Source organism: Deltaproteobacteria bacterium (assembly GCA_013151915.1).
In the GTDB taxonomy this organism is placed as follows: domain Bacteria; phylum BMS3Abin14; class BMS3Abin14; order BMS3Abin14; family BMS3Abin14; genus BMS3ABIN14.
Map to the genome: position 1 here is coordinate 1 of JAADHJ010000009.1, position 57,671 is coordinate 57,671.

A 57,671-nucleotide genomic window follows, 5' to 3' on the forward strand; every position below is an offset into this window, starting at 1 on the left:
CTAGGTCCGCGGAGATCTTCGACCCGGTTACTCACACCTCCCAGGCGGTCCCATGGAAAATGAGGGTGGCTCGGAGCGGTCATACCGCCACACTGCTTTCCGACGGGAGGGTTCTCATTATCGGGGGAAATCCCGGTGATGCGTCCATGGAGATTTTTAATCCGCCGGCCCAGTAGGCATTATTACCCCGATGAAAGCATTGAAGTGGTGTTTTTTGGATTCTGTGAAATTTCTGAAGGTAGATCATCCGGGAAATGGGTACCTTGTTGTGGAGTGGATCATACCCCACCATTAGTCATCGCGAACCGTATCCCGCCATCTGTCATCGCGAGCTGTAACCCATGCGACCTGTCCGCCATAGCCCGTAGGGCGACGGCGGAAGCGATCCCATAGCGGCCGGAGGGCGCCGTGACGAGCTGCTTTTCAGCTCCGCCCGGGATTGCCGCGTCACTCTCGTCTCCCTCGATGTTCCTCGCAATGACAGCAAAATAATAAAAGTACGTATTATCGGATAAACCAAAGAGGTCTTGACGGGATTTTCAGATAACCTGGAGGTTGGCGAATTTTGCTATGAGGCGCTTCTTCCCCCCCCTGGGAAAATAGACGGTAATCCTGGCGTCGCCGCCGGTTCCTTCCACAGACATCACCTGTCCCATTCCAAACATGGGGTGACGGACCTCGGTTCCCGGCACGAGGGTATCTTCACCCTCCACAACCTCAGGCTCGTAGTGAAAGTCGCTTATGGAGATGGTCCGTCCCGCAGCGGTTTTTTTCAAGCTGCTGTTTCGTGAAAGCCCCGGGATTGGGAAAGGGGCATTATCGTGAAGTTCCACGTTCTCCCCGGGTAGTTCGGTGAAAAAACGTGAGGGATGGGTGTCGTCATAGTGCCCGAACAGCCTGCGCCTTCGGGCCATGGTGAGAAAGAGACGCTCTTTGGCGCGGGTCATACCCACGTAACACAGACGTCTTTCTTCCTCCAGTTCCGCCGGTTCATCCTGGGACCTGTAATGGGGAAGCAGGTCCTCTTCCATTCCAGAGAGAAAGACCACCGGAAATTCGAGACCCTTGGCGGTGTGGAGGGTCATCAGGGTAACGGTGGATGTTTCGTCCTCCCAGGAATCAATGTCGGAAACCAGCGACACCTGGTCGAGGAAAGCAGACAATGCCTCCCTTCCAGCGCTCGGATCGGTGGCCATGCGGCTCTTTAGAAAATCGTCCACCACAGTGAGAAATTCCTGAAGGTTTTCAATCCTGGCCCTCGCTTCCTCGGTGTTCTTTTCCTCCAGGGCGCCCAGGTACCCTGTGTCACTGAGCACGCTGACGACGAACTCGTCAAAGTTCATCAGGTCCATTTTTCCCCTGAGGTCCCCTATGACGCCGAAAAGAGTCTTCAGGGATCCGGAGGCTTTGCGTGTAATAATACCCCTCGACGCTGCTCCGGCGAAGGCTTCCTCCGGACTGGTTTTCATGCCCGTCTCAGACCGTATTCTGTCAAAGGTTACCTTTCCGATCCCACGGGAAGGGGAGTTGACAATCCTGGTAAAACTTGTCCAGTCCGAGGGGTTGATTATGAGCTTCAGGTAGGCGAGGGTATCCCGGATTTCGGCCCGGTCATAGAAACGGACGCCCCCGACAATGGTGTAGGGAATATTCTGCCGTCTCAGGGAGTCTTCGATGGAACGGGACTGCGCGTTGATCCGGTAGAAGACAGAAAAATCGCCATGGGCAAAACCATCATGGCGCATAAGATCAAGGACCCTGGATGTGATAAAATCGGCCTCGTCCTTCTCGTCGGAAGCCGCATAGGCTTCGACCTTTGTGCCTTCCGGCCGAACGGCTATGAGATCCTTCTCTTTCCGGCCCTTGTTGTTGTTTATCAGAGCGGCCGCCGCACCCAGGATATGCCCCGTGGAACGGTAATTTTCCATCAGGGTTACGACCTTCGCCTCGGGGAAATCCTCCTCGAAGGAAAGAATGTTGGTGATGTCAGCCCCCCGCCACCTGTAGATGCTCTGATCATCGTCCCCCACCACGCACAGGTTCCTCCGGCGTGTGGAAAGCTGACGGATTATCTCATATTGTGCGTGGTTGGTGTCCTGGTACTCGTCCACCAGGACGTAATGGAGCAGATCCTCGTATCCTGCCCGAACGTCCGGGTGCTCATCGAAAAGCCGGTAGGTAAAGAGGAGCAAATCGTCGAAATCAAGGGCGTTTGATGCCCTGAGCCTATCCTCGTAAAGCTGATATGCCTGAACGATACGATCCAGCAGGTGGTTCTTCCGAAGCCCCACGGTCTCGGCCATCCTGTCCGGGCCGGCAAGGGCGTTCTTTGCGCGGCCGATGAGATAGGCGACACGCCGGGGGGGGAGTGCCTTCTCGTCAAGATTCATATCTTTCAAAATATCCTTGATCAGCCTGAGGGAATCGGTGTCGTCGGCGATGGTGAAGTACCTGCTGACCCCGAGCCTTTCGATATGCTGTCTCAGGATCCTGACGCACGCTGAATGGAAGGTGGATATCCAGACGGATCTGCCTTTTTTCCCCACCAGTGAGATCACCCGGTCCTTCATCTCACCGGCGGCTTTGTTTGTAAATGTTACCGCGAAAATTGCGTAGGCGGGCACCTTTTTTTCCAGCAGAAGGTAGGCGATACGGTAGGTAATGGCTCTTGTTTTGCCGCTTCCCGCCCCCGCTAGAATGAGCAGAGGGCCTTCTGTGCTGGTGACGGCGTCTTTTTGGCTTGGATTGAGGTCCTTGAGGGAGAAGGTGGGATCAAGAGCTTGTTTCATATCGGAAAATCGCCTTATTGTACGTGGTGATGATGTCTCTTCTGGTAAGTATCCCCAGGAGTTTTTTGGGGTTCATGGCGTCAACCACCGGGAGTTGCTCAACATTCCGGTAGGACAGTTTGGCCAGGGCATCCTTCAGGCTGTCGGAGGGAATGACCGTGGTGACGTGGAGTGTGGCAATGTCCTTGGCAACGACAACTTTCTCCAGGTCAGGTTCGAAGACATGCTTTCGCAGATCCTGAAAGGAGAGGATGCCGGTTAATTCCTTGTTCCTGTTTACAATCGGAAAATTGGAGTAGGTACTTCGGGTCATGTGCATGAGGATCTTGTCGAACGGCATATCCTCTGCGATAATTTCCATCTCCGTGGACATTGCGTCCCTAACCTTCAAGGATTGAAGGACGTTAACCTCCTTGCCCGCCTCGATGGTGATGCCCCGCTGATGCAGGCGTATGGTGTATATGGAGTGCGGGGAGAAATGCTTGATGACCAGGGTGCTTACAATGCAGGAAGCCATGATGGGAAGGATGATTTGATAGTTGCCGGTGATCTCGAAGAGGATCAGGATGTTGGTCATTGGAGCGTGGGCCGCGGCCGCGAAGGTGGCCCCCATCCCTACCAGGGCGTAGGCTCCTTTGGTTGCCGTTAACGTGGGAAACAGGTAGTGGACGAGGGTGCCGAAAGAGCCTCCCAGCATGGCGCCGATGTAAAGGGATGGCGCGAATAGACCTCCGGAGCTGCCTGAACCCAGTGTAAGTGAGGTTGCCAGGATCTTCAGAAACAGGAGGACTACCATGAGGCCCAGAGCCATGTTGCCCATGAGTGCCTGTCCCATGGGATTATAGCCGTTTCCGAAAAGCTGTGGGAAAAACAAGCAGATGAGGCCCAGAAGAAGACCGCCGATAGCCGGTTTAGTCCAGTTGGGAACCTTGACCCTGTTCTCAAAGGTTTCCTTGAAAAAGTTCAGAGACTGAATGAATAACAGGGCGGTCAGCCCGGCCAACAGGCCCAGGATGATGTAGAATATAATCTCGACAGGATTGACCAGTTCGTAAATGGGAACATTGAAGGCCGGGATGTTGCCTTCGATATATCGTTCGGTGGCCGTGGCGATTACAGAGGCCATGATCACCGGGCTGAAGGTGGCAATATTCCATTCGCCCAGGACGATCTCAAGGGCGAAAAGCACCCCCGCTATTGGGGCGTTGAAGGTGGCTGCTATACCGCCTGCGGCCCCGCATCCCAGAAGGGTTCGGACGTTATTTGCGGACATTCTGAAAAGCTGTCCGAAAGATGATCCAATGGCGCTCCCGATCTGGGCGATCGGGCCTTCCCTGCCCGCGGAACCGCCCGATCCCAGGCAAATGGCCGAGGCGAACGCCCTGATAAAGACGGTACGGAGTTTGAGGACCCCTCCCTTGAGGACTACCGCTTCCAGGACTTCCGGCACCCCGTCTCCCTCCGCCTCGGCGGGGAATAGAACGGAAATAGGGCCGACCAGAAGTCCGCCGATAAAGGGTGCCAGCGGCACAAGAAGGGTTGTGATGTCTCCCGGCACGTATCCGGAATAGCCGCCCCAATGTGCCCAGAATCCGGTTTTAACCAGGCGGATGAGCATCTTGAATCCGACCGAACCCAAGCCGCTGAGGAAACCGATAACAACCGCAAGAATCATCAGGAATGTGCCTTCGTAGTTTCCCAGGGCAGCAAGGGACCGCTGCCTGATCCTGGACCGAAGGCGTTCTTTTTTCTCGGATATTTTTTCTTTTATTTCTTTCATGAGGAAAAATCGGCGTTATTCTACGGTTACGCTCTTGGCGAGGTTCCTTGGCTGGTCGACGTCTGTTCCCCTCAGGACGGCGACATGGTAGGCAAAAAGCTGCAGGGGTATGGTTGACAGGATCGGGGTTAGGATGGGATCGGTGTGGGGGAGGGTAATGAGATGATCCGCCGTGTCCAGAAGGGCCTTGTCGTTATGATCGGCAACCGCTATAACGATTCCACCCCGCGCCTTGACCTCCTCGAGGTTGCCAAGGATCTTCTCGTAGACGCTGTCCCGGGGAGCCAGGAAAACCACGGGCATGTTCTCGTCGATGAGAGCAATGGGGCCGTGCTTCATCTCTCCTGCGGGGTATCCCTCGGCGTGAATGTAGCTGATCTCCTTGAGTTTCAGAGCCCCTTCCAGGGCTATGGGGTAGTGAACACCCCTTCCCAGGAAGAGGAAATTTGAATACCTGTAAAATTTCTCCGCGATGTCCTCGACGATTTTTACCTGGTCAAGGACCTGTTCCACCTGTCCGGGAATGGCCATGAGTTGATCCATGATCAACTGTGCATGTTCCCGCTCCATTACCCCCCTGCGCCTGCCAAGGTACATGGCGAGCAGGACGAGACAGGCCAGTTGGGTGGTGAAGGCCTTTGTGGAGGCCACCCCGATCTCGGGCCCGGCGTGGGTGTAGATAACCCCGTCGGTTTCCCTTGTGATCATGCTTCCCACCACGTTGCAGATGGAGAGGGTCGTAGCGCCCTTGTCACGGCACTCGCGAATGGCGGCCAGGGTGTCGGCCGTCTCCCCCGACTGTGTTATAGCTATGGCCAGTGTGTTTTTCCCGACGATGGGATCACGGTAGCGGAACTCGGAGCCGTAATCCACCCTGGTAGGAATTCCGGCCAGTTTCTCGATTATGAACTGGCCCACCAGACCGGCGTGCCATGATGTTCCACAGGCCAGTATTACGCACCTGTCGATCCCCTTGATGAAAGTTTCAGAGAGGTCTAGATCGTCCAGTCGGGTTTCATTTCCTTCGTCGAAAAATCGTCCTATGATGGTATCGGAAAGAGCCTGGGGCTGTTCGTTGATCTCCTTTAGCATGAAGTGCCTGTACCCGCCTTTTTCGGCCATGATGGGGTCCCAGGTTATGGTGACGGGATCGGGGTTCACTTGCCTGCCCTGCCCGGTGTACAGATCAAGGGATGTAGAGGTCAATGTTCCAATATCGCCGTCGTTCAGAAATACGAATCGGCGTGTATGATGCAGAACGGCCGGGATGTCCGACGCCACGAACATCTCATCTGAACCGTAACCTATCACCAGGGGCGGGCCGTGGCGGGCGATGACAAGCCGGTCCGGTTCATCGGCGTAAAGAACCACCAGGGCGTAGACACCTTTGATCTGTTCGAGCGAGCGGCGGACTGCTTCCTGGAGGTCTCCGTCGTAGTTCTCCTCGATCAGGTGGGCGATAATCTCGGTGTCCGTTTCGGAGACCACCACGTGCCCTCGATCGAGCAGCCCCTCCCGGAGGGTACGGAAATTCTCAATGATCCCGTTATGGACCACCACGAGTTTACCGGAGCAGTCCCGGTGTGGATGGGCGTTTTCCTCGCTCGGTTTGCCGTGGGTCGCCCAACGTGTATGACCCACCCCTATGGATCCCTTCATCGGATTCCCGTCCAAAATCCTTTCCAGTTCCCCGATTTTGCCCACACTGCGGCGAAGGTCCAGAACGCCCTCATCCAAGACCGCGATCCCGGAGGAGTCGTAGCCCCGGTATTCAAGGCGCATAAGGCCGTCCAGAAGGATCTCGGCGGCGTCTCCGGGGCCGACGTAACCGACGATGCCGCACATCAGGATTTCTCCTTTTTAACGGCTTTGTTTTGGGCGGCTTTCCGGCGCCAGGCAATGGTCCACCCTTCCTTGTTTTCCTGGCGTGCCCTGCCCAGCGCGAGGGCTTCGGCGGGGACGTCCATCGTAATCGTTGAGCCCGCCGCGACCATAGAGTTTTTACCAAGGGTCACGGGAGCCACCATCATGGTCCCGCTGCCAACAAAAACCCCGTCCTCGATAACGGTGGGATGCTTGCTGAAACCATCGTAGTTGCACGTAACGGAACCCGCTCCAATATTGACATCGTTGCCAAGGGTCGAATCCCCGATGTAGGTCAAGTGGGACACCTTGCTTCCCTCGCCGATACGGGATTTTTTTACCTCCACGAAATTTCCTATTTTCGCGCTTCTCCCGATCAGAGCTTCCGGCCGGAGGCGGGCGAAGGGACCGACGGTTGCGCCATCCTCGATTACCGACCCGCTTATAACCGAGTGCGGGTGGATCTCCACGTTCTTCCCGATCCTCGAATCGGTGATTACCGCCCCGGGATGGATAACCGTACCGGCCCCGACCGAAGTGGCGCCGTAGATACAGACCATCGGATGAAGGGTTACGTCACCCTCCATCGTCACCGTGTCATCCACGTATGTTGTGGATGGGGCAATCATCCTGACCCCGGATTCCATGAGCTTTTGCAGAGTGTTTTGACGCATGACCGCCTCCATTTCCGCCAGCTCCGAATGGGTGTTGATCCCCAGAGCCTCCAGCGGGTCTTCAAGTGAGAAAACGCCGATAGGCTTGTCTGCCCTGTACGCCGCCTCCACCAGGTCCGTGAGGTAATACTCTCCCTGTGCGTTGTCATTGGAAAGGAGGGGAAGCTCACGGGTGAGAAAAGCGGCATTGAAAACATAGATACCGGTGTTGATCTCCCGGATTTTTTCCTCTCCCGGAAGCAGATCCTTCTGTTCCCTGATGGCAGTGGGAAAACCGGCGTGGTCCCGGATAATTCTTCCATATCCCACAGGATCAGGAGGATACGACGTGAGAATGGACAATGCCGCCTCCGTTTCGAAATTGGTGTAGAGGAGTTTCTCAAGGGTATTCGGGGTCAGCATGGGAACGTCGCCGGAGAGAACAAGAACGTCACCCTGAAATCCTTCAAGTCTGCCAAGGCATTGCGTCACCGCGTGCCCGGTGCCCAGTTGGGGCTCCTGCAAAACATACTCGATGTCCGGGTCAAACATGTTGAGAAGGGAACGTACCTTTTTGGCTTGGTGACCCAGGACCACGATAATCCCGGTGGAGGATACGGAACGGGCTTGGTCAATGGTATGACGGATGAGGGGTTTTTCCCTTAAACAGTGGAGCACCTTGGGGAGGGATGAACTCATCCTTGTCCCCTTGCCCGCGGCAAGCACTATCGTCATCAAGGGCCGACTGTTATTCAAAGGCATAGGATTTGGAATCCCCTCCGGTGGATATTCCGCCATGAATAGTTACAGACAATTTATAAACAGAAAACTATCCCAGTATAGGGATTTTCTGTCAAGGAAAACCGGGGTAAAACCCCAGGACCCTGAACCCCGAACGCCTGATTCCAGACCATCACTGTCTGGGAACGGTGTTAAGGACAGGGAAAGGCCAGGGCTAAAAAAACAGTTGACACGGATAAATAATTGGGCTAAAAAACTCGGTACTTAATTCCCATAGTCAAGTTTCACTTGGACCGGGTTTGGTGTCGATAAAAATGAATCTGAAATCGAATACATATTATTCCCCATCCCACTTCATGCTGCAGGTAGGAACCCCCTTATGCGGCATGCCTGGGCTCTGAGCTCTGTTCAGGGGCGTCAGGGCATTCCTGTTTTTCATCTTTCTTAACGTCAGCAATTAATAAAACACGTTCCGGGAAAACCATTTTTCCCGGCTATTCCCGCATTGCATCCTTCGAGCGGTAACGGAAAGGAACAGTTATAATGTCCGAAAAACAGTACCATACCGACACAATTGCGCTTCACGGCGGCCAGGAGCCTGATGGAACAACCCTGGCCAGAGCCGTTCCCATTTACCAGACCACCTCCTATGTCTTCCGCGATTCCAAGCATGCGGCGGACCTTTTTGCGTTAAAGGAACTCGGCAATATCTACACCAGGATTATGAACCCCACCTCCGATGTTTTCGAAAAGCGGATAGCCCTTCTCGATGGAGGAGTCGGAGCTCTGGCGGTGTCCTCCGGGCAGTCAGCCACCACCCTGGCTATTTTAAACATCGCTCGAAGTGGGGACGAGATCGTCTCGGCCACCAGCCTGTACGGGGGAACGTATAACCTCTTCAGGTACACCCTCGAAAAGCTGGGAATAAAGGTTCATTTCGTGGATTCGTCCGATCCCGAGAACTTCCGGACCGCGATCAACGAGAAGACGAGGGCGGTCTACCTGGAAAGCGTGGGAAACCCGAAACTGGACGTTCCTGATTTTGAAGCTATCGCTGAGGTGGCCCACGGGGCCGGGGTCCCGGTGATCATGGACAATACGATTTCCCCCATCCTTTTCCGTCCCTTTGACCACGGAACCGACATCATCGTCTATTCGGCAACCAAATTCATCGGCGGACATGGCACATCCATTGGGGGTGTGGTAGTGGATTCCGGCAGGTTCGACTGGACCTCTGGAAGGTTCCCTGAATTTACAACGCCCGACCCCAGCTATCACGGCCTGGTATACAGCGAGGCCCTTGGAGAACTGGCATTCATCATCAAACTCAGGGTTCAGCTCTTAAGGGATCTCGGCCCGGCCTTGAGTCCGTTTAACTCCTTCCTTTTTTTACAGGGACTCGAAACCCTCCCCTTGAGGATGGAGCGCCACAGCCGGAACGCACAGAAGGTAGCCGAGCATCTGAGCGAACACCCCAAGGTCTCCTGGGTTAACTATCCCGGGCTTCCCGGGCATCCCTCCTACGACCTGGCCAGGAAATACCTGCCCGACGGCTGCGGCGCTATCATCGGTTTCGGCATCAAGGGCGGCCTTGATGCCGGTGTTCGCTTCATCGACAATGTCAGCCTTCTTTCCCACCTGGCCAATATCGGGGATGCCAAGTCCCTTGTCATCCATCCGGCGTCCACTACCCACCAGCAGCTTTCCTCCGAGGAGCGGCTTGCCACCGGCGTTACGGACGACTTCATAAGGCTTTCTGTCGGGCTGGAGGACGTCAGGGACATCATCTATGATATCGATAGTGCGCTGGAGAAGGTCTGAGGTTATAGAGGTTTGAGCCTATGAAAATATCACAGGGTAAAAGGGACCCGCCCTTCGGGGCGGTCCCGCCTGCGGACTCCGCAGGCCTGGTCAAACAACAGAGTGTTACTTTCGACGAACCCGATCACGTTCTTCGGCTGGAGTCCGGGGACACGTTGTCCCCCATAACAGTAGCCTACGAGACCTATGGTACACTTTCCCCAAAAAGGGATAATGCCGTCATGGTCTGCCACGCCCTGTCGGGCGATGCCCACGCGGCCGGCTACCATGGGACAGGTGAGAGTGAAAAGCCCGGCTGGTGGGACATTCTCATCGGACCAGGTAAACCGTTGGACACAGAGCGGTACTTTGTCATCAGCAGTAACTTTCTCGGAAGCTGCTACGGTACCACCGGACCAACCAGCATCAATCCTGATACATCCCAAAGCTATGGACTCAGCTTTCCCTTCTTTACCATCACGGACATGGTGGAGGTGCAGAGGTGGCTTCTGGACCACTTGGGTGTTGATCGTCTGTTGGCGGTCCTTGGCGGCTCGATGGGCGGCATGCAGGCGCTCCAATGGGCCATCAGTTATCCGGATCGGGTTGCGGGAACCATACCCATAGCCACGACGGCCAGGATGTCGGCCCAGGGAATCGCGTTTAACGATGTGGGAAGGCAGGCCATTCTCAGTGATTCCAAGTTCCTGGCCGGGAAATATCGGGATGACGATCCCCCATCCACCGGCCTGGCGCTGGCAAGAATGATAGGACACATAACCTATCTGTCCGAGGATTCCATGAACCGTAAGTTCGGCCGCAGGTTCGTCAACGGCAACAGGAAGAGTTTCTCGTTTTCCAAGGATTTTCAGGTTGAGAGCTACCTCCACTACCAGGGGGACAAGTTCGTCCAGCGTTTTGACGCAAACACCTACCTTTATATCAGCCGGGCCATGGATTATTTTGATCTTGTGGCGGACCATGGGTCATTGGAGAATGCTTTCTCCGGTTGCCGTTCCTCCTTCCTGGTGATCTCCTTCACCACTGACTGGCTCTTTCCTCCATCCCAGTCCCGGGAGATCGTCCGGGCTCTCAGGAGGGTCGGCAAGGATGTGTCCTACTGCAACATGGAAAGCGACCAGGGACACGATTCCTTCCTTCTCCCAGGGCATCGCATGGGCGATCTTGTGGCCGGATTTTTAAGGCGGCTTTCGGAAGAGAATAGATCATGACCAATTCAACACCGCCTGATTCCGGCATTAACTGGAGTTTAACCCATGTTCGGGATAGAGCTCTTGACCCGTTTATTCTTGCCTCTGTCAAGGAGGGCGACAGGGTCCTGGATCTCGGCTGCGGCGTGGGGGATCTTCTCCTTCGCATCAAGGAGGAAAAAACCGCGGTTGAAAAGGGGGTGGAGATAGAAGGTTCCCTGGCGGCCGAGGCTATCTCGAAGGGGCTTTCGGTGATACAGGGAGACATCCAGGAAAACATCCTGGACCTGGGAGATGATTCCTTCGATCTGGTAATTTTAAATCAGGTAATCCCGGTTGTTCGTGAGCCTGTCGGCGTTCTGTTGGAATCCCTCAGGGTTGGCCGGAGGGTGGTGGTCACCTTTCCGAATTTCGCATACTGGAGAACCCGGTCATACCTTTACTGGCACGGGCGTCTGCCGGTTACGCCCTCTCTCCCGTATCAGTGGTACGACACTCCGAACATCAGGCTGGTGACTATCAAGGATTTTCGGGCGTTATGTTCAGACCGGAACATAACGGTGCTCAAAGAAGGCTACATAACCCTGACAGGGGATAGATCCGCCCGTCCGATCCGGATGTGGCCCAATTTCAGGGCCTCGTCGGCCATGTTCCTCCTGGCCGCGCCCGGCCGGTCATGAGAGTTCCCCATGATCAGGCGTCTTTCTCCGGGGGCTCGATCTCCCGTATGATTCCGATAAAACGGGTTTCGGCGCCCCGTTGGAAACTGCCGGCCGCCAGTTCAACCTCCACAACGCTCCCGTCCTTTCGGAGATAACGGGTTCTTTCCACGATCCATCCTGGGCTGCTCAGTAACTTGTCGATGCGGTTTCCCGAATCTGAGCTTATCTCCCTGGTGTTGAGGGTGAGAAGCTCGTCCAGTGTATATCCAAGAATCTTGAGTGCGGCAGGATTGGCGTCAAGGTACCCGCCCTTACTGTCCACGAGGAAGATACCCAATGGGGCATGGCTGAAAATATCGCGGTATTTCTCTTCCGAGCCTATGAGCCTTTTTGCCAGGATATCGCTTTCGGTGATATCTTCCAAAAAGAAGAGGGCCTCCACGACCCGGTCCTTCTTCATGACCGGCACCCCCTTGATGCTCAGGATATGTTTTTCTGAACTCTCTCCTATCTGAACCAGTGTCTCTTCGATGGTGATGCATTCACCTTCGAAAACCGGTCTCAGCCAGGAACCCAGTCCCGACTGGTCGATAATATCGTCTATAGGATCACTTTCTTTTCCGGCTTCGGACGAGTACATGGCTTTTGCGGCGGGGTTCCGGTAGGTTATCCTTGCGTCAGGAGACAGGGTGATCACTGCCACTGGAATGCCCCTGAGGATCGCCCTGGCTCGCTCCTCCCTTGTAAGATCAGGTCCGGCGGAAGCTTCCCCGGTGTTTTGTGTCGAACCCTGGTAGAAAGACCTGCCCATGAAAACACTCAGGGCGGCAATGAGGCCGATGGCTAAAGGAAGGAGCAGATGAAGCGCCATGGACGGTGCTCCGATGGGAAAGTCCCTCAATGCCTGCAGAATCTCCTTCCAGGTGGGAAGATCTGAAAGCGCGGCGGTGACGGAAGCGACGATGATAAAGACGGGAAAAGGACCTGTAAGGAGTAAGAAACACCGGACAAGGAATGATCGCTCAGGGACTGCCATTCAATCACTTTTTCCCTTGGAAAAAATGGCTATCCGGTTTTTCCCGACATACTCCTCTGTTTTGTATTCTATGACCTCTTTCATTCCATCCACGATTTCTGTGATGATCTCGGCTTCCTTCTGGATATGGGAAAGTTTTTTCAGGACCTGCTCTTCCAGATCCGGGGGGTTCTTTTGGAGGATAATTCGGATCAGGGCTAAATTGCCATATATGGCGGTCAGGGGCTGAAATATCCTGTGGGCCGCTCCGGCCGCTGTCTCACGAACCGTTTGCAGTTGAGCATTGTAAAGCCTCCCCTCATCGGCGGCCCGGTGCACGTATGTGAGGACAATCGCCCACCCAATAATCAGAAGTACGGCAAAAAAAGTGGCAGCGAAAAGAAAAACCTCTGTTTTCGTCAGCTTGGCATCTTTCAGGAAAACATTCTCATCCTGAAAGACGCCGACGGAGATCAGGAAATCAGACCCGGTCAGGGATGTAGATATGTTCGCGTATTTCTCCCCTGGTGGAATCACCACCGGCGCGTAGGCCATGATGTAGGACATGTTGTTGTGCCTGAACTTCCCCCTGCCGGAACGCCCGGACATGAGTTCCCATCCAACCTCCTTGATGCTTTCGGGAACACCGGCGTCGGAAATCTGAAAACATCTCTTTTTCCAGTTCAGATCCCAGCCGTGAAAGTGAAGCTGTCCGGTGTTGTTTGCGATGACATAGGCCGGGGAGCTGCTCAGATAGCTCAGGTGCATCGGTTCGGAGGGAAAAAAGACAGTGACATATTCATCCCGGCCTTTTTTTCGAGAATCGTTTAAAGATGAACCCTGAATGGACCGGGAGATAGCGAGCATGACCTTCCCCTTTGCCATCTCTACAAATCCTATTCCCCTGCTGATTTCACCCTGTGCTGCCATTTGAAAGAGCCGTTGTCGAAAGAGATCCGGCACAGAATCGGCCAGGGTGTTGGGAAATGCGAATAGTATTGCCCCCCTTTTGTCGGTGATGAGTCCCCCCGCGAGGGATTCTCCCTGCTTCATCTCCCTTTTCATGTGTTCGGCGAGAATGGACGAGACGGCCTTTTCGTCCTTGGCCGCGAGAGCGATTTCCATTGCCAGATTCTCGATCTCATCGTTTTCCCGTAAGATATGCTCCTCAATAATATCCCTTGCCGCTGTCGCCTGGAAAAGCAGGGCATCCTCCATTTTTCCTGTAAATCTTTTTTCCATTCTGGTGAAAACTGTGGAGATGAAAAAAAAGGTGGCGATGCCGATGAGGATGGAGGTGAGAAGCAAGGCCGGTATTATGTTCCTTTTCACCCAAGCGAACCTTACGGAACCCATTTAGGCGGCCTTTCCCGCATTCAATATTGATAGGGTCGTAAAAAGTCCATTAATGGCTTTTTACTCCACGGAAAGCGAAAAGTGTCATTTTCACTTTCCTTGCAAATCAACAACTTGCGATGCAAGTCATTGATTTGGGCGCCCCAAGTGGGCGCCTTGATGACTTTTTGTGAAGTCATCAATATTGGATTAACGATGGAATTAATGATGATTAAAATAACACAGAGCGTTCAACCTTGTCCAGTTGACCGGAATCCCCTGCCTAACGGGAATGGTTGTATACAGGTAAGTGGAATACCGTCGCGCTGTTGACAGTTGCCTGGAATAATGCTACCAAGCCTATTCAATCGTTCATATGAGCAAATTTTCAAGTGTTTATGGAGACTGGGTCATGAAAGAAAAACCGGGAGGGAAAAAAGGGGATCTAATGAGGGAAATAAGCTCCAGGGAGGACATCGAGTCGGTTCTTTACAATCTTTCGGAGGTATTCCGGGTTCTGGGGGATTTGACGAGGGTTCGCATTCTCATGGCGCTGACGAAGTCGGAGCTATGCGTTGGAGATTTAGCCGATGGGCTGGACCTTTCTGATTCTGCGGTGTCCCATCAACTAAGAATCCTTCGCAACAGCCGCCTGGTGAAATTCCGCAAGGATGGCAAGAACGTGGTCTATTCCATAAGCGATGATCATGTGGAGACTATCTTCAGGGAGGGGATCGAACATGTGGAGAGAATGTAGTGCCTGGAAATAACAAGCACACCATCTTTGGTGGATGCTTTCGAAGGCGTCATAGGGGCGGGGGGTGCCACGGTGATACGGGGGAAGAACCGGGAGGTGAGACCGGTGGCGGTAAGGATCCACGCATTCTCATGGTCGGCAACCCCAATGTCGGAAAGAGCGCACTTTTTAATCGCCTGACGGGCAGTTATGCGGTGGTGTCAAACTATCCCGGGACCACGGTGGCCATCACCACAGGACGGATGAAGATCGCCGGGAAGGACTATTCCGTTGTGGATACACCCGGCATGTATTCCCTCTACCCCATTACGGATGAAGAGAGGGTGGGACGGCGGATGCTCCTCGATGGAGGATATGAGGTTGTACTGCATGTCGTCGATGCCAAGAACCTCACGAGGATGATCCACCTTACCATGCAGCTCAAGGAAGCTGGTATCCCCGTCATCCTCGTCCTTAATATCATGGATGAGGCGGAGGAAACGGGGCTGGTAATAGATATCGAAACCCTGGAGAAGAGGCTTGGAATCCCGGTTGTTCCCACTGTGGGAATAGCCGGAAAAGGCGTCCGCCGCCTGAAAGAGGTCATCGAGAATTATAGACCCGACAGCAGGAACTTCCACGTGGATTTCAGCCTTGCCGTGGAGAAGGCCTCCAGGGAAATAGCCCCCCTTCTTCCGCCGACTTCCCTTTCCAGCCGGGCTCTTTCTCTTCTGGCCCTCCAGGAGGATCGGGACGTCCTGGAACTGATCTCCCGTCTTCCCAGGGATCGGGCAGACCGTATCATCGGGGTAATCGACGCCCTGAAACGGGAACTGGACCACCCGGTTAATTACGACATCACCATGGGGCTTGGGCGCCGTGCCGGCCAGGTCCTGGAAGGCATAATCGCAAAGAGGGAAAGAAAAACCAGGTTTACCCGGGATTTCCTGGATCGTATTTTGATCTCTCCCTGGACGGGTGTTCCCATCCTGCTGCTGGTACTCTATTTCGGGTTCTATAAATTCGTCGGAGGGTTCGGCGCAGGGGTTGTCGTCGATTTTCTGGAGGGGCATATCTTCGGAAAATACCTGATCCCCTTTATAAACCACTGGACGGAACAGCTGATACCATGGCCTATCCTCCAGAACCTCATTGCCGAAGATTACGGCGTCCTGACCCTGGGCGTTAGGTATGCCGTCGCCATTATCCTGCCTATCGTAGGCACATTTTTTATCGTCTTCTCGGTGGTCGAGGACAGCGGCTATCTTCCAAGGCTTTCACTTCTCATCGACAGGGTATTCAAATGGGTCGGCCTTTCCGGCCGGGCGGTCATACCCATGACCCTCGGTTTCGGGTGCGGCACCATGGCTACCGTGGTTACCAGAACACTGGAGTCCACCCGGGAGAGAGTTATCGCGACCATTCTGCTGGCGCTGGCCATCCCATGTTCGGCCCAGCTGGGTGTAATCTTTGCCCTGGCGGCGAACAGCCCGGGGGTCCTGGTGACGTGGATCGGTACCGTTTCGGCGGTTTTCCTCTTCATCGGATACCTCACCGCCAGAATCATACCGGGCCGGCAGCCGGATTTCTTCATGGAGCTGCCCCCCTTGCGGATGCCGAGGCTGGCAAATGTCTGGCTGAAAACCTCTTCCCGAATGCGGTGGTACTTCGTGGAGATCCTGCCCCTTTTTCTCCTGGCGTCGGTTCTTATCTGGGCCGGTAACGTAACCGGGATTTTCCCCATCCTGCTCAAGCTGCTGGCTGTTCCAACCAGGGCTATCGGCCTGCCCAACGAAGCGGCCCAGGCCTTTCTGTTCGGTTTTTTTCGCCGTGATTATGGAGTGGCAGGACTTTATGACATCCAGCAGAGGGGGCTGCTCACCGGTAATCAACTGGCCGTCGCGACCATTACCTTGACCCTTTTTCTGCCATGCATCGCCCAGTTTCTTGTTATGATGAAGGAGAGGGGTCTGAAGATGGCCCTGGGGGTCGCGGTGTTCGTGTTTCCCTTCGCCTTCCTTGTCGGTGGATCGGTTAATTTCATGCTGAAGGTATTGGGACTGACTCTTTAGAGAACCAGGGGACACAGGGGAATAAATCATAAAAAAGGAGTTCATTGTGGAACTGCGCGAGCGTGACCAGGAACTGAAGGATGAGGTATTGGAGATCCTCTGGACGAAATTGGTGGAGGGCGGACTGGACTCCATCGGCAGCGAAGAGATCATCCTCGGGGAACAAGGCCCGGCAAACGGGCGGATTCTCAAGGATCTGGCCGAAGAGGGAATGATCAGTCTGGAGGAAGACAGGGTCAATCTTACCGATTCCGGTTTTGAGGAGGCCCGAATGACCATCCGGAGACACCGGCTCAGCGAGAGGCTCTTTAACGACGTTTTCGAGGTCTACCATGAGGAGTTCGAAAGCCCTGCCTGCCGATTCGAGCACATGTTGATCAGGCCAAAATTGGAGAAGAAGATCTGCGAGTTGCTCGGACATCCCAAAACCTGCCCTCACAATCGGCCTATTCCGGTGGGCGAGTGCTGCCACCGTGCCGAGATGAGAACCGATAAAGCGGTCGTTCCCATGAGCAAACTCCGACAGGGGGAATCAGGCGTCATCGCATATGTCCATACGGGGGACTCGGACAAGCTGAAGAAACTCATGGCCATGGGTATCCTTCCCGGTGAAGATGTGTCGCTGGAAAGAAGGTTTCCATCCTTCGTATTTCGGGTCGGATACAGCCGTTTCGCGGTTGACGAGGGCATGGCTGCAGCCATTTTCGTCAGAAGGCCGGCAGAAAACCCGACAGAAGAGACTCTCTAGGCATGAAAGGTTGATGACTTCGTAAAAAGTCATCAACGCGTCCATTGAAGGGCGCCCAAATCAATGACTTGCAGCGCAAGTTGTTGATTTGGGAGGAAAGTGAAAATGACACTTTTCGCTTTCCGTGGAGTAAAAAGCCATGGATGGACTTTTTACGACCCTATCAAAGGTTGATAGACTTCGGAGGGAGAGGTAATTGAAGATCCATTCCGATTGCAGGCCATGCCTGATCCGCCAGGTGCACCGTACCGCCAGGGCCGCGGGGGCCGATGACAGCATGGTCCGTTCCATCGGGGAGGCCGCAATTCAAATCCTCGAATCGTCCTGGAATAGCGACGAATCCCCTCCCGCTATCAGCACAGTGCTCTACCGCCTGGTGGAGCGAATGTCCGGCTGCGACGATCCCTACCTGCCGCAAAAAATCGCCTATACCCGAGAGGCCCTGAAACTTCTGCCTGTAATTGAAGCCATGTTGGAAAATTCGAAGGACGTTTTTGATTCCGCGGTCAGGATCTCCATCGCCGGCAATGTTATTGATTTCGGTACAGGGGCACAGAACAGGAAGATCAAGCTGATGGATACACTGGAGGAGTACCTGCGAAAACCGATCTTCCACGATGACACCGCCGAACTGAGGGAAAGGGCCTTCGGGGCCGGGAGGATTCTGTTTATCGGGGACAATGCCGGGGAGACGGTCTTTGACCGCCCCTTTCTCTCCATCCTTCCGGAGGGCAAGGTTACCTATGCGGCCAAGGGAGGGGCCATCATAAACGATGCCACGGTAAAGGATGCCCGTCTTGCGGGTGTACATCTGCACACCGATCTTATCGGCACGGGCGCGAGAACACCGGGCACGATACTCAAAATGTGCAGCCGGGACTTCCAGAAACTTTTTATGGAGTCCGACCTGATCATTGCCAAGGGACAGGGTAACTTCGAAACCCTGACGGAGGAACCGCGCGGTGGTAGGATATTCATGCTTTTTATCGTAAAGTGCGACGTGGCCGCGGAGTCCATTGGCGCCTCTGTGGGAGATATGGTAGCAATGAAGTGGTGATATCCTCACCTTCGGTGACCGATACCGGTTCCGGGCGGAAGCCGGGGGCGGCGGTTCAGACATATTAAAGGACAACAATTCCATGACCGACATGGACATCCTGCAACAGTACATGCTGCCGGGGAGGAAACAACGCATTGAGGATATCCTCAGCCGCAGGACATACGCTATGAGGGTCGTAATAGAAAATCTCCACAAGGAACACAATGTGGACGCGGTGCTCAGGACATGTGATGCATTCGGAGTCCAGCATGTCCATATCGTACCGCAGCCGGGGGATGGGGGCGTTCTGAAAACTATCACGAGAGGGTGCGATCGCTGGTTGACCATCCACCAGCACCTGACCCTGGGGGAATGTTTCAGGGAACTGAGGGAGCTTGGTTTCCGCATCCTTGCCGGAGCCTTCGGGGCCGGCGCACGGCCGGTGGACGAAATGGATTGGGATGGGAAAGTGGCCCTCGTGTTTTCCAACGAACGGGAGGGCGCGTGCCCAGAGGTTCTGGAAAACGCCGACGGCCTGTTTGTTATTCCCCTTCACGGATTTTCCCAGAGTCTGAACGTGTCGGTGGCAGCGGGGATAATAATCCATCACGTCCACTCCCTTAAGGAAAAAGCCGGTACCCTCGAAGGTCTCCCTGCTCCGGAGAGAGATGCCCTGCTGGACGACTGGAGCAGAAAATCGGTTAAAAATTCCGAGGGCATTCTCGATGAACTCAGGAGTAGAAAATGATTCTGAACTGCCGCAGGTGCGGAAATGCGGTCACCTTTGAGATGAAAGTCGGCTTCAGGGATCTGTGCCCCAACTGCAGTGCATATCTTCACTCGTGTGTCCACTGCCGGTTCCGGGATGATGGCGCATCCCGGTGCATGGAACCCATGGCGGAAAAAGTACGTGACCGGGAAGCCGGCAATTTCTGCGATTACTTCTCCCCGGTGTCCTTGGATGATATCGACGGCAGCGCCCCGGGCGGGGGAGGCAGGAGTAACGCGGAGGATCTGTGGAAGAAGCTGACGGGAAAATCCTGAGACCATGAACAGGTACCTGATACTGGGCGCGGGAGCCATAGGAAGCGTCTTCGGCGGTATGCTGGCGGAGGGCGGAAACGAGGTCATTCTTGTTGGCCGTCCGGCCCACATGGACGCCGTGAATCAGGACGGGCTGCGAATCGAGGGGCTGTTTGGAACCCACCATGTGCGGAATGTCCATGGGGCAGTCTCTCTCACGGAGGTTGGCGAGGTTCCAGCTCCGGACGCTGTACTGTTAACGGTGAAGTCATGCGACACGGCTGAGGCTGTCGACCGGCTGGCGGACTCGGGTCTCGTGGGCGCCGATACCATCGTCGTGTCATTGCAAAACGGACTGGGAAACGTGGAGGCTTTGGCTGAGGCCTTCGACTGGAAGAGAGTTCTTGGCGGCAGGGTGATTTTCGGTGCGGAGATAGTCAGGCCGGGGAGCGTGAAGGTCACGGTCTGGGCGGATAAAGTCCTGCTGGGTGGACACGACGTTTCGAAGGCATCCCGACTTGCCGCGGAATTTTCGCGGTGCGGCATTGAGACGGAAACGGCGGAGGATATTTCAGCTGCCCTGTGGGCAAAGGTCCTCTATAATGTGGGGCTCAACGCACTCTCGGCCATCCTCGAGGTTCCCTACGGTGAACTGGTGGAGGAGAAAAACGTCCGCATTTTGCTGGAGAAGGTGATACGGGAGGCCTACGCCGTGGCGTCGCATGAGACCGGACTTCCCTGGAAGTCAGAGGATGAGTACCTGAATTATTTTCGCGAACGTCTTCTCCCCCCCACGGCATCCCATCACAGTTCCATGCTGCAGGATATCAGGAAGGGGAGAAAGACAGAGATCGAATCCATCAACGGGGAGGTCCTTCGTCGGGGGGAGCACCTGGGTATTGATACGCCCGTAAACCGGGTGATTTACGCCCTGGTAAAATCGAAAGTAGCCCTTCACCAAGGGACGTAGTTAAGTTGTTAAGTTGTATGTTGTTTTTGTCGTTTAAGGCCGGGCGGCCCGTTCAACAACTTAACAACTTAACTACGTCCCTCAGGAGGTTAAGAAACAATGACTATGAAAAACATTCTGCTTGCGGTGATAGCTGGTATCCTGCTGGCCGCCCCGCTCAACGTATCCGCCGATAAGGGAGGAAAAATGACCAAAGTGGCTATTGAGACATCCAAGGGGACCATCGTTGTGGAACTCGACTCCGTAAAGGCGCCGGTCACGGTGAAAAATTTCGTGGATTACGCGGCGCGCGGCTTTTATGATGGAACCATTTTCCATCGGGTGATTAACGGATTCATGATCCAGGGGGGCGGATTCACGGCGGAAATGCATCAGAAAGAGACCAATGTCCCCGTAAAGAACGAGGCCGGTAATGGGCTGAAAAACAACAGGGGAACCCTCGCCATGGCCAGGACTTCGGTGGTCGACAGCGCGACTTCGCAGTTTTTCATCAACCTTGCGGACAACGGTTTTCTCGATCACAGGAATGATTCATCCGAGGGGTACGGATACGCTGTTTTCGGGAAGGTGGTCGATGGCATGGATGTGGTGGACGCTATCGGAAAGGTTAAAACCGGGACGGTCAGGGGGTTCGGAGATGTGCCCCTCGATTCCGTCGTCATCGAGAAGGTTACGGTCCTGTCCGGGGGGGATTCCAGATAGCGGCGCCCGCTTTCAACGCTCGAGCGGCAGGGCTTCTGCTGGTGCTCCTTATCGTTTCCGGGTGCGCGGGAAGCAGACCAGCTCCACCCTCACCGTCCATGAAGTCCTACGAGGTGGGGGGCAGACGTTATCGGGTCCTGGGCTCATCCGGCGGCTTTGTACAGAGGGGGACTGCCTCCTGGTACGGCCCCGGGTTTCACGGCCGCCTGACGGCCAGTGGGGAGGTCTACGATATGGAGGCCTATACGGCCGCCCACAGGACCCTGCCCCTTGGGACCTATGTCCGGGTCCGGAGGGTTGATGGCGGTGGACAGGTCGTTGTCCGCATCAATGACCGGGGCCCCTTCGTGAAGGGGAGGATCATTGACCTGTCTCGCGCCGGCGCCCGCCGGCTTCACATGCTTGATGAGGGTGTGGCCGAGGTTGTCGTCGAAGCTATGGGGAAAAAAGAGAAAGGTGGCAGGAACGGCGAGGTTCTGTTGCGGGCCCGCCCCGATTACAGGAAGGGGGTCTTCTCGGTTCAGGTTGGGGCTTTCACGGTGAAGGAAAACGCCGTCCGTTTGGCACGCAGCCTTAAACGCAGGTTCGGCAATTCTTCCATCAGCCTGTACGACCGGGGCGACCATGTCTTTTACCGCGTTATGGTAGGGCGGTTTTCCGACGAAGATATGGCTGACGCCCTGAAGAATAGGCTGATGGGCAGCGGTGAATTCCAGGAGGCATTTGTCGTCGCCCGCTGAAAATTACGCTATTTCCACCCTATTCAAACATCGGCGTTGAGAGGTACCTTTCACCGCCATCGGGAAGGATGGTCACGATGACTTTGCCCCTGTTTTCAGGACGTTTGCCCACCTGGACGGCAACGTAGACCGCGGCGCCGGAGGATATGCCGACAAGCAAACCTTCTTCCCTGGCAAGCTTCCTGGAAGTAGCGAAAGCGTCTTCCGATGTCACCGTGATGATCTCGTCGATGATCTTCGTGTCGAGCACCTTTGGGATAAAGCCCGCCCCGATTCCCTGGATCTTGTGTGGGCCGGGGGGCCGCCCTGAGAGAACGGGGCTTTCCGCCGGTTCAACGGCTATGATCTTGACATCGGGGTTTTTCTTTTTCAGGAATTCCCCAATACCGGTCAGGCTTCCGCCGGTACCCACACCCGAGATGAGGATATCCACATGCCCGTCGGTGTCCTCCCAGATCTCAACGCCCGTTGTCTTCCGATGGATCTCAGGGTTGGCGGGGTTCTCGAACTGTTGGGGAACAAAGGCTGAGGGAAGTTCATCGGCGATCTCGCCGGCCCTGTTGATGGCCCCTTTCATCCCTTCCGATCCCGGGGTCAGGACCAGCTCGGCGCCTAAAGCATTTAAGAGTTTCCGCCGTTCGATGCTCATGGTGTCCGGCATGGTGAGTATCAGCCGGTAGCCACGGCTGGCGGCAACGAATGCTAAAGCTATTCCCGTGTTGCCGGAGGTCGGCTCCACGATCACCGTGTCAGGACCGAGGTGGCCGTCCCGCTCGGCCGCCTCGATCATGCTGAGCCCGATACGGTCCTTGACGCTGGAAAGAGGATTGAATGATTCCAGTTTGCCCAGGATACTGACGTCAGCCCCCTCCGCGATCTTGCTGAGCCGGACGAGCGGCGTTCCGCCGATAAGTTCCGTAATATCATTGTAGATTTTACCCATAGTAGCGCTCCTTTTTTTTATTGTTGATTGCCCTTATCTTTGGGGCCTTTTCAGAGTTGAACAAAACTCATCAACAAAGTCAAGAAAAAATTTTATCAACACTATCTTTTAACAACAAAACAATCAAGAATGATGGACTCGCAAGAAATCCATCAAGATTTAACCCCCTGTATTTTACCACGAAGCAGCTCCAGGTCCTCGGGCGTATTGATATTTGCGAAGGGGTCTCGGCCGGCTGTACTTTTGTGCCCGATCATCGGGGAGGCAACCTTCATCCCGTCAAGAGCATCCATGACCTTCAGGCTCTTTTGTTCAAGCCGCTTGAGAAAAGGGTCCAGACACGAACGGGAATATACGGCAAAAAGAGGTTCCGGGCCTTTGGGGCCGCGGGGGACAACAGCGTCATTCCCTTTGCGGAGGGATGCTGTCTTGATGATGAGGTCCGGATCGAGAAAGGGCATGTCGCCGGCAACGGCGAAAATGAATGGAGTCTTTGACAGGCTCAGTCCGGTGTAGATTCCCCCGAGAACCCCGCTGTCCGGGATGATGTCCGGGTGGACCGTGATCTGCAACGCATCGAACTCAGGCCGGTGGTGGCCGATTACAAGTACCTCGGGGAAGATGGAGGACATCCGGCGGTGGATGTGGGCGATCAGGGGGGATCCTTCAAAGGGAAGCAGGATCTTGTCGCATCCCATTCGCAGGCTCATCCCGCCCGCCAGGACAACTCCCGTGGTATCGTCCGGAGAGCGGTTTGTCATTCCCTTTCTGCCCGGACGACCAGCCAGTAAACGATTCCGAGGACCAACAGCGTGCCGACCTTGCTGACGAAGCTGAGCAGTTCCTCGTGCTGGAAACCGGCGATGAGAACCTTTCTGAGAAATGCGACCATGATGACCCCGACGAAGACCTTGATCTGAAGTTTTCTCCCCTTGAGGTGGGAGATCTCCGTATCGAGAAGTTCTATCATCAGCCATATGATCAGCAGTGAACCTAGGGCGGCGATGATACTATCCGGATCGGCCTTCCGGAAGATCCCGATGACGTCCTGCGCGAACAGGGCCACAATCGCCACTGAGACCACTCCCAGCGCAAGGGCCAGGATGAGATTAAGCCCGTAGGTAAAGCGCTCTATCCAGTTTACCAGGGTTTTTTCCACCCGGAAAGAAAGGAAGTATTTTCTCAATTCCTCCTGTCTGTAGGAACTGGTCAGGATGTCCAGGTTGATATCCAGGATTTTGCTGACGGCGATAACACCCTCTTCTCTCTTGTCCTGGGGGACGTGGGACTCGATGATCTCTGAGAGGAAGCGCCGCATCCGTGCCATGGAGGTGTTCACGAAATGGCCGTCGAGTTTGATGTTTACGTGGACCTTCCCCACGTGCCTGAGATTGCGGATGTACGAGTCGTCGTACTTGCCCCCGAATAGATCCATGAACCAGCGGGCGATGAGCTTCCTGTGCCGGTCAAGCTTCTCCTCGGTCGGGAAAAACTCGGCGGTTTCCTTATGGGACATGATGTACCCGTAAAAATCCTCGGTGAACTCCTCCTTGTGTTCCTCCATAAGAGGAGCAAGTTCCTTGAGAAGCTGTTCTTCCTCGGAGGTAAGTTCGTAGTGGGATTTGAAATCCTTCGCTGAAAGCATGTCCTATCCTTTCCCAAAAGGTGCCCGCCGGAACCAGTGTTCCCCGATCTCCCCGACGATGAAGACCCCACGGTCATCCGTGGGGTAACCCAGCGCCTCCAGATCCTCGATGCAAGCGATGCGCAGGAGCTCTCCCATGACAGCCTTCTCATCGGAGGTCATATGGTAGAGGTGAATTTCAAGGAGGATAAAGTCCGTCTCGACCCCCACCCCCTTCTTGATGAAGAACGGATAGCCATAGGTTTCCACCTCGTTTCCGGGGCAGTATGCAATGGGTATCTGCGAACCTGACGTGGGGGTCAATATCCTCTCCCTTCAGGTATTTTATCTACCATACCGTGACGGTCATTGAAAAGCTCGGAATTATTTTCTTGACGCGCCGGTTTGGGATGTGCAAACCTGACGGCTCCTTATCCAGAGTGGCGGAGGGACGGGCCCTGCGAAACCACAGCAACCGGCCATGCGTTCAGCGTGGCGACCGGTGCTAATTCCCGCAAGTTTCTTTGGGAGATGAGGCGCAGGGTAATTCACCCGCCCCCTGCCTTACCCGAGGAGGGGGCTTTTTTTCTACATTTTCCCGGGAGCCGACAGATCCCTTGAACCCTGGAGAAAAAATGAAAAATATCGAGATAAAAGACGCTACGAAAGAGCTGGTTATCCTGAGGGCGCTGGATCGCTACAGGCCGCCTTTCGAGGTCGTCGGGACCTACCGCCTTATTGACGACGGGGTGCGTCCCGAGGCCACGGTCATGCTGAAAGCGGGCGACCAGGAAATGCATGAGGCCGATGAGGGGGCCGGCCCTGTGGATGCGCTGGCCAAGGTCCTGAAAAAGTCCCTGGGGAGACTTTTCCCGGAGTTAAAGAAGGTCCGGCTCCTGGATTTCGCATCCAGGGTGATCCAGGGAGCTACCGGCACTTCAGCCTATGTACAGGTGGACATAGTGTTTACCGACGGCGACCTGGTCTGGAAGGTAGCCTCCTCTTCCGACAATATCAACCTGGCTTCCTTCCGGGCATTGCTGGACGGCTACGAGTACGCCATACATCTTAAGGAAGGTCCAACGGGATAAGGACCGGACCGTTCAAGGTTCAACGTTCAAGGTGATAAAGAACGTCCAACGTCCAACGTCAAAGTTCAAACGTCAAGGGTAAAAAATCCAATGTCCAATGTCCAACGTCAAGCTTCAAACATCAAACTTCAAGGATCCAACGGGGTAAAGCAGCCCTGTACCCGGATTGTAACCCACGAGGACCTTGACGGCGTAGTCAGTGCCGCCATTGTCTCCCTGGCCACGGAGATAAAGCAATTCTGGTTTACAGGTCCGATGTCCATCCAGAACGGGGAAACTCCGACCACCGAGACGGACATCGTCTGCGACCTCCCTTGCCCCATCCGATTTGGAATGTGGTTCGATCACCATGTCGGGAATCTGGCTGACGTTGAACTGAGGGGCCTGGACCCTGAAAAGATTCCGGGGAAGTTCTCCCCGGATCCTTCCTGTTCGAGGGTAGTGCTGGAATATTATCGAGGGCGTGTCGATTTTCCGCCGTTCATCGAAAAGACGGTTGCCAGGACCGACAGGGTGGACTCTTTCGACTATCAAACCATGGAAGAATGGCGGGAACCGCTTCCCGAAAAGCTTCTGGCCGATTCCATCCGTGCGGCGTTTCGAGCCCCGCGGGCGATGCACGGTTATCTCGAAAAGGTCGTGCTTTTGCTGCGTCAAGATTCCATGGAGAAAGCATTGTCGGACCCCGAGGTTTCCAATCTCGTGAAAACCTTTGGCGACATGGAGCGGCGAAGCCTCGAGCTTGTGGAACAGGACGCCTTTTTTCATCCCGACGACGCAAGCCGGGAGGTTGTCATCGTGGATCTGACCCGCCACAATCGCAAACCGGATTTTATCCGGAACACGGCCTTTATCCGTTATCCTGACGCGTTGGCTGTTCTACTGGTCCAGAACCGGTTTTTAAGGGGGAGGAAGACCAACGATCTGACCTTTTCCATGTCACTGTCCTTCCTGATGAACGTCCGTGAGCACCGCAGGGACATCGGGGAGATCATGAGGTCGCTGAACATGGGGGATGGACACCCGGGCGCTGGGGGAGGCATGTTGTCCTGCGGAAGCAAGGATGAGATGATAAAGGTAAAGGCGGCCACCCTGAACTCCATTATCAGGATGTGGCAGGAGATGGCGTAACTGTTTTTTGAAAGGAATCTGACATGAAGATCGAGATCAAGGATGTCGGGCCGCTGAAGGTGGCGGCGGTGGAGAGCGATGGAACCTACCAGGAGATAGGGGAGGTCCTGATGGATCTTTTCCGGTGGGTCCTGGAAAGGGGCGAAAAGGTGGTGTCCTATCCTATGGCCTTCTTCCCTGTGGGTCCTGAAGATGGACCCGTGGGAGGTGTACGCTTCGAGGCCTGCATCCCCGTAAATCCTGAAGCCGAATTGAAAGGCGGCGGCGGCGTAAAAATCAAGAAGCTTCCAGCCGCCACGGTGGCCTTTGCCAAACACCGGGGACCCCTGGACGAGGTGGGAAAAACCTACGACCGGATATTCTCCTGGGCCGAGGATAACGGCTATGTGCCGGAGAAATCAACCAGGGAGCTTTACCTTACCAACCCCACGCAGTTCCATGAAAAGGATCTTCTCACGGAGATCCAGGTGCCCGTCAAGGCGGTCCGGCATTAAAAACCCGGAATCCCTTCCAAGGGGATTCCGAGCCCTGTTCCTTAGTCTTTGAAAACTTTCCGACCTTTACCTTCTACCCCGGCCCCGTCCTTTACCTGCCTTTTCGGCGAACCGTTCCATCCGCTCACCGCGGTGCTCCATGTGGTAGCCCATTCTCTCCAACCGATCAGCCCTGTGGTCGAGGCGAAAACCGCGCATGAAAAATCGCTTTCCTGCATCCGGATGGCCGTTTCTGTAGAGTTTAACCCCTTGTCTTTCGAGACGGTCGGCCCGGCGGTCCATCTTTAAAGCCTTTCGCTGAACTAAATCGCTCCTGTGCTGGAGAACCTCGCCCCGTCTCTCTATCCTTTTTCCCACGATGTGTCTGTTGGGATGGGCCTGGACCTGGGTTGCGCCCAGGGCCGGCAGGGCGAGAATCATGGCGCCGATGAGAATGGATCTGGTTTTCGTCCTCATTTTTTCCTCCTGTCGCTGAATTACTGTGTGCCGCCTTTGGGAATATTGACCCGGGAGGAACAAAAAGGTTTAAGGGAACATTCAATGGGATAAAGAGCGTTCAACGTTCAAAGTTCAATGTTCAACGGAGTAAATCAGTCCAGAGTCCATCCGCCTTCGCCCTTCAGGCTTTGTCGCGACATGGAGTCCAGGGAAAAGAAAAAACGGACACGGGTAGGATAAGCACAAGGCCTGTCATCGTGCCTGTCTCGCCATAGCTCGAAGAGCGAAGGTGGAAAGCTGCGGATGCGGTTCAGTTGACAGGTCTGGTGGTTCGTGTTAGGTATTTTTTCTCTTTTATTATGATGACTTCGCAAGAAGTTATCCACGAGGAAAGTGGAAATGACACTTTTCGCTTTCCGTAGAGTAAAAAGCCATGGATGGACTTTTTACGACTCTATCAATTAGAAACATGGTGGGCGTAGTTCAATTGGTTAGAGCGCTGGACTGTGGCTCCAGAGGTTGAGGGTTCAAGTCCCTCCGTCCACCCCATAATTTCCCCGGGCAGGCTCGTCTTGCCCGGTTGCTTTCTGGAATGTGCGCCCGTAGCTCAGATGGATAGAGCGTCGGCCTTCGAAGCCGCAGGTCGCAGGTTCGAATCCTGCCGGGCGTGCCATGCAAAAAATCAAGTCCCCTCAATAGGGAGGACTTGATTTTTTGCACCGCCCATCGTAGGGATTCGAACCTCTAGCCGTAAGTCCAATAGTGCCTGCCAGCCGTAGCCTTGGCGGAGGTTGGAGCCTGCCCTGAGCGTAGCGAAGGGAATCCTGCCGGGAACAATCCTGCTGTTGGCGTAGACTCTTTACAATTTGGACGGGCGCTGATACTTAATAACGCACGGGCCGCTAGCTCAATTGGCAGAGCAACGGACTCTTAATCCGTAGGTTGAAGGTTCGATTCCTTCGCGGCTCACCACACAAACATGACGCCTTCCACCCGGGAGGCGTCTTTGTTTGTGTCAGCTATGACCGCAGATCCTGAGCAAGCGAAACTTCCAACCTCCAAAGAGTGAAGTGCGTCGAATGGGTCGCGACTGAACACCGCTGATTTTGAAAGGTAGAGTCCGGGTTGAGCCTGGAGAACCTCTCCTTGATGTTGGAGAACCCGAGACGCCGGTCGAGGATGACACTTCCATTCTCGTATCCCTTGTACACAATGCGTTGACACACGGGATACGAAAAATCCGATAAAGTTCGATTAAAGGTGTTCACGTTCATGTTTCCTTCATGTTGGTGATCTACAGTGCTGAAAAAGACAATAGAAAGGTTTCGATTGTCTTATCGATATTGGTTCCGGAATAACCCGACAGCAGAAGGTAGAGTCATGAAAAGGACATCGATTTTGCCAGAAGAAATAAGCAACTGTTCTCAGGGCATTCCCAACCAGTAAAATAATGTTTTTAAGGGAGGGATAAAGGAGATTATGCCGACCCCAGCGATCGAAATTAAAGACCTGACAAAAAAATACGGTGATTTTATTGTAGTGAACAAAATTTCGTTTCGAATAATACAGGGAGATATATTTGGTTTCCTGGGCCATAACGGAGCAGGAAAAACAACCACTGTCAATATGCTTACTACACTGTTAAAACCCACAGAAGGCCATGCCATGATTGATGGATTCGACATAATTAAAGAACCAATGGAAGTGCAGAAACGTATCGGCTATGTCCCTGAAAACGTACAACTATATGAAACTTTAACTGCATATGAGAACCTGGATTTTTTTGCGCGTCTCTCGGGGTTGAAAAAACCGGGGAAAATTATTTATGACACGCTGCATTTTCTGGGTGCAGTGCCGTATGCCCATAATAAAATAAAAAAACTGTCAAAGGGGATGCGTCAAAGAATCGGTCTTGCCCAAGCCATATTACATAAACCGAAAGTTCTTTTTTTAGACGAGCCGAGTTCGGGGCTTGATCCCATGGGAATCAAACAATTAAGAGATATTTGCATTCGTTTAAACAAAGAAACAAACATGACAATTTTTATGAACACTCACCTGCTTTCGGAGGTTACCAAAACATGTAAAACCATTGGAGTGCTCAATCATGGGAACCTTATATATATGGACAGCCTGGAGAGCACATTAAACCGATTTAAAGATGAAAATTCTTTAGAGCAAATATATTTATCCATGGAAACGGATAATCAATATGACTAAAGTAACATGCATGGTAAAAAAAGACCTTAAATTACTGCTAAGAGAAAATACCGTAATTATCTTACTGTCAATATTCGTGGTCATGACGCTGGCTTCAACAGGTATTGAATGGTCCGCACAACATACAATAAAACAGGTCTATAATGTCGCTTCCCAGGAATTGGTAAAAGCCGGCAATCCGGTTCCGACTCTGCCTCTTCCATCAATGAGTTCCCTTTCGTTGATGAAAAATATGATTATCTATATCGTCCTCATAGGCGCGTTGCTTGCCATAACGATGGGGCATGTCGCGTCAATTAATGACAGGCAAGCCGGCGTAATAAGGATTCTGTTTTCAAAACCGTTTTCAAGAACAGACTTCTTCCTGGCGAAAGTACTTTCTTCATCAATAATAATATTTGTTTCTCTTTTCATAGCTATGATTGTCAGTATCATTTCAATATATTCAATGCGCGGCATGAGCTCAAATCAAGTCCTGAATGTCTGTGTTTTCTATTTAGTTTCATTTGTTTATCTTGCCGGTTTTGCCTATATCGGTCTTTTTTTCGGAATGAACAGCGATAATAGTACAAATGCAATTCTTTTTCCGCTTTTGCTCTGGATTGTCATTACTTTTGCGTTGCCTGAATTCGCGTCGGCCCTATATCCTACAGGTTCCTTGAATCCTGTTCTACCTTCAACAAACATGCTTGACTCCCCGATACTGAAGGTAATGCATTCCAGCATATATCCTTTTTCGATATCAGAACAGTACAAGGCACTTTCAGCACACATATTCGGGTTATCATCTGACACGGTTTTAAATAAACGCTCCCATTATTCTCCGTGGGCCAACCTGATAATACTATCGGCCTGGTCAACCCTTACCTTAATATTATCGTATTTATCGGCTAAAAGGTTAAACACCGCCGAAGGTGACACTTATGAATAGTATAATAATTATTGCCGAAAAAGAATGGGAAGATATCCTTCATAACAAAGTTTTCACATTTATTGTCGTTATGTTGGCAATCCTGACTGTAACGTCCTTGATTGTTTCATTTTTGGTTTTTAACAATCAATCGGGTGAATATCGGCAAGCATTGGATATGCTGAAACAGTTAGGTAAAAGGCCTGCTATACCGCCGCCGAAATTATATCCGCTTAATCTATTAAGAGGAGTGGTTGATTATATTGAAATCGTGGGAGCGATTCTGGGAATGCTTCTGGGTTATATAAGCATATCAAAGGAAAGAAACACCAGGGCGCTGGATTTAATTCTGACAAGACCTGTTAAAAAAAGAGATATTGTCTTCGGAAAAATCTTGGGCAACATCATATATGTTGTAGTTTTGATGTCTATCGTATGTGTTATTACCGTTTTGAGTATTTACCTGATTGGAGGTGTGACACTCAATCGGTTGGCGTTATTTAAAATTCTTTTGTTTGGTCTGATTTCTACTATATATATTCTGTTGTTTTTCCTGTTGTCAATTTTCTTTTCATTGAGTTCAAAAACCATGTCTCACGCATTAATCTTCTCCTTTATAACCTGGCTGGTCATCGTTTTGATTCTTCCGCAGGTCGGCGATACCATGGATCCCGACAACCAGGTACCGGGGGGCTTTTTTAAAAGCATGAGCCTGAATAAGGCACAGGAAAAACAGGTGCTGGCTAAATTCAGCGGGTATGAGGCAAGAAGAGGATTCATTGAACAGTTATCGATAACAAAACATTATGAACGTTTTTCCTTTGCAATTTTTGGAATTAAAAAAATATATAATGACAAATCACTGTCTACGATACTGCATGATAAAGCTGGGGACATATTATGGATAATTTTATCAACCATAACTGTTTTTCTGGCTGACTGTCTTTTAATGGTGAAAAGACCATATTGTTTGGAAGGAGATTGAAATGAAAGAGTTTTTTGCAATGGTAATCCTTGGAACTTTATTGTTCGCAGCCCATAACATGTTCGCCGGGACGCTCGTTGACAGCGATAAGGACGGTATCCCTGATAAAGTAGAGAAGGTTCTTGGTACCGACCCTTTGAATCCTGATACCGATGGCGATGGCATCAATGATAAAGACGATAAGAATCCTGTAAACATTGACATCAGTATCGGTGAATCGGTAGGAATCCATGACTTTTCCATAAAACGAATGATTGTTGAAAACAATTATGATCCCTCTGCCCGGAGAGATGCTCCGGATCATCTGGAGATTCTGCTGAAAAATATGGGCAAGGATAGCATTAATAAATTCGAAATAATTTATAGGATAATCGATTTAAAAACCACCCAAGAACAATCATACTTGTTGAAGCTAACCGGATTTACACTCGCAAAAGGTGAAGAAAAACCGATTCATATCGATATCGGAGGGAAAAAAGATCATTACAGGGCAAATCCAAACAGTTTGTATTATTTTTCTACCGATGAATTAAAAATAAGTGTCATTGTAAATGCTCCTGGTCACCAGGCTCAAAGAAAAGAAATAAAAAAAGATGCTGGCGGTGCAGAGGTGGCTGACTGAAGAACGGGAGGCCTCCCGTGGAATAGATAGCGGAAAGAACGAAGGGCAAGGAGGGAAAAATATCTGAGGCAGCCAGGACATGGAAACACTTAATTACGGTTCAAATTCGTCAATCCACTTCGGATGAAACTTTTGATTTCCTTTATAACGCTTTCCCTGTATTTCGGATTGCTCTCTGCCACCTCAATGGATGTTTGATAGAAAGATTCACCTTGAACATCTAACCACTTGTTGTTCATCACAAGAAATACTACGAGAGTTGTCAGAGCAATTCTTTTGTTACCGTTAAGAAATGGATGGTTTTTTACCATAAGGTAGAAAAGCATCGATGCCTTATCGATAAGGGTCGGATAAAGGTCTTTGCCGCCAAAAGTTTGAAATACAGTTCCCAGACAACTTTCCAATATACCAGGGTACCGGGTCTCAAAGTCCGGTATCGGCTCATCCCACTCAAGATGTTTTCGGGCGAGATTGTGAGCAATATGCTCGACCTCGCTTATCTTGATCGGCCTCATTCTTTTCCAAGCCGCTTAAGAACATCTCCGTATTCCTGGACGGTTCTGTTAACAGCCTTGTCGATTTTAATTTTGGCTGCAGGAGTAATGTCCTGGTAGATATCTCCAAGATCGCGGCGATCAATGACGTAGTTGCGACCAACCTTGGACGCCACTATTTCTCCTTTTTTTATTTTCTTAAAAACGGCCACCCTGCTTATACCCATAATTTTGGCAGCCTCCGAAGTACCTATAAGTCTTTTCACCATTGCGGCAACTCCTTAACTATAAGGACTGTTGAAACTTCCATAAACTTTAATCAACTATCTCCAGGTTAACATAGGTTAACTACTATGTTAAAGGTTAACAAGTGCTAATCAAGACTCATTTGCTTAACATATGTTAACCATCTAGTGCAAGGTTAACACGTGTTAACTGTTTTGTAAATACGTTGGCTGGGTTTCAATTCCCGGTTGTAACGTCGCGCGTCTTACTATTTAATAGTCCCATAGTGTTGAGTGAAAAGATGGAATCCTCCATTGCGAAGGCGACCTACGTAAAATCAAGTGATAACTGACAAATGTCCTGGAAACAGGCTGATCTGAGAAATGGCACGGTTACGGGCCATGCCCTGTCGTTCGAACCCTGGATGAGTTTCCGGAATTGGTAAATGAACCACGTTGAGCAATTACTCAAACACGTGCGGGTCCTGAGCCAGGACATCGGCAGCCGCAGTGTCTACGAGCCCGACAAGCTGGAGGCTGCCGCCCTTTACATCGAGGGCGAGCTCGATTTCGCCGGGCTTCACGTTCTCAGGCAGAAGTACGAAGTTCACGGGACGAAAACGGCCAATCTGGTCGCCCGGTCGCCGAATTGGACTGGAGAGGGTCCGGTCCTGGTTCTTGGAGCCCACTACGACACGGTGAGAGGCACGCCGGGTGCCGACGACAACGCCAGCGCGGTGGCGGTCCTCATCGAGACGGCCAGAAAGGTAGTAGAAGAAGCACCGGGAAGGAGTGGCAATCTGCTTTTCGTCGCCTTTTCCACGGAGGAGCCACCCTGTTTTAACACCAGGCTGATGGGCAGCCGGATCTTTGCCGAGCGTATTAAAGGGTCCGAAATTGAGCTTCGTGGCGCTTTGGTTCTGGAGATGGTGGGTTATTTCAGCAATCAACCCGGCAGCCAGGACATTCCCGAGGGCCTGGAGTTCCTGGGTTTCCCGGACGTTGGCAACTTCATCGCCCTTGCGGGTGACCGGCAGTCGGCTGATCTGGCCGAGTGGACCCACTCGAGTTTCGAGGAATCAGATGCCGGCATTCCTGCCCTCAAGTTAGTCGAGCCGGAGGAGCAGACAGTACTGAGCGGCCTCATCCGCCTTTCCGACAACGTCTCCTTCTGGGATGTTGGTATCCCGGCTCTCATGGTCACCGACACGGCCTTCCTGCGTAACCACAACTACCACAAAGAGACCGATACGGCCGAGACGCTGGATTACGAAGCCATGGGAAAGCTGGTTAAGGCGCTTGCTTATACGTTAGTCCGGAAATATCCTGTTTAAGGAGATCGCTTGTTGGTGATTTTCCGGTATTGAGGACCAGTGCCAGACCCCTGCAGGGAAGGCAATGCTAAACCAGACCACCGGAAAGTAAATTCAACAGATTCCAGGATAAATGTTCATGTCGAGGCCATGTTCTTGGTCGTCTGTCAGGTTATCCGTTCCGGGATAATATCAGGTGACCGCCGGCATTGAAACCGATGTTATGTACGCGGTTTGATGGAACCCGCTATCCAGGAAGACCCGAGTTGCTCCTGCCGTCCGGGTTTTCACTGTCCTTCAGGAAGGCGTCCTTGAGAAGGCGGCTCTGGAGATCGTAGGCGCGCCTGGGGTCTGCGGGCTGCCCAATGATGGCGATCTCCTGGGTCAGCAGCCGGGCGATGTGCATGACGTGGGTGTCCCTTTTTCGCATCTCCCGGTGGTACAGCGGATGGTCCTGGTTGATGTAGACCACGTTGTTCTCCGTGAAGCACTCGGGGCCATCAGCGCCGAAGTGGTCCAGGCAGCAGGTGATCCCCATCTGTCCGAGCTTAATCCTCTGGATAACGGCCCTGGGGGTCAGACGCCGGACCGTGGGCTTCTTTTCCCCGGGCTCTTTTTCCTTCCCCTCGATCTCTTGCCCGCCGCCCGTTACCTCCTCGACGGAAGGCTCCCCTGTCTCCATTACCTCTTTTTCTGTGACGGCCGCCTCTCCGGTTCCATCACGCTCTTCCCCGAAAGGAATCGGCCCGAAAGGGGAGATCTCCGGATTCCGCGCCAGGGCCTCCTGGATCCTGATGAGGGCTTCCTTCAGGGCCCTCCTGTAACGGCTCTTCTCCCTCCGGCTGCTCAGGGTCCTGAGTGCCCGCCGGACCTCCTCCATGACCCCGAGGGCCGTCTCCCTGAAGACGGCATACTCCGGCGAGTCGACGATGAAGCCGCCCCTGTCGCTGGTGATGGTAAGGAAATCGGCGTTGATCTCCCCCCTGACGCGCGCAGCGTCGCCTCCCCAGGTCTCCATGCCGAACATCTCCCGCCTCACGAGGACCCCCTTGACCCTCACCTGAATCCCCATTTCCCGGGCGGAACTCCGCGATTCCGGCAGAATGTAGATCTCTCCATGGATGAGGCCGAAGTCCGTCCCCTCCATAAAGGGAATCCGGTGGCCCGAAAACTCCCGGGGACGGACTTCCTTCCCATTCAGGACCACCTTAAAATGAGGGGCGCGGATGGGGACGCTTTCGGTGACCAGCCTTTCCAGGTCTTCCGCGGTGAAAGTCTTTTTCAGCTTGGAGATAGTGACAGTGGTTCCGTCCCCCCGGGAGGGGTCGGACTCGTGAACGCTGATGGGCAGGGTCCACTTGCCGGGTTTCGCTTCCCAGGACTTTTTGTCGAAGATCACCGATGCGGCGAAATCGCCCTTCTGGGTGGAGACCTCGAACCGTTCACCGGTGGTGAGAGCCGCGAACTTGCCGATGCCGAACTGGCCGATGAGTTCCCTGTCGAAACGTGGAGAGTGCTTCCTGATCCGTTTTTCAGGCGAGCCGATGTTGAAATATTGAATGAGCCCGTCGAGGTCCATCCCGTTGCCGTTGTCCCAGACGACGATCTGGTCCTTGTCCACCGATACCCGAACCTCCGTGGCATCCGCGTCGTAGGAGTTGTTGATGAACTCCCTGATGAGTTCGATGCTTCTGGAATAGAGCTGCTCCCCAATGGCGATAAGGTGGCTCTTGTCCACCGTCACAGGGATGGTCTTGCGCCTTGCGCTCATGGAATCCCCCGTCAGTGTCACCGGCGAGTGGCGGTATGACGTCAGCCGGTGGTGAAGGTAGATCCGTAAAATATCAGAAGCGCATGGCAACTGGCAAGAAGCAGGCGATTACCATTTTTGTCAGTCTCCATTTAAAAGTTCATTGGGTAACGTCTCCACAAACGCCCGAATCTCATCCCGCACGCACCGGTAGTGTACGAGCGCCTCTTCTTCGGTCTTCACGTCCTGTGCTAGCTTGGGCGGGTCGTCGAAGCCGACGTGGACGACCTTCGCCTTGCCGGGAAAGTACGGACAGGTCTCGTGCGCTTGGCCGCAGACTGTAACCACGTAGTCGAAGTTCTTCATCTCTCGCAGGTTGCCTTCTCAAGGCGCTTCGTGTCGGTTTTCACCGTCTTGTGATCCGCCGGGCAGTCTCGAAAGCATTCCTGGAGACACTGATCCAGGCGGTGTCTCGGTTCAATGAGGTTGTAATACATCCAGGTTCCTTCGCGCCTGGCCTCTTTTGTTTGACATTTCAAGAAGGCCTTATATACTTGGCCGTGATAAGGCCCCTAAGGAGGGGGCAATTGCTGTTTATTTTAAGTAGGGAGGCGTGTCATGAGCAAAACCGTTCCTTCGACCACAGGCCCGGCTCAGGCTTCCGGAAAGAAAAACCCCTCTTCACCGGCGCATTATCATTTGGCGGCGAACAAGGATACAGTGCATTGGGGTTATTGGAGCAGGGATCTTCCCCCGGCAGTGACCGTGCAGTCAGGTGACTTCATCACCGTGGAAACCATATCCCATCACGCGGGAGATGACTACGACCGAATGATCAAAGGGGATGCCGGCATCGAAAGTATTTTTCACTGGACCAAGCATGAGAAAAACGTCGAGCGTCGTGGTTCGGGTTCTATGGATGCCCAGATCGGTCATGGTGAAGGACTGGGTGTCCACATCCTTACAGGTCCGATCGCGGTATCCGGGGCCAGGCCGGGCGACATACTTGAAGTCCGTCTGCTGAAGCTGCGGCCGCGACCCGGCACAAACCCGAAGTACCCCGGGAAGACATACGGGTGCAACGCGGCAGCCTGGTGGGGATATCTGTATAATAACCAGATAGAGTCGCCCAGGCCACGAGAGGTGATTACGATTTATGAAGTGGATACCAGCATGAATATCCCCACCGCCAGAGCCGTCTACAGCTATCGATGGACTCCATCAACCGATCCATTCGGGGTTGTGCATAAGACCATGGATTATCCGGGCGTAGTGAGGGATCCCAGCACGATTCAGGAAATCAAGCCTGTCCACGAGAATGTGCACGTGCCGTTGAAGATGCATCCCGGTACTTTGGGCGTAGCGCCGAATGAAGACGGTCTGGTCAATTCTATTCCGCCAAGTTACGTAGGTGGGAATATGGATCAGTGCAGACTTGTCGAGGGGACAAAGGTGTATCTTCCCGTGGCGGTGAAGGACGCATTGTTGTCAATGGGCGACTCCCACGCTACGCAAGGGGACTCCGAATTGGCGGGCACTGCCATAGAAATGTCCATAACGGCTCTCATTCAAGTGATTCTGCATCCCCAGGCTTCCATGCGGGGGACTACTCTCCAGCATCTGGATTATCCATTGATCGAAACCCCGGATGAATACATAGTCCAGGGTTTCACTTATCCCGATTACCTTGCTGCTCTCGGAAAGGATGCTCAATCCGAGATATTCCAGAAATCCTCGCTGGACCTCGCGTTCAAAGACGCCGTGAACAAGATGCGTCAGTTCATGATGAAGACGAAAGGGCTCACTGAAGATGAGTCGATAACGTTGATGTCCCTCGCTGCAGACTTTGGGGTTACCCAGGTGGTCAATGGAAATTGGGGCATGCATGGTATTTTGAAGAAGGGAATCTTTGTCGATTAACAATCCTCTTGGCCGTCCTTATATAAGCATCGGTCGGGATAGACCGTAAGCTGTTCTTATCCGTCCCGGCCGCATAACCTGTCCTTTTCGTTGTCCCAAAGAGCGACAAGATGGTCGTCGCCCCTCAGGTGATTCCGGTAGATATACCTGACACAGGCCAGATAATACTCGTCCGTGCCAAAGTGCTCCGGCACCGGTTTTGGTCAGGGCGACCTTTGCCTTAAACTCCGCTTTTCGTTCAGGAAACGGTAAGCTCTTAAAGAGTGCGACCAGCGATTCGCTCGAGGATGATGCGGGCACATTCATTCATATAGGACCGACACAAAATGCCGGCTTGACTCTTAGTCTGTCCTGTATTATTATCATTTATTGGTATCTATTGTCATCTATTGGCATCCCACAGCAGAGCGTTGCTTAATCGCAATTGGGAGGTGATCGTGGAGACTGACAAATGGCTCACTCTTGATGAGTTGACCGAGTACTTGAAACTTAGCCGGACCAAGCTCTATCGGATGGCCCAGGAAGGTAAGATTCCCGCCTCCAAAATTGGGGCTCAATGGCGTTTCAACCGAAAGGAGATCGACGACTGGGTGACAAGCCAAAGGCCGGGCGGCGCCGCCTCTCAAGGAAAGTAAAGGGATTTTCTCTAAAAAAACGCATTTATCGAGGGAATATAGGGGAGACAAATAAAACTATGGGAAATATAAAAATCGCTGTTGTTGGAGTTGGAAACTGCGCCAGTTCCCTGATACAGGGCATCCACTACTATCGGGGAAAGTCCCCGCAAAATGCCGTTGGCCTGATGCATTGGGAAATTGGCGGATACAAACCCGGTGATATCGAGGTCGTTGCGGCCTTCGATGTCGACAAGCGCAAAGTCGGCATTGATGTGCACGAGGCCATTTTTTCCGCGCCCAACTGTACGACGGTTTTCTGCCCCGACATCCCCAAATCCGGAGTTGCCGTTCAAATGGGGAAAGTCCTGGATGGGTTTGCGGAACATATGAATAATTACAATGAAAAGCGCACTTTTGTGCTGGCAGACGAGCTGGAGCCGGCCGAAGAGGAAATCGTCAGGATACTGAAAAACTCCGGCGCTGAAATTCTCTTGAACTACCTCCCGGTCGGTTCCGAGGAGGCGACCGGGTTTTATGCGGGCTGTGCGTTGAAGGCCGGCCTGGCCCTCGTCAACAATATTCCGGTTTTTATCGCCAGCGATTCTAAAGGACCCTGGGCGAGGCGTTTTGAAAAGGCGGGCCTTCCCATTATCGGTGACGACGTCAAGTCCCAGCTGGGTGCGACCATTACCCACCGTGTGCTGGCTGATCTGTTCGCAAAGCGTGGTGTCAAACTGGAGCGTACCTACCAGCTCAATACCGGCGGCAACACCGACTTTCTCAACATGCTCGACCGCAACCGCCTGGCTTCCAAGAAAGTGTCCAAGACCGAGGCGGTGCAGGCAGTAGCCGCCCGACGTATGGAGGATGACAACATCCATGTCGGTCCCAGTGATTACGTGCCCTGGCAGAACGACAACAAGGTCTGTTTCATCCGCATGGAGGGCAAGCTGTTTGGTGATGTGCCCATGAATATCGAGCTGCGTTTGTCTGTGGAGGATTCACCCAACTCGGCCGGGGTGGCGATCGATTCCATCCGGTGCGCCAAACTGGCCTTGAGCCGTGGGCAGGGAGGCATACTGAAAGCGCCATCGGCCTATTTCTGCAAACATCCACTGCAGCAGTTCACCGACGATGAAGCGTTCCGGATGATAGAGCATTTTATCAATAACGACTGATGTGATGGGGATAAAGTGTCTAATTATCGCGGCGGGCAATGGCAGCCGACTGAGGCAGAAAGGTGACAGCAAGCCCCTTATCCCCATTCTGGGTATCCCCCTTATCGAACGTGTGATCCGCTCCGCCATGGAAGCCGGTGCGGACGAATTTTACGTTGTCATCGGCTGGCAGGGCGACCTGGTCCGTGATTTTCTGGAACGGTTGGCGAAACGTCTTGCAATCCGGATCACGCCCCTGGTGAATGAAGATTGGGAGAAAGAAAACGGACTTTCAGTGCTCAAAGCACGGGACGTTCTGCAGGAGCCGTTTCTGCTGCTCATGGCGGATCATCTCTTTGATCCTGAGCTTGTCCGCGCCTTGACGACCCATTCCCTGCCCGGTGGAGAAATAGCGCTCGTAGTGGATAGCGATCTTCACAATCCCCTCATCGACATGGATGATGTGACTCGCGTTAGAGTAGAAAATGGGAAGATCTGTGATATCGGCAAAGGGATGACCGATTTCAACGGCTTCGATACCGGTATTTTTCTCTGCTCTTCCACCATCTTTGAGGCACTGGAGCAAAATAGAAAAAAAGACGGCGATACGACACTGTCCGGGGCGATACGTATTCTGGCTAAAGACAGCCGCGCCAAAGCGATCTCTTCAAATGGTTTCTGGATTGATGTGGACGACCCTGCGGCTTTCAAAAGGGCGGAGAGGGTCCTGCTGGACCGTCTTCGGGACAAGCCGACCGACGGGCCGGTATCACGCTACTTGAACCGCCCCCTTTCCGTGATGTTTTCCCGTCATTTGGTGAAATTTGATATTACGCCCAATCAGATTTCCCTGTTCTCGTTTCTGTGTTCCCTGGTGGCCGCAGGGTTGTTCGTGATGGGTGGATATATCTCCTTGCTCATCGGTGGTGTTCTGGCACAGTTCGCATCCATCATCGATGGTTGCGACGGCGAAGTGGCCAGACTTAAGTACCAAAGCAGCGACCTCGGCGGCTGGTTCGATGCAGTGCTGGACCGCTATGCCGACGCCTTCCTGCTGTTCGGCTTGACTTGGCACCTGCTGGCAAGGGAAGCGAACGGCTGGGTTCTCTTCACCGGTTTCATGGCCATTATCGGCTCGTTCATGCTGAGCTACACAGCCGATAAATACGACAACCTGATGCGCGAGCGCATCAAAACCGGGGGTGGAATCGGGTTGCGGATGGGGCGGGATGTACGTGTGTTTCTCATCTTTCTCGGGGCAGCGACGAATATGGTACTCCCGGTGCTTGTGGTTATTGCCGTTGTGATGAATGTTGAGACCATGCGCCGTGTCAGGGTTGCGTGTGTTGACTGACATCGAATGTGCGAAACAGAAAATCCGACTGATCATCGCAGCCTCACAGGTGCCTGAAGATCCGTGTCACGCCGAAAACACCTTGGAGTGGCTTTTGCGGCTGGAACCGGATGCCGGCGAAACCTTACAGCTGGCGGCACTGGCCCATGACATCGATCGGGCAATCGAGAGAATCAAGATAAAACGAACAGACTTCGACAATTACGACGCCTTCAAAGCAGCCCATGCCCGAAACAGCGCTGAAATACTGCGCCCGATTCTGACCGCTTGCGGTGTGGAACGAAATATTGCGGAGGAGGCCTGTCGGCTGGTTGAGTTCCATGAGGTGGGTGGCGATTCTGGCTCCGATCTGCTCAAAGAGGCAGACAGCATTTCCTATTTCGATGTCAACCTGCCGCTTTATTTCCAGCGTGAAGGTTGGGACGAGACCAAGCGGAGATCACACTGGGGTTACCGCAGGCTTACTCCGAGAGCGCAGGAGATCGTCAGGCACATCGACCACGAGGACAAGGAACTGGCGCGTATGCTGCGAGAGGTGATTCATGCATAACAAGGCGTCTGAGAAAGAAACGGCTAAACCTGATGACTTCGCAAGAAGTCATCAACGCGCCCATTGAAGGACTTTTTACGATCCTATCAAACCTGACGTTAGCTATTTCTTTGAAAAGGACGACAGGAGGTTAGCAGACTGTGGAAAAGCTGGTACAATATTTACTTGACGAAGCGACTCTTTGGGCGCCGAGAGTTATCGGAGTTGTACTGATTTTCGTCGTTTTCTTTGTCCTTGCGAAAATAATAAAAAGAATAATCACCAATGCCGCTGAGCGATTGAAATTTGATAAAAATCTCACTTCGCTACTTGCCCGTACAAGCAATATTACACTGACAATCTTTGGCTTTGTGACTGCGCTCGGAACGTTAGGTGTTAATGTATCCGCACTAGTGGCCGGTCTGGGGTTGACGGGATTTGCACTCGGCTTCGCTCTGAAAGATACTATTTCCAATCTTCTCTCCGGCGTCCTCATATTGCTATATCGACCATTCGAGAGAGGAAACCGTATAAAGATATCGGGTTACGAGGGCATTGTTATTTCTATCGACCTGCGATACACGGAGCTTGATTCCGATGGGAATAAGGTACTCATCCCGAATTCAAAATTATTCACGGATCCAATCACTGTTTTTCAGTAACGGGCAATCGATAATGCAGCCTGTCCTTTCGATCATTCCAAAGAGGGCTGTCCCTCCTCCACCATACCCATCCCCCGTTCGTCGTAACGCGTGCCTGCGGCGGCGCCGGGTGGAAAGGCCTCGTTAAGGGCGGCCAGATCACCTTGGGAAAGGGAAACGGCCGGCGCCTTGACGTTCTCCTCCAGATGGGTCCGGCGCCGGGTACCCGGTATGGGGGCTATGTCCTTTCCCTGCGCCATAACCCAGGCCAGCGCCACCTGGGCGGGGGAAAACCCCTTTTCGGATGCAAGGTCCCGGAGCCCGCGGAGAAGTTCAAGGTTCCGTTGGAAGTTTTCCTTTTCCCGGAACCGGGGAAAGCGCGCGAGGCGCACGTCCCCTTCTTTGCCGAAATCCTCCTGGCTGGTAAATTTTCCTGCCAGGAAGGCACGCCCCAGGGGGCTGTATGGGACGAAACCGATCCCCAGTTCCCGGCAGGTGGGGAGGATTCTTTCTTCAGGGTCACGCGACCAGAGGGAATACTCGGTCTGCAGGGCCGAGATGGGGTGAACGGCGTTCGCCCGGCGGAGGGTTTCAGGCCCCGCCTCGCTCAGCCCCAGGAACCTGACCTTGCCCTCCTCCACGAGACGTGACATGGCCCCGACCGTGTCCTCGATGGGAACTTCCGGATCTACCCGATGCTGGTAGTAAATGTCGATATAATCCATCCCCAACCGCCTCAGGCTGTCCTCACATGCCGCACGGACATATTCCGGTTTCCCGCTGACGCCCCGGAAGCTTTTGTCCTCCCCCCGGAGGAGGCCGAACTTTGTAGCGATGACGAAACGATCCCGCGCACCTGCCACCGCGCGGCCCACCAGCCCCTCGTTGTGGCCCATACCGTACATGTCGGCGGTGTCCAGAAACGTAATGCCGAAGTCAAGGGCGCGCCGGATGGTGGCGACGGATTCGGCATCCTCGCTCGGGCCGTAGAACTCGGACATCCCCATGCACCCGAGGCCCATGGCCGACACTGTCAGCCCCTGGTTGCCTAACTTTCTCGTTTCCATGGTCACTCCCTTTTGTCATGCGTTGAACACTGCACCTGCCCGGGTTTCACCCGGAGCTTTACCTCCTCACGTTCAACGTTCCAAGTTTAAGGTTCCACGTTTCCTTTCAGCTCCGCCCGGGATTGCCGCGTCACTTTCGTCTCCCTCGATGCTCCTCGCAATGAAACATTGGCGTCATCGCGTTTGTCCCGCAAAGCGATCCCATCTTTTTGTTCCCCGCGTCCGCTTTTTCCCTCTCTGGACACTGGACACTGGACACTGGACTCTGGACTCTGGACATTGGACTCTGGACTCTTAGAATACCAGTGGTCTTTGCGAGATCTCGCAGTGAGGGTAGTTGGGACGAAACCGTTCGCAGGCCTCCGGCCGGTAACCGGAACCGCAGTGATAGATGGAGCAGAAAACGCTGGATTTCGATCCGTTGGAAAAAAACATGGGGCACATCCTGAGGCGGACACCCTCATAATACCATCCCTCGTAACGTTGATGGTTTCGCTGTTCATTTCCGGCCGGTTGAACGAAATAACGGGTCAGGGAGTCATACCTGGTCCAGAAGTTATATTCGTGGGCCTCAAAAGGACCGGGGTTAAGTTCCGCGCAGCAGGAACCGCACCTTCGACAGTTTGTCGGGCCGGGGAACCCAGCCAAAGAGGAAAGCCGTTTCAAGTCAACCTTGGAGTCGATGAAACGGTAGGCTTCGAAGAGAGCGAAAAGGGGTCCCATGGAGGAGGCGGAGTGACACTCAAGAATCCATGCCCATGGAATCCACCTGCTGCGGGCAACGCTCCCCATCCGCTTGGGAAGCACGGCCGCAAAAGCCCGGTTGCGCTCACCCAAAACGTTCTCCTAATATTTAAGTGTAGCAGGAAAAAACAGGTTCGCAACCGGAGGAGCGCATCCGTCGGATTTACCCGGTTATTTTACCTTCCACCGAATCCCTTGGGTGAAATAAATTTACCTAGAAATCAATCACCAGTTCCAGGTTGACAGTCAAGGGCACACCGCCGTACTCGCTATTGAGCACCGACCCCTCCGGCGAATCACCGAACCCGTAATTTATTCCGGCAATGAACTGAGAGAAGTCCGACAGGGAGTACAATCCGTACAGCCTCAGCAACATGCTCGGATCGGTCAGGTTGACGAATGCCACCGAATGACCGGTGAAAAGGGGCGTCAATTGGTATGATAAATCAAGAGCCGCGTTCCATTTTCCAACGGTCAGGTTCCGGCCGTCGACGAAGCGGTCCGAGATTCTCAGGGTCGAGTATGCCTCTGTGTCAGTGGAACCCCAGCCGTTATAATGCAGTTCCCCGATGAAATGGATTGATGTTCCAAGCTGTCTCTCCGCCCCCGCGGTGGCCTGTCCGAATGCATTTTTCCCGTCTGAATCCGTATAGAGAACCTGTGCGTAGAGTTTTGTGCCCGAAATGTCAAAGGTGTATCCTCCCCCGGCCTCGAGGTCCCCGGCAATTGATCCCCCAACCAGGGTTAAGGTGCCGCTGCCGGCGGGGAAAAGAAGATAGCCGGCTCCGCTGCCGGATGCGTCGCCCCGGGGAACACCTACTATGGTCAACTCAGAGAAACTTCCCAGGGGAAGGGTCAAAAGGGCCGCGTCCATGCCGGGTTTGTGGAGCCTTGAAATGTCTGCGAGGGAAAAGGCTCCGAAGAGATCTTCGATGTTGAAGTAAAAGGCGTTTCCCCATGTTACTGCCTGGCGGCCCAGGGTGAGACGAAACTTTTGACGATCCAGGCTGACAAGCAGGCGGTCAACCTCGGCAAAGGCCATGGCATTGTTGCGAAGAGTGCCGCTGGTCTCCATGTCGAGTGAGCGGAACAGGGATGTTGACGAAGAAACGGGTCGCCCGCTCGAGTTTGACCATCCGGTCAGACCGGCAAGGGCATGGACCTCCATGAAGAGGTCACCGGCTGTTTCCTGGACCATGAGGCGTCCGGATACCTCCCACCGGGCGAAGCCGTCGGAACCCTCCGTGGGGAGATATGCGGCTGTCGCCCAGTTCCCCGCCCCGTCCAGTTCAAACCCCGTCCAGGCCAAAGCCGGTGAGGCCAGACATGATATCAAGGCCATGGCCAGGTAGAAACTACGCCCCCTCAAGGGTATCCTTCACCACCTCACCATCCTTCAAACCAATAAACCTGTGTGCCCGCATGATAACCTCGGGATCGTGGGATGAGAAAAGAAAAGTCGTTCCCAGCTCCTCATTGAGAGTCTCCATGATGTCCATGAGCCCTTGTTCCGTGTGGCTGTCGAGGTTGGCTGTGGGTTCATCAGCCAGGACAAGATCAGGATCGGAGGCCAGTGCCCGCGCGATGGCGACCCTCTGCTGCTGTCCGCCGGACAGCTCGTGGGGTTTTCTCTTCTCGAGCCCCTCCAGACCCACCTTCGACAGGAGCTCCATCACCTTTTCCCTTCGGAGTTTTTCGGGCACCCCCTGGAGGAGGAGGACGAATTCGGCGTTCTCGTAGGCTGTCAGGACAGGGATCAGGTTGTAGAACTGGAAGATGAATCCGATGTGGTCCCGTCTGAGTCTCGACCTCTCCGTTCTGGAAAGGCTGCTGTACTCCCGGCCGTCCAGCCAGATTTTTCCGGAGGTCGGCCGATCCAGGGCCCCGACGAGGTTTAGAAGAGTCGTCTTGCCCGATCCGGAGGGTCCGGCGATCACGGCGAATTCCCCCCTCCCGATGTCAAGGGTGACGTTCTTGATAGCGTGAACCTCGAGGCTTCCCTGTTGGTAGGTGCGGGTCAGGTTTTCCGTCTTTATGATGGACATCCGTGGCTCCTCATGGTTTTTCCATCGCCTCCACCGGCTCTATGCGTGAGGCCTTCCAGGCCGGGTATATCCCCATGGTCAATGTGAGGACGAGAACCGCCAGGCAGAGTTGGATCACCCGGTGCGGCCGGAGCTGGGAGTACATGATGGGATCCACAACTGTCCCGGCAAGGTTCCAGCTCTGTGAGGAAAAGGACCTGAGGTCAAGACCGTGGACCGAGAAGTACCAGTTGACCCCAAGTCCGAGGACGAGTCCAGCCCCTATCCCGATCATGCTGAGAAAGGCCGTCTCCAGAAGAATCATCCGAAGGATCGCGCCACTCCGCATACCCAACGCCGCAAGGATTCCGATCTCCCCTTTTCGCTCCATTACGGACATGAGCACGGTGTTCAGCACCCCGATGGAGACGATGAAAAGTACGATGCCATAGGTCAGGTAGCCGAACACGTTGTCGATCATGACAAAATCTCTCATCTGGGGTTGGAGCTTCTGCCATGGGAGGATGACATCAGGTCCGTCGGGGAGCATTCGATTCAACTCTCTTAACACGGTGTCCTGTTGATATGGGTTGAACAGGTAAATGGCCAGGGACGTTACCCCCTTGCCCATGCCCATAGTGTCCTGGAGTATCCCCAGGGGGAGCAGGCAAATCGCCCCATCGATGGACGAGGACCCGGTCTGAAAGATACCCTTCACCCTCAGCAGGACGCTGGTTATCTCGCCGCGGGAATCCTGGGTGGTGAGAACCGCCTTTTTCCCAACCTTCAGATTAAGGCGTTTGGCAAGCTTTTCCCCTATTACAAGGTTACGTTGACCGGTGCCGTCGAGGAAGGAGCCTTCCTTCATGCTTCTTCTGAATATTCCTCCGTCTGCCTTCATGGCCGGATCTATCCCCTGGAACCGGATTCCCTCGGAGCCGGCGGCCGTGGCCAGGATTCCCTCCCCCCGGATTCTGGGAAAAATCCCCCTGACCCCCTGACTGGATCTCAGGACGGAGAGGATCGGGCCGGGGTTCCGAATAAAAAGAGAGGGGGAGGGAGATTGCAGGTAGCCTTTGGGCTGTACCGTCAGGTGCCCTTGTCCGATACGCACACCATTTTCGATCATCTGATTGTGTCCGCCGTCGCCAAGGCCCATGGAAAAGAGTGAAAGCGCGGTTCCCAGCGCGATTCCCACCGTTGTAATCAGGGTTCTTCGAAGGTAGCGGCGAAGATTCCTTGTAGCCAGGCCGATAACCATTGACAGGGCCGTAAAAAGTCCATTCATGGCTTTTTATTCCATGGAAAGCGAAAAGTGTCATTTTCACTTTCCTCACAAATCTTTGATTTGCGCGCCCCTAAGTGGACGCGTGGATGATTTCTTGCGAAGTCATCCATTAATGGCCCCTTCCAACAGCGCTGGCTGGGGTGATACGGGTTGCCTTGAATAGAGGAAACAGTGTTGCCAGCACGCAGACTACCAGCATTATCTCAATGGATTGAATAACCGCAGGGGGTGTTAGACTGGCACGGAGATGGGGATCGAAAGTCACGCCCGCATAGGCGAAAGAGCCCCCCAGATTGCTGATATCCCAACCGTGGACTTCGAGGTACCAGGACCAGAGGGCGCCGCCGGCCCCACCAGCGATGGCGGAGATGAGGGCCATGAAAATGGTTTCCAGAAAGACGATGACCGCGACAGGTATCGGCCCCAGACCCAGAGCCCGCATGACCCCGATCTCCCTTGTTCTTTCAAAGAGAGACATGAGCTGGGTGTTGACGATGCCCAGGGATGCCACGGCGAAGATGATGAAAAGTACAATTGTGGTACTGGTGGAGCTCAATTTAAGAACTTCCGAAAGTTCCGGGAGAAGCTCCCGCCAGCTCTTTACCTCGAGGCCCATGGGCGCCATGAGTGTTTTGTAACGCGTCAACGCTTCGGTAAGTCTGTCGGGCCTGGTGAGGCGCACAGCCACCTCGTGTATCCTTCCGTGGAGAGCCATGAGTTCATCCATGTCGTCACTCTCCATGAGAACTCCCGTGCGGTCGAAGGTTTCCCCGATGCTCTGAAGGACCCCGGAAATCCTGAAGACAGCGTTGCCGAGGGATCCGTCGGCGGCCTGGGCCAGAAGGACGACCTCGTCCCCCGGACCGACGGAGAGGGTTCTGGCAAGATTGTGACCCAGAACGACCTTTCCCTTTTCCCCTTCAGACAGAAAGGCCCCGCTTGCCAGGTGATGTTGAAAATCCGTTACCTGCCGTTCCCTTAACGGGTCGATCCCCCATATATAGCCTCCGGCGGACTGGGGGCCCGAACTGACAAGAGCGGTGGCATAGGTCCTGGGAGCCGCGTGTCCTTCGCCGGCGGCGTCCACAACCCTCAGGACCTTCGCGGGATCGTCGATGGTTTCGTAAAGGGAACGGTCATCGAGATACCCCGGTTTGTGAATCTGGATATGGCCCGTACCCAGAATGGTGGCGAACTGAACCATCTGGCCGTACATCCCATCCATGAGTGCATACGTGACAATCATCATGGTCAGGCCGAATGACATGGAGAAGATAGTGATCCCCGTGCGCCGTGGATTTCTCCAGAGGTTCCGCCAGGCGATTCTCAGGATGGTCATTGGGACAGGTCCCTGCGGGACAGGTTGCGGATAGAGAAGAAATTTTTCTTCAGTCCAAGTCCGAACTTCAGAACGCTGTAGTGGATAACCGTTCTCTCTCCCGGTTTGTCGGCGGGAGTCAGTGCCATGGTTGCCGGGAGATTCCTTCCCCCAAGCCGCATCACGTCGGAAAAGGTCATGGTCCGGGCCAGGTTTCCGTCCTCATCGTAATACAGCGATGTCACCGGGATCAGTTCATCCTGGCGAACGGTGACCAGGATCTTCCCCCATACTACAGGGGCGTCCGGTTTCGGGATCAGGGTGATTTCATAGACGGGCACCTCCTCCCGTTCCCCCTTGAAGGTGATTCTGGAGTCGTAATCATCGGACATCCTGCTCTCCTTGACGAGATCGTCGTTGGTAAAGTGACTCCCCATCCACCCGGCCATCATCATTGAGGTGGGCACCTTTATGACCCTGTTGACGCGGGGGAGGTAGTTCCAGATCTCCTTTCCAGCCCTCAGGGTGGCAATCCCCTTTTCCTTGGGCGGATATGTGATGGTTAGGAGGGAGTAGTCCTTGCCCAGGGACCATGCCTTGATTTTCAGCGATCTCTTCCAGTGGACGGTGACCACATTCATGGACATCTCAGCATAACTGGACTTGCCCCGCCACAGGTCGTCGACCCTCTCCAGGATATCCCTGGAGGTCACAGCGCTTGCCCGGGCCGGGATGATCGGAGGCAGGATCACAAGAAAAATTGCCAGGAAGACCCCTGCGACTTTTCCCATCTTCATTTTTTTGCCCTTTTGCGGTTTTGCGTGGAACCCCTCATCCGTATGCTCAACCTAATCCCTGCAAGCAATAATGACCGGTCGATGGCTCATTATCAACTTAAAATACAGGGTCGTTTTTAGAATCGGCATTTTTATCACACTTCCAGTAGGGCATGGAGAATCCGGACGGTCTACTGGTTGTGGATCGTCGGAGGTGGGGCGATTTTCCGTGCCGATAATGACGAACGGAGCCTTTCAAGCGTCGGTGATGAACATATTTTTTCTTTGACAAAATAAAAACAATGTTTTAAAAATAACCAACCTCCACATTTCACAGTTTACATTTGAGTTGCTTGTGATCCCTCCTTTAAAGCCCAAAAGGCATGGATCGGGGTCTTTGTTAAGTAAACGCCGTTTTAGTTGGAAAATTTCGGGCGGGTGTTTTGTCGCCTTATTCATAAGAGTTAGGGTTCAGTCCACAATCCCATGGGAGAGGAGGTGGTTCCCGGAAATCTGGTATGAAAGTTTCCTGTTTCTGGAGGAAGTAATACTTTATTGGACCACTATTTTCGAAAGGAGAAAGGAATGACAAAGGGTAATCCTGCAGTTATCGGGTTAGGTGGATTCGGGTTGACCACCATGATCCTTCAGTTCCACAATCTGGGCTGGGTAGGCATCGGCCCTGTCCTCTGGATCGGCCTCCTGTATGGAGGGACCGCTCAGCTGGTCGCCGGGTTCCTGGAGTTTGGCACAGGCAACAACTTTGGATTCTGTGCCTTCTCGGGATACGGCGCATTCTGGATTGCGCTCTGCTTTTTCGTTATCTTTGGCACCAGTCCTGATATCATTGCCAAATACCCGACGCTGAAGCTGGACGCAAGGGGTCTGGGCGTTTTCCTGGTGATGTTCACCATCTTCACCGGTATTCTATGGATAGCGTCAATCAAGCACCATCTCGTACTTAACCTGATCTTCCTGACCCTGTTCCTGGGCTTCGTCGGCCTGGACTTCAAAGAGCTGGCCGGAAACAAGACGTTAGGTACCCTCGCTGCTTGGGACCTGATTATTTGTGCATCTCTGGCCCTGTACCTGATGGCCCATATTGTCTATGCGGAAGCCGGCATTAATCTGCCCATCGGTGCACCGAAGTCTGAGTAATATTTAACGGCCGGGGTTCAATAACCCTGGGTTTTTCTGTGGTCCGTGTATCTTTTGCGTCCCCTCCGGGGGTACAAGGGATGTTCGGGCCACTTTTTTTGTTCATTCGGTGGGGTACAACGCGAGAAAGAAAGTCCAGAGTCCATTTGCCCCCCCCGTCTCCGTGTCCGCTTTTCCCACTGGACTTTCGACTCTGGACTCTGGACTCTGGACTCTGGAACCCCCGTGGCTGAAAGCCCTATAACCTGGTCCACCTGCATAAGGAATTGTCCAGCATCTCAACCGCTGCATACAGAATTACACCTAAAAGTCCCATCCCGACGATACCCGCATACATCTCCCGGTAATCCAGCCGGCTCCAGGCGTCAAGAATGAAGTAGCCAAGGCCGCTGTTGGTGGCGAAAGATTCCACGAAGAACAGGACGGCGATGGCGGTTCCGATACCAATTCTCAGGGATGTCAGGATCTTGGGCAGAACCGCGGGGAGTACAAGGTGGACCGCCTTCTGCCGGCGGGTGGCGCCAAGGGAGCGCATGGAAAGGATGAATGCCTTGGGAATTTCCCTGGCCGCGTCCCTGGTGGTGACCAGAATCTGGAAGAAGAGGATTAGGGCGATAAGAAAAATCTTGGAGGTATTTCCCAGTCCAAGCAGGATAATGACAAGAGGCAGGAAAGCTATTTTGGGAACGGGGTAGGTCAGATAGACAATGGGAGAAAGAAGCGCATCCGCCCGACGGGAACGGCCCATATAAATTCCTAATGGAACGGCTGCGACCAGCGCAAAGATGAGGCTCAGAAGAACCCGCAGGGCCGAAACCAGAAAGTGGCCCATAAGCGCCCCATCCATTGCTTTGGCGAAAGCAATGAACACCGGCACCGGCCCTGGAAGGGCATCGGTCCTGAGGAACATTGCCCCGGCCTGCCAAAGGATGAGAAGCAGGAAGACTGAGATAATATAGGAGATGGCGGAAAACGGCTGTTTTTTCACAGGGCTTCCTCCACCATCCTACGAACCTGAAGACATTTGCGCCGGAACTCCCCGGACAGGCGGAACGATTTTCCGCCAACACCCGGGTTCTCCAGCGTGTGGGCCACACTGCCGGGCCGTGGGGACAGGACGACCACCTTCCTTCCGAGGAAAACAGCCTCCTCGATGCTGTGGGTTACAAGGATATAGGTGAAGAGCCGCTCGTTCCAGATCCTCAGCAGGAGATTCTGAAGGGATTCCCTGGTCATGGCGTCCAGAGACGAGAACGGCTCGTCCATGAGGAGCAGGTCCGGATCGGTTGTTACGGCCCTGGCAATGGCCACCCTCTGCTGCTGGCCCCCCGACAGTTGTCCCGGGAAGCTGTCCTTGACGTCCCAGATCCCCAGTTTTTCCATGAGTTTCCGAGCTCGATTGCGCTGTTGAATTTTTGGAACTCCCCTCATCGCCAGACCGATGGTAACGTTGGAAATGGCGTTTTTCCAGGGAAATAGTCCATGTTGCTGGAGGATGAGGCTCGTTTCTCTCCTCGGTTTTCTGACAAGCTCCCCATTAATGGAAGCCTGCCCCTGCGTGGGAACAACCAGACCCGCGAGAATATGCAGAAGAGATGTTTTGCCGCAGCCGGTGGGACCGATGATGACACACGACTGCCCACGCCGGACTGTGAGATCAATGCCGACCAGAGCCGGATGGGGGCCGGATTCGGTCTGGTAGGTTAAGCTGATTCCAGACATCTCTACCATCTGCTTATCGCCTCATAAATAATCCATGATGCACGCTCCGTGCACACCCTGCTTGATGGACTTTTTGCGAAGTCATCAGCGTCAATTGGTCGCAAGATCCACATTCACGGTATTGGTCTTTCCCTCCCTCACCTCCACAGTGATCTCCCTGGTTATCCCCAGCTGACCGTTTTTCAACACAAAGCCCCTCTTTCCCACAGGCAGGTTCCCAAGGACGATCGGTGTGTATCCCTTGAGATGTCCCCTGAAGAATACCTGTGCCCACGGGATGGCCCCGATCCTGACTTCACCTGTGGGGAGGGGAGTTAAACGCAGGGTCCGGGTCTGATTGCCTTCCCCTCGGTCAAGGTTGAAAGTGGATTTTCGGTAGCCATAAAGGTCGGCCGAGATTATCAATGGTCCCCTGTTTTGATCCAGGGAAACCCTGACGGGAGAATTTCCGGCATCATCTCCATTTACGATGATCCTGGCTCCCGGCGGTGAGGTTGCGATCGTGATGTAGTCGGGTTTTTGTTTCGAAAGAGAATCGGATGGGGTCGCGGCGTCCGCATCCGGGGGGCTTGATGCTGCGGGATATGTGTAGGGGGTGGATGCCGCCGGTTTTTTAATGCCCGCGGGTGAAAGGAAAAGCCATGTTGCTGCGATGGACAGGAGCGCCGCAATGGTGATTGGAACCCCGTAGCGTTTTGGCCTTGTGATGGTTGCCGCAGTCGGTGCAATTACCGGGATCTTCCTCGGGGTCCCTCTGTGGGATTGAACCCTCTGTCCCAGAATTCTCTCTGATTGGGGGTCTTGCAGCGGTTCCAGTTCTCCGGCGACAGCTTCCGCGGAGGTCGGTCTGGATAACGGATTCACCGCAAGGCATGATTCAATGAGCCTCAGTATACCGGCTGGAATGTCGGCGGTAGAGGGAATGGGTGGATATTCGCCTTCCTGGATGGCCCTTAACGTAGCCCCGTCAGAGCCTCTCGTGAAAGGATGGCGTCCCGTAAGGACCTGGTAGACGATTATCCCCAGGGAGAAGATGTCGGATCGGTGGTTCAAGGGGTTGCCTTCCACCTGCTCCGGTGACATGTAGGATACTTTCCCCTTGAAAGCGGTAGTCCACGTAACGTCCGACAGGACGGCCCTGGCAATACCGAAATCGGCTATCTTGACCTCCCCCTCGGTTGAGATGAGGATATTGTGTGGACTCAGGTCCCGGTGAATAATACCGCCCGGGGATTCCGGCCCCCCCATGCCGTGGGCATACTCCAATCCCCTGGATATCCTGTACAGAATGTGAACGGCCTCCCCCACGCTGAGCAGTTTTCCTTCCGGCATGGATTTGAGCAGTCTCCTTAGATCCATGCCCCGGATATATTCCATAACGATAAAATCTGTTCCATCCAGAGTCCCGTAATCCTGGATGCCGATAATGTTGGGATGGTCAAGAAGGGAAGCCATGTGAGCCTCCCTGGAGAAAAGTTCCCTGAAAGAATCCTCCCGGGAGAGGTGGGGAAGTATCAGTTTTACGGCCACCTCGCGGGTGAAATGTTTTGGGTTTTCTCCCCGCGCGAAATATGGCTGACCCCTCATCCTGGCTCTGTATACTTCCGCCATTCCCCCTGACCCGATGAGCTCCAGAAGCATATATTGTCCGAACATTCGCTGCATGGTGGATAAAATAGCACAAAGCGGGTCAGGTTGTTTAGGGAATGATCGGGGGGAAGAATTTGACTTTCCTCGTTCCGAATTGTACGGTTAACCCCTTTGTGTCGAGGAGGCCTGGAAATGATCGATCTGCACACACACAGTACCGCCTCGGACGGTACCTTGAAACCGGCCGAACTGGTCAGGTATGCGGTTAAACGCGGCATCAAAGTCCTTGCGCTGACGGACCACGATACCCTGTCCGGCCTTAATGAGGCGGAAGATGAGGCCGGGTGTGTGGGACTCGATTTTATCCCGGGAATAGAGATAAGCGCCGCATTTGAACCCGGAACTCTACACATCCTCGGATACTACATGAATTCGGGTGATTCCACTCTGGAAAGGAACCTCGGTTTTCTGAGGGAGGGGAGGGATCATCGGAACCGGATTATCCTGGAGAAGCTGGTGTCCCTCGGGTACCCGCTTCAGTTAAAGGATGTTCTGAGGTTTGCAGGGGGGCAGAGCGTGGGGCGTCCCCACATCGCGGATGCCCTTGTCAGCAGAGGATACGTCGGTAACCGGAATGAGGCTTTTGATCGTTTACTGGCAAAAGGCGCTCCCGCATACGCGGATAAGGAGCGAATGACTCCAAAGGATGCCATTGCGCTCATCCTCAGGGCCGGGGGGATACCCGTCCTGGCCCATCCCCAGTATCTGAACCTGGACAATGACGCTCTTTCAGGGTTTGTGGGCGAGCTGAAGCATTCAGGCCTTGCAGGTCTCGAGGCCTATTATTACAGCCACTCCGCCCAGGATGTCGCCTTCTACCGATCCCTTGCCGAAAAGTATGGTCTGCTCCTGACGGGAGGCACCGATTACCATGGTCCCGGAGGGTTGAAGCACACCGATATCGGTGTTGGAAACGGCGACATGCGTGTGCCGGAGGATGTGGCTGAGGGTTTGAAGAAAGCACACCGTTCTGGATTACGGCGTTGACAGATGGCTGAATCGGGCATAGATTTCATACGGAAGTCGTTAATAACATGCAAATCGTAACAACGAAAAGGAAAGAGGAGTAGAATAAATGCCCACTTACGAGTACCATTGCGACAGTTGCGAGCGAGAGTTCGAAATTGACCAGAGGATTACCGATGATCCTTTAAGTGCATGTCCGGAATGCGGGGGCAAGGCCCACCGTCTTATCAGCGCTTCAAATTTTATCCTGAAGGGCAGTGGGTGGTATAAAACCGATTACGGCTCATCGCCCGGCCCATCCCCCAGCCAACCCACGAGCTGCGGTCTGGAAAAACCCGACCCGAAATGTAAGGCCTGTCCTGCCCAAACGAAGTAAACCTGCCGAAGGCCGCGTGAGAACAAGGGAGCGTAAGGTTAAAGCGAGAGCGGGTCTCCCATCAGGTAGAATATCCTCGAGGGATCTCAAGGGGAACCTGAAAATTGCTGCGGCTTTTATCGTTCTGATAGTGAGCGGCGGCGTGTTTGGCTTCATGAAAATTGAGGGGTGGGGCTTCCTCGACTCCCTGTACATGACTGTCCTGACCCTGTCCACCGTGGGTTTCAGAGAGGTCTATCCTCTCTCCTCAGGTGGCAAGATCTTCGCGATGATTCTGATTGCCACAGGTGTCGGCGTCGTCGCGTTTACGGTCAGGACCGCCGGTCGGGTAATGCTGGAGAACAGGTTCAGTATCGTATTCAGGAGGAAAATGGTGAAAACGATCGGAAAGCTCCGGGGCCACTACATTATATGCGGTTTCGGCAGAATGGGCCGTGTTATCTGTCAGGAACTGAACGAAAAGGGTTATCCTTTCGTCGTGGTGGATAACGTTGAGGATTCAGCAGATGATCTGGAACGCCTCGGCTATCTGTTTATCCGGGGAGATGCGACCGTGGACGACGTTCTTTTGGACGCCGGTATCGAAAAGGCGAAAGGTATTGTTACCGTTGTCACCAACGATGCGGAAAATGTCTTTATAACCCTTACTGCCCGCGGGTTAAATCCCAAACTCAACATCGTCAGCCGTGCGGCAAGTGATGAATCGGTGCAAAAACTCATCCGGGCGGGGGCGAATAAAGTGGTTGCTCCTTATGACCTGGGTGGGTTCAGAATCGCCCAGGCCGTTCTTAGGCCAACGGTGCTCGATTTTCTGGAGAGTATTGTGGATAATCAGGAGATGGGGGGGCTTCGCCTGGATGAAATCCACGTTCCCCCCGGTTCCAGGCTGGACGGAGTCAACGTGGTGGATGCGGGCCTGAGGAAGGACATGAACCTGATTGTGGTGGCAATAAAAAGCGGCACCGGGAGCATGACGTTCAATCCTTCCTCTGGAACCGAAATCAAGGCCGGAGACACACTGGTCCTCCTGGGATATGGACCTGAACTGGAGAGGTTGGAGGCGATCTCTCAAAAGATGCGATGAGCCCATTGGGCGGACGGTGTTATCGTGCATAGCCCATATTTTGCCCGGGCCTCTCTCCTTAACATCGAAAGTGACCTCGCCTTTCTCGATGAACATGGCCTTCTGCCTGAGGTTTACCTGCCGGCGGATAGACTTGAAAGCCTTGCGGGGGAGGACCTGGATCACCTCATAAAATGGAGGGAACGGGGCCTCGATGTCTCTTTTCACGCTCCCTTCATGGACCTTTCACCTGCCGGTCTCGACCCGCGGGTCCTGGAAGTGACCCGATTGCGTTTTAATCAGGTTCGCGATCTTGCCGAAATCGTCCGGCCGCGGCATATAGTCTTCCACCCGGGTTACGATAAATGGCGATACGGTCGGAAGCCCGGGGTCTGGCTTGAAAGAAGCCTGGCGACATGGTCCGGTGTCCTGGATTGGGGCGCCCGTATCGGTACGAGGATCGTTCTGGAAAACGTTTTCGATGTGGACCCCGGTCCTATGCTGCAGCTCCGGGTCCATTTTGAAGGTTCCCTGGGGCTCTGCTTTGATTCGGGGCATTTCCTGCTTTTTTCCGCGATTCCTCTTCAGGAATGGTTGACTGCCCTGGGAGATTCTCTATGGGAGCTCCACCTCCACGATAATCATGGAGATGAGGACACCCATCTGCCTGTGGGAGAGGGGATCTTCGACTTCTCCGCTCTTTTTACCGACCTTTCAAAGAGAGGGACGGAGCCCCTGACGGTCCTGGAGAACCACAGTCGCGACGAGACCGTACGGTCCCTTGAAAGGATGAAAGGATATTCGGGATAGTGGAATTATGACTACTGTCATGATCGATGATCTCCTCCCGCACGTTGAAAAGCCGCCACGTTACCTCGGTCAGGAGATCAATAGCGTTCACAAGTCGAAGGAAGAGGTATGGTTAAGAGCTGTTCTGGCTTTTCCTGATCTTTACGAGGTGGGGATGTCCCATCTGGGTACCCAGATCCTCTACGGTCTCGGCAACACGGTGGAAGGTGTGCAGGTAGAGAGGGTCTTCCTTCCCCAGCTTGACATGCTGGCTATCCTGAAGGAGCGGGGAATTCCCCTTTTCTCTCTGGAGAGCCGTACCCCCCTTTCCGAGTGCCACGTCATCGGCATCACTCTTCAGTCCGAGCTGACCTACACCAATATTCTTGCCATC

The 57,671-nt window shown here is 53.7% G+C and carries 58 protein-coding genes, 3 tRNA genes, 1 pseudogene and 1 riboswitch (1 of these 63 running past the window's edge); of the genes and pseudogenes, 36 read left to right on the forward strand and 26 right to left on the reverse strand.

Going from position 1 to position 57,671, the window contains the following annotated elements; translation table 11 throughout:
- The coding region (locus GXP52_02065; protein ID NOY86073.1) for a kelch-like protein at positions 1–176 on the forward strand (176 nt) is incomplete at its 5' end.
- A 363-nt stretch (positions 177–539) separates the two neighbouring features.
- Here GXP52_02065 and GXP52_02070 read toward each other — a convergent pair.
- Genes GXP52_02070 through glmU form a run of 4 tightly spaced genes read right to left on the reverse strand, consistent with a single transcriptional unit; the run spans position 540 to position 7,820 of the window.
- Positions 540–2,789, reverse strand: coding sequence for a DUF3553 domain-containing protein (locus GXP52_02070; protein ID NOY86074.1), 2,250 nt, complete (start codon positions 2,787–2,789; stop codon positions 540–542).
- Positions 2,773–4,569, reverse strand: a complete 1,797-nt coding sequence (locus GXP52_02075) for a chloride channel protein (protein ID NOY86075.1) — start codon at positions 4,567–4,569, stop codon at positions 2,773–2,775. The genes GXP52_02070 and GXP52_02075 overlap by 17 nt, the downstream gene beginning before the upstream one ends.
- A gap of 15 nt (positions 4,570–4,584) precedes the next feature.
- On the reverse strand, positions 4,585–6,414 hold the full coding sequence (gene glmS / locus GXP52_02080) for a glutamine--fructose-6-phosphate transaminase (isomerizing) (GenBank protein NOY86076.1): 1,830 nt from the start codon (positions 6,412–6,414) through the stop codon (positions 4,585–4,587).
- A complete protein-coding gene (gene glmU, locus GXP52_02085) occupies positions 6,414–7,820 on the reverse strand; it encodes a UDP-N-acetylglucosamine diphosphorylase/glucosamine-1-phosphate N-acetyltransferase (protein ID NOY86077.1) in 1,407 nt (468 codons plus the stop codon). The genes glmS and glmU overlap by 1 nt, the downstream gene beginning before the upstream one ends.
- Positions 7,821–8,369: 549 nt before the next feature.
- Between glmU and GXP52_02090 the strand changes: the two genes are divergently transcribed.
- The 3 genes from GXP52_02090 to metW are packed head-to-tail and all read left to right on the forward strand — an operon-like array spanning position 8,370 to position 11,517.
- A complete protein-coding gene (locus tag GXP52_02090) occupies positions 8,370–9,647 on the forward strand; it encodes a homocysteine synthase (GenBank protein ID NOY86078.1) in 1,278 nt (425 codons plus the stop codon).
- A 20-nt stretch (positions 9,648–9,667) separates the two neighbouring features.
- Complete coding sequence (locus GXP52_02095; GenBank protein ID NOY86079.1) at positions 9,668–10,858, forward strand: homoserine O-acetyltransferase; 1,191 nt, start codon at positions 9,668–9,670, stop codon at positions 10,856–10,858.
- Positions 10,855–11,517 (forward strand): methionine biosynthesis protein MetW, encoded by a 663-nt coding sequence (metW, locus tag GXP52_02100; protein ID NOY86080.1) that lies wholly within the window; start codon positions 10,855–10,857, stop codon positions 11,515–11,517. Before GXP52_02095 ends, metW begins: the two co-directional genes overlap by 4 nt.
- Positions 11,518–11,530: 13 nt before the next feature.
- On the opposite strand, the gene GXP52_02105 is transcribed toward metW, so the two are convergent.
- On the reverse strand, positions 11,531–12,535 hold the full coding sequence (locus tag GXP52_02105; GenBank protein NOY86081.1) for a PAS domain S-box protein: 1,005 nt from the start codon (positions 12,533–12,535) through the stop codon (positions 11,531–11,533).
- The gene (locus GXP52_02110; GenBank protein NOY86082.1) at positions 12,536–13,846 is read right to left on the reverse strand and encodes a hypothetical protein; all 1,311 of its coding nucleotides are present in this window, start codon (positions 13,844–13,846) and stop codon (positions 12,536–12,538) included.
- A 415-nt stretch (positions 13,847–14,261) separates the two neighbouring features.
- Here GXP52_02110 and GXP52_02115 point away from each other — a divergent pair, with 415 nt between their 5' ends.
- From GXP52_02115 to GXP52_02155, 9 genes are all read left to right on the forward strand, one after another.
- Positions 14,262–14,606: a helix-turn-helix transcriptional regulator gene (locus GXP52_02115; GenBank protein ID NOY86083.1), complete on the forward strand. Its 345-nt coding sequence runs from the start codon at positions 14,262–14,264 to the stop codon at positions 14,604–14,606.
- Positions 14,607–14,737: 131 nt separating this feature from the next.
- Positions 14,738–16,657 (forward strand): ferrous iron transport protein B, encoded by a 1,920-nt coding sequence (gene feoB / locus GXP52_02120; protein NOY86084.1) that lies wholly within the window; start codon positions 14,738–14,740, stop codon positions 16,655–16,657.
- A gap of 73 nt (positions 16,658–16,730) precedes the next feature.
- Positions 16,731–17,405 (forward strand): metal-dependent transcriptional regulator, encoded by a 675-nt coding sequence (locus GXP52_02125; protein NOY86085.1) that lies wholly within the window; start codon positions 16,731–16,733, stop codon positions 17,403–17,405.
- A 196-nt stretch (positions 17,406–17,601) separates the two neighbouring features.
- Positions 17,602–18,462, forward strand: a complete 861-nt coding sequence (locus tag GXP52_02130) for a DUF89 family protein (GenBank protein NOY86086.1) — start codon at positions 17,602–17,604, stop codon at positions 18,460–18,462.
- Positions 18,463–18,544: 82 nt separating this feature from the next.
- Entirely contained in the window at positions 18,545–19,192 is a 648-nt protein-coding gene (locus GXP52_02135; protein ID NOY86087.1) for an RNA methyltransferase, read from the forward strand.
- The gene (locus GXP52_02140; protein NOY86088.1) at positions 19,189–19,488 is read left to right on the forward strand and encodes a hypothetical protein; all 300 of its coding nucleotides are present in this window, start codon (positions 19,189–19,191) and stop codon (positions 19,486–19,488) included. The genes GXP52_02135 and GXP52_02140 overlap by 4 nt, the downstream gene beginning before the upstream one ends.
- A gap of 4 nt (positions 19,489–19,492) precedes the next feature.
- Entirely contained in the window at positions 19,493–20,437 is a 945-nt protein-coding gene (locus GXP52_02145; protein ID NOY86089.1) for a ketopantoate reductase family protein, read from the forward strand.
- A gap of 105 nt (positions 20,438–20,542) precedes the next feature.
- On the forward strand, positions 20,543–21,139 hold the full coding sequence (locus GXP52_02150) for a peptidyl-prolyl cis-trans isomerase (protein ID NOY86090.1): 597 nt from the start codon (positions 20,543–20,545) through the stop codon (positions 21,137–21,139).
- A 41-nt stretch (positions 21,140–21,180) separates the two neighbouring features.
- Entirely contained in the window at positions 21,181–21,879 is a 699-nt protein-coding gene (locus GXP52_02155) for a septal ring lytic transglycosylase RlpA family protein (protein ID NOY86091.1), read from the forward strand.
- A gap of 19 nt (positions 21,880–21,898) precedes the next feature.
- On the opposite strand, the gene cysK is transcribed toward GXP52_02155, so the two are convergent.
- The 4 genes from cysK to GXP52_02175 all read right to left on the reverse strand — a co-directional run bounded on the left by cysK (position 21,899) and on the right by GXP52_02175 (position 24,770).
- The gene (gene cysK / locus GXP52_02160; protein NOY86092.1) at positions 21,899–22,822 is read right to left on the reverse strand and encodes a cysteine synthase A; all 924 of its coding nucleotides are present in this window, start codon (positions 22,820–22,822) and stop codon (positions 21,899–21,901) included.
- A gap of 152 nt (positions 22,823–22,974) precedes the next feature.
- Positions 22,975–23,583: a molybdenum cofactor guanylyltransferase gene (locus GXP52_02165; GenBank protein NOY86093.1), complete on the reverse strand. Its 609-nt coding sequence runs from the start codon at positions 23,581–23,583 to the stop codon at positions 22,975–22,977.
- Entirely contained in the window at positions 23,580–24,467 is an 888-nt protein-coding gene (locus GXP52_02170) for a heme-binding sensor globin domain-containing protein (GenBank protein ID NOY86094.1), read from the reverse strand. Before GXP52_02170 ends, GXP52_02165 begins: the two co-directional genes overlap by 4 nt.
- Positions 24,468–24,470: 3 nt before the next feature.
- Positions 24,471–24,770: a hypothetical protein gene (locus tag GXP52_02175; GenBank protein NOY86095.1), complete on the reverse strand. Its 300-nt coding sequence runs from the start codon at positions 24,768–24,770 to the stop codon at positions 24,471–24,473.
- A 104-nt stretch (positions 24,771–24,874) separates the two neighbouring features.
- Positions 24,875–24,984, forward strand: a riboswitch (SAM riboswitch).
- Between the two features lie 97 nt (positions 24,985–25,081).
- On the opposite strand from GXP52_02175, the gene GXP52_02180 reads away from it, so the two are divergent.
- From GXP52_02180 to GXP52_02190, 3 genes are all read left to right on the forward strand, one after another.
- Positions 25,082–25,537, forward strand: coding sequence for a hypothetical protein (locus GXP52_02180; GenBank protein ID NOY86096.1), 456 nt, complete (start codon positions 25,082–25,084; stop codon positions 25,535–25,537).
- Between the two features lie 90 nt (positions 25,538–25,627).
- Complete coding sequence (locus tag GXP52_02185; protein ID NOY86097.1) at positions 25,628–26,668, forward strand: hypothetical protein; 1,041 nt, start codon at positions 25,628–25,630, stop codon at positions 26,666–26,668.
- 23 nt (positions 26,669–26,691) lie between these two features.
- Positions 26,692–27,162 (forward strand): GyrI-like domain-containing protein, encoded by a 471-nt coding sequence (locus GXP52_02190; protein ID NOY86098.1) that lies wholly within the window; start codon positions 26,692–26,694, stop codon positions 27,160–27,162.
- Between the two features lie 66 nt (positions 27,163–27,228).
- On the opposite strand, the gene GXP52_02195 is transcribed toward GXP52_02190, so the two are convergent.
- Positions 27,229–27,618: a hypothetical protein gene (locus GXP52_02195; protein ID NOY86099.1), complete on the reverse strand. Its 390-nt coding sequence runs from the start codon at positions 27,616–27,618 to the stop codon at positions 27,229–27,231.
- Between the two features lie 454 nt (positions 27,619–28,072).
- On the opposite strand from GXP52_02195, the gene GXP52_02200 reads away from it, so the two are divergent.
- The 7 genes from GXP52_02200 (at position 28,073) to GXP52_02230 (ending at position 32,337) form a co-directional block, all read left to right on the forward strand.
- Positions 28,073–28,149, forward strand: a tRNA-His gene (locus GXP52_02200).
- 47 nt (positions 28,150–28,196) lie between these two features.
- A tRNA-Arg gene (locus GXP52_02205) sits at positions 28,197–28,273 on the forward strand.
- 223 nt (positions 28,274–28,496) lie between these two features.
- Positions 28,497–28,572 (forward strand) — tRNA-Lys (locus GXP52_02210).
- 507 nt (positions 28,573–29,079) lie between these two features.
- Positions 29,080–29,820, forward strand: a complete 741-nt coding sequence (locus GXP52_02215; protein ID NOY86100.1) for an ABC transporter ATP-binding protein — start codon at positions 29,080–29,082, stop codon at positions 29,818–29,820.
- Entirely contained in the window at positions 29,813–30,751 is a 939-nt protein-coding gene (locus GXP52_02220) for an ABC transporter permease subunit (protein NOY86101.1), read from the forward strand. Before GXP52_02215 ends, GXP52_02220 begins: the two co-directional genes overlap by 8 nt.
- A complete protein-coding gene (locus GXP52_02225; GenBank protein ID NOY86102.1) occupies positions 30,744–31,715 on the forward strand; it encodes an ABC transporter permease subunit in 972 nt (323 codons plus the stop codon). Before GXP52_02220 ends, GXP52_02225 begins: the two co-directional genes overlap by 8 nt.
- 1 nt (position 31,716) lies before the next feature.
- On the forward strand, positions 31,717–32,337 hold the full coding sequence (locus GXP52_02230) for a hypothetical protein (protein ID NOY86103.1): 621 nt from the start codon (positions 31,717–31,719) through the stop codon (positions 32,335–32,337).
- A gap of 89 nt (positions 32,338–32,426) precedes the next feature.
- Here the strand turns inward: GXP52_02230 and GXP52_02235 are convergent, their stop codons facing one another.
- Entirely contained in the window at positions 32,427–32,852 is a 426-nt protein-coding gene (locus tag GXP52_02235; protein ID NOY86104.1) for a type II toxin-antitoxin system death-on-curing family toxin, read from the reverse strand.
- A complete protein-coding gene (locus tag GXP52_02240) occupies positions 32,849–33,100 on the reverse strand; it encodes a helix-turn-helix domain-containing protein (GenBank protein ID NOY86105.1) in 252 nt (83 codons plus the stop codon). The genes GXP52_02235 and GXP52_02240 overlap by 4 nt, the downstream gene beginning before the upstream one ends.
- 401 nt (positions 33,101–33,501) lie before the next feature.
- On the opposite strand from GXP52_02240, the gene GXP52_02245 reads away from it, so the two are divergent.
- The gene (locus GXP52_02245; GenBank protein NOY86106.1) at positions 33,502–34,389 is read left to right on the forward strand and encodes a M28 family peptidase; all 888 of its coding nucleotides are present in this window, start codon (positions 33,502–33,504) and stop codon (positions 34,387–34,389) included.
- A 226-nt stretch (positions 34,390–34,615) separates the two neighbouring features.
- On the opposite strand, the gene GXP52_02250 is transcribed toward GXP52_02245, so the two are convergent.
- Positions 34,616–36,139: an ATP-binding protein gene (locus GXP52_02250; GenBank protein ID NOY86107.1), complete on the reverse strand. Its 1,524-nt coding sequence runs from the start codon at positions 36,137–36,139 to the stop codon at positions 34,616–34,618.
- 120 nt (positions 36,140–36,259) lie between these two features.
- Positions 36,260–36,478: pseudogene (locus GXP52_02255) on the reverse strand (arsenate reductase ArsC).
- Between the two features lie 258 nt (positions 36,479–36,736).
- Here GXP52_02255 and GXP52_02260 point away from each other — a divergent pair.
- Positions 36,737–38,038: an acetamidase gene (locus GXP52_02260; protein NOY86108.1), complete on the forward strand. Its 1,302-nt coding sequence runs from the start codon at positions 36,737–36,739 to the stop codon at positions 38,036–38,038.
- 56 nt (positions 38,039–38,094) lie between these two features.
- On the opposite strand, the gene GXP52_02265 is transcribed toward GXP52_02260, so the two are convergent.
- Positions 38,095–38,232, reverse strand: coding sequence for a hypothetical protein (locus GXP52_02265; protein ID NOY86109.1), 138 nt, complete (start codon positions 38,230–38,232; stop codon positions 38,095–38,097).
- Positions 38,233–38,472: 240 nt separating this feature from the next.
- Between GXP52_02265 and GXP52_02270 the strand changes: the two genes are divergently transcribed.
- The 5 genes from GXP52_02270 (at position 38,473) to GXP52_02290 (ending at position 42,357) form a co-directional block, all read left to right on the forward strand.
- Complete coding sequence (locus GXP52_02270; protein NOY86110.1) at positions 38,473–38,673, forward strand: helix-turn-helix domain-containing protein; 201 nt, start codon at positions 38,473–38,475, stop codon at positions 38,671–38,673.
- 59 nt (positions 38,674–38,732) lie between these two features.
- Positions 38,733–39,833, forward strand: coding sequence for an inositol-3-phosphate synthase (locus GXP52_02275; protein NOY86111.1), 1,101 nt, complete (start codon positions 38,733–38,735; stop codon positions 39,831–39,833).
- Between the two features lie 4 nt (positions 39,834–39,837).
- Entirely contained in the window at positions 39,838–41,166 is a 1,329-nt protein-coding gene (locus GXP52_02280) for an NTP transferase domain-containing protein (protein ID NOY86112.1), read from the forward strand.
- Entirely contained in the window at positions 41,159–41,716 is a 558-nt protein-coding gene (locus GXP52_02285; GenBank protein NOY86113.1) for a DUF4202 domain-containing protein, read from the forward strand. The genes GXP52_02280 and GXP52_02285 overlap by 8 nt, the downstream gene beginning before the upstream one ends.
- 140 nt (positions 41,717–41,856) lie before the next feature.
- Complete coding sequence (locus tag GXP52_02290; protein NOY86114.1) at positions 41,857–42,357, forward strand: mechanosensitive ion channel; 501 nt, start codon at positions 41,857–41,859, stop codon at positions 42,355–42,357.
- A 32-nt stretch (positions 42,358–42,389) separates the two neighbouring features.
- Here GXP52_02290 and GXP52_02295 read toward each other — a convergent pair whose 3' ends face one another.
- The 7 genes from GXP52_02295 to GXP52_02325 all read right to left on the reverse strand — a co-directional run bounded on the left by GXP52_02295 (position 42,390) and on the right by GXP52_02325 (position 49,574).
- Positions 42,390–43,403: an aldo/keto reductase gene (locus GXP52_02295; GenBank protein ID NOY86115.1), complete on the reverse strand. Its 1,014-nt coding sequence runs from the start codon at positions 43,401–43,403 to the stop codon at positions 42,390–42,392.
- A 294-nt stretch (positions 43,404–43,697) separates the two neighbouring features.
- Complete coding sequence (locus tag GXP52_02300) at positions 43,698–44,240, reverse strand: hypothetical protein (GenBank protein NOY86116.1); 543 nt, start codon at positions 44,238–44,240, stop codon at positions 43,698–43,700.
- Positions 44,241–44,361: 121 nt separating this feature from the next.
- Positions 44,362–45,516, reverse strand: a complete 1,155-nt coding sequence (locus tag GXP52_02305) for a hypothetical protein (GenBank protein NOY86117.1) — start codon at positions 45,514–45,516, stop codon at positions 44,362–44,364.
- The gene (locus GXP52_02310) at positions 45,503–46,192 is read right to left on the reverse strand and encodes an ABC transporter ATP-binding protein (GenBank protein ID NOY86118.1); all 690 of its coding nucleotides are present in this window, start codon (positions 46,190–46,192) and stop codon (positions 45,503–45,505) included. Before GXP52_02310 ends, GXP52_02305 begins: the two co-directional genes overlap by 14 nt.
- A gap of 10 nt (positions 46,193–46,202) precedes the next feature.
- Complete coding sequence (locus GXP52_02315; GenBank protein ID NOY86119.1) at positions 46,203–47,459, reverse strand: ABC transporter permease; 1,257 nt, start codon at positions 47,457–47,459, stop codon at positions 46,203–46,205.
- A gap of 109 nt (positions 47,460–47,568) precedes the next feature.
- Positions 47,569–48,798 (reverse strand): ABC transporter permease, encoded by a 1,230-nt coding sequence (locus tag GXP52_02320; GenBank protein NOY86120.1) that lies wholly within the window; start codon positions 48,796–48,798, stop codon positions 47,569–47,571.
- Positions 48,795–49,574, reverse strand: a complete 780-nt coding sequence (locus GXP52_02325) for an outer membrane lipoprotein-sorting protein (protein ID NOY86121.1) — start codon at positions 49,572–49,574, stop codon at positions 48,795–48,797. The genes GXP52_02320 and GXP52_02325 overlap by 4 nt, the downstream gene beginning before the upstream one ends.
- A 564-nt stretch (positions 49,575–50,138) precedes the next feature.
- Between GXP52_02325 and GXP52_02330 the strand changes: the two genes are divergently transcribed.
- A complete protein-coding gene (locus tag GXP52_02330; GenBank protein NOY86122.1) occupies positions 50,139–50,711 on the forward strand; it encodes a hypothetical protein in 573 nt (190 codons plus the stop codon).
- A gap of 238 nt (positions 50,712–50,949) precedes the next feature.
- Here the strand turns inward: GXP52_02330 and GXP52_02335 are convergent, their stop codons facing one another.
- From GXP52_02335 to GXP52_02345, 3 genes are all read right to left on the reverse strand, one after another.
- Positions 50,950–51,621 (reverse strand): ABC transporter permease, encoded by a 672-nt coding sequence (locus tag GXP52_02335; protein NOY86123.1) that lies wholly within the window; start codon positions 51,619–51,621, stop codon positions 50,950–50,952.
- Positions 51,622–51,695: 74 nt separating this feature from the next.
- Entirely contained in the window at positions 51,696–52,442 is a 747-nt protein-coding gene (locus GXP52_02340) for an ABC transporter ATP-binding protein (GenBank protein NOY86124.1), read from the reverse strand.
- Positions 52,443–52,523: 81 nt separating this feature from the next.
- Positions 52,524–54,089 (reverse strand): protein kinase, encoded by a 1,566-nt coding sequence (locus GXP52_02345; GenBank protein ID NOY86125.1) that lies wholly within the window; start codon positions 54,087–54,089, stop codon positions 52,524–52,526.
- Positions 54,090–54,215: 126 nt separating this feature from the next.
- On the opposite strand from GXP52_02345, the gene GXP52_02350 reads away from it, so the two are divergent.
- The 5 genes from GXP52_02350 to GXP52_02370 form a co-directional block, all read left to right on the forward strand.
- Positions 54,216–55,070: a PHP domain-containing protein gene (locus GXP52_02350; GenBank protein NOY86126.1), complete on the forward strand. Its 855-nt coding sequence runs from the start codon at positions 54,216–54,218 to the stop codon at positions 55,068–55,070.
- 88 nt (positions 55,071–55,158) lie between these two features.
- Positions 55,159–55,425 (forward strand): zinc ribbon domain-containing protein, encoded by a 267-nt coding sequence (locus tag GXP52_02355; GenBank protein ID NOY86127.1) that lies wholly within the window; start codon positions 55,159–55,161, stop codon positions 55,423–55,425.
- A 154-nt stretch (positions 55,426–55,579) separates the two neighbouring features.
- Positions 55,580–56,509: a potassium channel protein gene (locus GXP52_02360; GenBank protein ID NOY86128.1), complete on the forward strand. Its 930-nt coding sequence runs from the start codon at positions 55,580–55,582 to the stop codon at positions 56,507–56,509.
- A gap of 24 nt (positions 56,510–56,533) precedes the next feature.
- Entirely contained in the window at positions 56,534–57,298 is a 765-nt protein-coding gene (locus GXP52_02365; GenBank protein NOY86129.1) for a sugar phosphate isomerase/epimerase, read from the forward strand.
- 7 nt (positions 57,299–57,305) lie between these two features.
- On the forward strand, positions 57,306–57,671 hold the start of the coding sequence (locus tag GXP52_02370) for a TIGR03960 family B12-binding radical SAM protein (GenBank protein ID NOY86130.1). 2,205 nt of this gene lie beyond the right edge of the window; only the first 366 of its 2,571 coding nucleotides appear in the window; its start codon is at positions 57,306–57,308; the stop codon falls past the right edge of the window.

Coding starts and splice junctions, on each gene's coding strand:
- GXP52_02070 (NOY86074.1), bottom strand. CDS start 2,789: ATGAAACAAGCTCTTGATCCCACCTTCTCCCTCAAGGACCTCAATCCA.
- GXP52_02075 (NOY86075.1), bottom strand. CDS start 4,569: ATGAAAGAAATAAAAGAAAAAATATCCGAGAAAAAAGAACGCCTTCGG.
- glmS (NOY86076.1), bottom strand. CDS start 6,414: ATGTGCGGCATCGTCGGTTACGTCGGCCCCGGAGACGCCGCCGAGATC.
- glmU (NOY86077.1), bottom strand. CDS start 7,820: ATGACGATAGTGCTTGCCGCGGGCAAGGGGACAAGGATGAGTTCATCC.
- GXP52_02090 (NOY86078.1), top strand. CDS start 8,370: ATGTCCGAAAAACAGTACCATACCGACACAATTGCGCTTCACGGCGGC.
- GXP52_02095 (NOY86079.1), top strand. CDS start 9,668: ATGAAAATATCACAGGGTAAAAGGGACCCGCCCTTCGGGGCGGTCCCG.
- metW (NOY86080.1), top strand. CDS start 10,855: ATGACCAATTCAACACCGCCTGATTCCGGCATTAACTGGAGTTTAACC.
- GXP52_02105 (NOY86081.1), bottom strand. CDS start 12,535: ATGGCAGTCCCTGAGCGATCATTCCTTGTCCGGTGTTTCTTACTCCTT.
- GXP52_02115 (NOY86083.1), top strand. CDS start 14,262: ATGAAAGAAAAACCGGGAGGGAAAAAAGGGGATCTAATGAGGGAAATA.
- feoB (NOY86084.1), top strand. CDS start 14,738: ATGGTCGGCAACCCCAATGTCGGAAAGAGCGCACTTTTTAATCGCCTG.
- GXP52_02135 (NOY86087.1), top strand. CDS start 18,545: ATGACCGACATGGACATCCTGCAACAGTACATGCTGCCGGGGAGGAAA.
- GXP52_02140 (NOY86088.1), top strand. CDS start 19,189: ATGATTCTGAACTGCCGCAGGTGCGGAAATGCGGTCACCTTTGAGATG.
- GXP52_02145 (NOY86089.1), top strand. CDS start 19,493: ATGAACAGGTACCTGATACTGGGCGCGGGAGCCATAGGAAGCGTCTTC.
- GXP52_02150 (NOY86090.1), top strand. CDS start 20,543: ATGAAAAACATTCTGCTTGCGGTGATAGCTGGTATCCTGCTGGCCGCC.
- cysK (NOY86092.1), bottom strand. CDS start 22,822: ATGGGTAAAATCTACAATGATATTACGGAACTTATCGGCGGAACGCCG.
- GXP52_02165 (NOY86093.1), bottom strand. CDS start 23,583: ATGACAAACCGCTCTCCGGACGATACCACGGGAGTTGTCCTGGCGGGC.
- GXP52_02170 (NOY86094.1), bottom strand. CDS start 24,467: ATGCTTTCAGCGAAGGATTTCAAATCCCACTACGAACTTACCTCCGAG.
- GXP52_02180 (NOY86096.1), top strand. CDS start 25,082: ATGAAAAATATCGAGATAAAAGACGCTACGAAAGAGCTGGTTATCCTG.
- GXP52_02185 (NOY86097.1), top strand. CDS start 25,628: ATGTCCAATGTCCAACGTCAAGCTTCAAACATCAAACTTCAAGGATCC.
- GXP52_02190 (NOY86098.1), top strand. CDS start 26,692: ATGAAGATCGAGATCAAGGATGTCGGGCCGCTGAAGGTGGCGGCGGTG.
- GXP52_02195 (NOY86099.1), bottom strand. CDS start 27,618: ATGAGGACGAAAACCAGATCCATTCTCATCGGCGCCATGATTCTCGCC.
- GXP52_02215 (NOY86100.1), top strand. CDS start 29,080: ATGCCGACCCCAGCGATCGAAATTAAAGACCTGACAAAAAAATACGGT.
- GXP52_02220 (NOY86101.1), top strand. CDS start 29,813: ATGACTAAAGTAACATGCATGGTAAAAAAAGACCTTAAATTACTGCTA.
- GXP52_02225 (NOY86102.1), top strand. CDS start 30,744: ATGAATAGTATAATAATTATTGCCGAAAAAGAATGGGAAGATATCCTT.
- GXP52_02230 (NOY86103.1), top strand. CDS start 31,717: ATGAAAGAGTTTTTTGCAATGGTAATCCTTGGAACTTTATTGTTCGCA.
- GXP52_02235 (NOY86104.1), bottom strand. CDS start 32,852: ATGAGGCCGATCAAGATAAGCGAGGTCGAGCATATTGCTCACAATCTC.
- GXP52_02240 (NOY86105.1), bottom strand. CDS start 33,100: ATGGTGAAAAGACTTATAGGTACTTCGGAGGCTGCCAAAATTATGGGT.
- GXP52_02245 (NOY86106.1), top strand. CDS start 33,502: ATGAACCACGTTGAGCAATTACTCAAACACGTGCGGGTCCTGAGCCAG.
- GXP52_02250 (NOY86107.1), bottom strand. CDS start 36,139: ATGAGCGCAAGGCGCAAGACCATCCCTGTGACGGTGGACAAGAGCCAC.
- GXP52_02260 (NOY86108.1), top strand. CDS start 36,737: ATGAGCAAAACCGTTCCTTCGACCACAGGCCCGGCTCAGGCTTCCGGA.
- GXP52_02275 (NOY86111.1), top strand. CDS start 38,733: ATGGGAAATATAAAAATCGCTGTTGTTGGAGTTGGAAACTGCGCCAGT.
- GXP52_02280 (NOY86112.1), top strand. CDS start 39,838: ATGGGGATAAAGTGTCTAATTATCGCGGCGGGCAATGGCAGCCGACTG.
- GXP52_02295 (NOY86115.1), bottom strand. CDS start 43,403: ATGGAAACGAGAAAGTTAGGCAACCAGGGGCTGACAGTGTCGGCCATG.
- GXP52_02310 (NOY86118.1), bottom strand. CDS start 46,192: ATGTCCATCATAAAGACGGAAAACCTGACCCGCACCTACCAACAGGGA.
- GXP52_02315 (NOY86119.1), bottom strand. CDS start 47,459: ATGAATGGACTTTTTACGGCCCTGTCAATGGTTATCGGCCTGGCTACA.
- GXP52_02320 (NOY86120.1), bottom strand. CDS start 48,798: ATGACCATCCTGAGAATCGCCTGGCGGAACCTCTGGAGAAATCCACGG.
- GXP52_02325 (NOY86121.1), bottom strand. CDS start 49,574: ATGAAGATGGGAAAAGTCGCAGGGGTCTTCCTGGCAATTTTTCTTGTG.
- GXP52_02330 (NOY86122.1), top strand. CDS start 50,139: ATGACAAAGGGTAATCCTGCAGTTATCGGGTTAGGTGGATTCGGGTTG.
- GXP52_02335 (NOY86123.1), bottom strand. CDS start 51,621: ATGTTCCTCAGGACCGATGCCCTTCCAGGGCCGGTGCCGGTGTTCATT.
- GXP52_02340 (NOY86124.1), bottom strand. CDS start 52,442: ATGGTAGAGATGTCTGGAATCAGCTTAACCTACCAGACCGAATCCGGC.
- GXP52_02345 (NOY86125.1), bottom strand. CDS start 54,089: ATGTTCGGACAATATATGCTTCTGGAGCTCATCGGGTCAGGGGGAATG.
- GXP52_02350 (NOY86126.1), top strand. CDS start 54,216: ATGATCGATCTGCACACACACAGTACCGCCTCGGACGGTACCTTGAAA.
- GXP52_02355 (NOY86127.1), top strand. CDS start 55,159: ATGCCCACTTACGAGTACCATTGCGACAGTTGCGAGCGAGAGTTCGAA.
- GXP52_02360 (NOY86128.1), top strand. CDS start 55,580: ATGAAAATTGAGGGGTGGGGCTTCCTCGACTCCCTGTACATGACTGTC.